Raw genomic sequence first — 56784 nt, 5'->3', positions numbered from 1 at the left:
AGAAGTTGTCGTGGATGCCGACCCGCTCAAGACCGAGCACGTCCTGCCACAGCGCGCACAGAGCTTCTTCGATGGCCGTGCGTGGCGCCACGTAGGCGGCCCGCTGCAGCGCGTCCTCGCCCGGCGCAGGCAGTGACCGGCGGTCGACCTTGCCGTTCGGCGTCAGCGGCAGCGCCTCCAGCAGCACGTATACGCTCGGCACCATGTAGCTCGGCAGCTGCTCGCTGAGCCAGGCTTTCAGCTCCGAGCGTTCCAAGCGTCCGTCTCGCGGCACCACATAAGAGACCAATCGTGCGCCGCCAGCCAGCTCCCGCTCGGCGATCGAGATGCAAGCTTTGACCTCAGGGTGACGCGACAAATGAGCATCGAGGTCGCCGAGTTCGACGCGAAAGCCACGAATCTTCACCTGGTGATCGGAGCGGCCTAGCGCTTCGAGGCTGCCATCAGTGCGGTAGCGACCAAGATCGCCAGTGAGATACAGCCGATCAGCCTTATCGGCAGTGAACGGATTCGCCACGAAGCGCTGAGCCGTCAGCTCGGGATCGTCTCGATAGCCCAGCGCCAGATGTCGACTGCGAATCGCGATCTCGCCGATTTCGCCGATGGCGGCCTGCTGGCCCTCCGCGTTCATCAGCAGCAGCTGCACGCCTGGGATGCCACGGCCGAGCGGAATCCGCTGTGGCAGCAAGTGCGGACGCTCGATGACATCGCGCGCGCGGATACTGTGCCAGCCGACCGCTCGCTGAGTTTCGGTGGCGCCGTAGAAATTGGTGATCCTGGACTCGGGCGCCAACGTCGCCATGCGGCGGACGTCTTCCGAAGTCAGCAGCTCGCCGGTCATGAACACGCAACGCAGCGCCGGCAAACGTGCCTCCGGCGGGACGTCGCAGAGAATGCGACCGACCGACGGGGTGCAGTGCGCGACGCTGATCGCCTGCTGCGACATCCAGTCTTGCAGATCGCCAGGTACGAAGGTCGCCTGCTCCGGCACGCACAGACGCGCACCGATCATCAACGGCGTGAACACGTCGCGGTGTAGCGGATCGTGCGCGAGCCCGGACAGCAGCGAGAAGCGATCCTCAGGCACAAAGCCAAGGGTCTCACACAGCCAGGGCAGGAAATGGGTCAGCGAACCATGTCTTCCTTCGACCGCCTTCGGTACGCCAGTAGAGCCTGACGTGAAGGCGAGGTAGGCCAGCTGATCGGGCTGCCAACCGGCGTCTCCCAACGCAATCATCGGCGTATCGAAGTTACTGCTGATCTGGTCGATCGCCGCGTGATCAAGCCGAACGTCGATGCGCTGCAAAGCCTCGACGAGCTCGGGCGCAAGGGGATCATCATTCAACTGCAGCCAGGCGCGGGGCCGTGCAAGCTGCAGATAGCTGCACACACGCGCCGCCGGAAAGGTCGGATCCAGCATTACGAAGGCAGCACCCACACGAAACACCGCCAGCAGCACGTTTGCGATCTCGGCGCTGCGGCGGGCCTGCACCGCGACAACGTCGCCGCAACCGATGCCCGCGCTGCGCAGCGCGTCTGCCAGACGGCGACTGCGGCACTGCAGATCGTAGTAACTCCATTCGACCCGAGCGTCTTCCACCGCGATTCGCTGCGGGGCACGCTCCACCTGCCGATCGAAATGCGCATGCACGGGTCCACGCCAATCAGCGGCCAGCGGTTCGACGGGGTTCGGCAGGCGAGGGTCGTGGCCGGCGACGCCGAGCGCACCAAGTGCATGCGTTCGCAAGGCGGCCGACGGGTTGTCGGCGACTTGTTCGAGCAGCTGCAGGTACTGCCGCAACAGTTCCTCCATCTGCCGGCGGCCGAAACGGACCGCATCGTAGTTCAGCGTGAACGCAAGCTGCCGATCGGTCGGATGTACATACAGGGTCAGATCGAACTTCGCCGCCGAGGACTCGACGGGATGCTCGTGGACCCGCAGACCCGGCAGTTCGATGTCCAGGGCAGGCAGGTTGACCATGTTGAAGAACACCTGGAACAGCGGATTTCGGCCCAGCGTCCGCTGCGGTGCCAGCCGTTCGACGATGCGCTCGAACGGTGCTTCAGCATGCGCATGCGCGTCGAGGGTCGTGACGTGCAGCTGCTCGACCAGACCGGCAAACGACGCGTCCGGGCTCAGCTGTGTTCGCAGTACAAGATTGTCGAGGAACAGGCCAACCAGCGGTTCCAGCGCCTCGTCGCGGCGATTGACGCTGGGGGTGCCGACAACGATGTCGCTCTGCCCGCTCCAACGTGCCAGCAAGACCTTGAAGGCGGCGAGCAGCGTGACGAACAGGGTGGTGCGGGCTGTTCCAGCGAAGGCCGTCAAGCGTTCAGTCAGTTGCGCCGGAACGACAAGTTTGAGATCGCACGCCGCCGGACCGTCCGGCTCGCTCGGCAGCGTCAACTGTTCGGGGGCGCCCTGCAGCTGTTGCAGCCAGTAGTCGAGCTGCGCTTGCCCAGCTGCAGACTCGATAAAGCGTCGCTGCCAGTCGGCGTAGTCGCCGTACTGCAGGCGCAGCTCGGGGAGTACCGCCAACCAAGAGTGTGGCGCCGACCGGTACAGCTTGCCGAGTTCGTGCGTCAATACGCGCAGCGACCAGCCATCGCCGGCGATATGGTGCAGGCTCAGCGCAAGCAGATGCTCCTCGGGCCCGAGCCGCAGCAGTCTAAGTCGCAGCAGGGGCGCGCGCCGGAGGTCGAAGTGCTCGGCGGAGAACGCGCGCAGCTGTGCGTCGACACGGTGCGATTCAACTTCGACCGGCTGTAGATTTATCGGCGCCACGCGCTGCACCAGCAGTCGCGGCTCACCGTCGCGCTCGATCACCGCGCTTCGCAGCAGTGCATGGCGCTCAATGATCTGGTCGATGCTGCGTGCGAGCCGGTTGACATCAATGGGGCCGGATAGATGCAAGGCGCCGCAAATGTTCAAGGCGGCATCGGCCTCGTCGAGCCGCTGCAGAAACCAGATTCGCTGCTGCGCGAATGACAATGGCGAGTCGATCGCATCCCTGCGGGCGATGAGGGTCGGCCGCGACGGGCTGTCGACTGTGCTGCGGCCGAGCGCCACAAGTGCGGCGACAGTCGGGTGCTCGAACACCGCACGTAGCGACAGTTCCCAGCCGAATTCGCTGCGCAACCGGCTGAGCAGCCGGATCGCCGCAATCGAGTGGCCGCCGAGCAGGAAGAAATCGTCGCTGCGACCCACTCGCTCGACTTCGAGCAGCCGCTGCCACAGAGCGCACATCTGCTGCTCTAGCGCATCGATCGGCGCCACGTACACGGCGCTGTCTAGGCCTGCCGCCGCCCAGGTCTGCAGCGCGCGACGATCAAGTTTCCCGGAGGCAGTAAGCGGCAGCTGATCGAGCAGAACACAGCCGCTGGGTACCATATAGGGCGGCAAGGTCTCGCTCAAGGCTCGCCGGACGCGTTCATTGACGGTCGCGGAATCGGCGGTCGGCTCGTCGGTCACCACGCACGCGAGCAGACGGCTCCCTCCTGCTCCGTGTACAACCACGGCGGCGGATTGCTGCAGACCTGAGACCGTGGCCAGCCGCGCTTCGATCTCGCTGATCTCTATGCGGTATCCATTGAGCTTGCACTGCCCGTCGCTGCGGCCGACAAAGGTCAGACGCCCGTCCTGGCAGCGACGAACACGATCACCGGTGCGATAGAGCCGTGCACCCGCTACGGCGGAGAAGGAGTCGGGCACGAAGCGCGGCTGCGTCTGGGCGTCTGCCCCTACATAGCCGCGACCCACTCCGGCGCCGCCGAGATAGAGCTCGCCGACAACCCCAGTTGGCACCGGCACGCAGCGGGCATCCAGCACGTGCGCCTGCACGTGGTCGAGACACTGCCCGAGCGACTCCTCGGGACTGTTGTCGTCGATGCGGCATGCGGTGGCGTCGACGCAGGCTTCGGTAGGTCCGTACACGTTGTACGCAATTTGCCCGTCCTGCCGATGGCGTGCACGCAGGTCCGACCACAATGTCGACCCGATCGCTTCACCACCGATCAGCAACATGGGCAAGCTGCCACCGGCATGCGCGTCGAGCCAAATCCGCAGCTGCGACGGGGTGCAGTCGACGACCTGAACCTTTTGTTCGGCCAGCATCCGCAGCAGCAGCTGCGGATGCTGCCTCTGCTTGTCGCTCAGCAAATGCAGCTCGGCTCCGTAGCCGAGCTGGCTGATTGCCTGCAGCGAGGCATCGAATGAAAGTGACGCATTCCAAGCCCAGCGAACGACGGACGTACCCAACTCTCGCGCGACCAGCGCCGCGATGTTCTCGGCAAGGTTGCTGAGATTGCCATGCTCGATGCAGACGCCCTTCGGCTGGCCGGTCGATCCCGAGGTATAGATGATGTAAGCCAGGTCCGCGGCATCGACGCGCGGCAATGCCGGCAGCTTCTCGGCGGCGCGATCACAGTCCGCCCCAGATGCGATGCGATCAAGATTGAGGATGTCGGCAACGATTCCTGCGACCAGGTGCATGGTCTCGCCGACAGCCACCGAACGCGTCAGTGCCGCATCCTCGACCATGAACCGGAGCCGGGCCTGCGGATAGCTCGGATCAAGCGGGACGTAGGCTGCGCCGGCCTTCCAGATCGCCAGTATCGCTACCAGCCATTCGACCGATCGCGGCAGACAAATGCCGACGCGGTCGCCGGGCCCGCTTCCAACTGCAAGCAAGCGGTGCGCCAACCGCGTGGCCCGCGCATCAAGGTCTGCGTAGCTCAGACAGTCGTCCTCATGGACGATCGCCACCGCATCGGGTTGGCGCTGGGCCCACTCGACGAAGAGCTCCGGCAGGATGACGGGCGAAGGTGCCGCGGCCTGTTCCGTGGTCGACCCTGGAGGAAGGCTCTGCGGCTGCAGTGCCAAGGCAGCGATGTCCTCGTCGGGTGCCTCCAGTGCAGCGTCGAAGAGGCAGGCGAAGGCATCCGAGAGCCGCTGCACCGTCGATGCCTCGAACAGCGCCACGGAATAGTCCCAGGCCAGGTGCAGAGAATGACCGTTATCGATCAAGGTCAGCTCAAGATCGAACTTCGCCGATCGCTGCAGTGGCTCGATCGCCGTGATGCTTGCATCGCCGAGTCGTCGATCCTGGAGATCGACGATCTGATGCGTCAGCAGTAGCTGCACCAGTGGACCGTGCGCCGGATCGCGTGCCGGTCGCAGCCGCTCCACCAACAGATCAAAGGGCACCTGTTCGGTTGCGAAGGCTTCGAGCACAGCGCGCTTGTTGGCCTCCAACCAGACGGCGAACGTCTGGCCGGGCGACGCGTCGCTTCGGATCACCAGTGTATTGACAAACAGTCCGACCAGCCGATGCGTCGAAGGGTCGCCGCGGCCCGCCGCCGGGGTGCCGATGACGATATCCGATTCACCGCTGAAGCGCGCCAGCAGAAGGGCATAGATGCTATGCAGGTATACAAATGGCGTGACGTCATGATGCCGGCAGGCCAGCCGCAGCTTGGCGACACGTTCCGGCGCAAGCACGTGTTCGACTCTCGCCGCGACGAACGACTGCCGCGGTGGCCGCGGATGGTCTAGTGGCAGACCGTGCAGCTGCGGCGCCCCCTGCAGCCGCGCGCAGAGCGTCTCCAGCGCCGATCGACCCGCGGCGCTGTCGAGCCAGCGGGTCTGGGCGAGCGCGTACTGGGAGTACCGCAGGGGCAGCACGGCCAGCGACGCTGTCATGCCTCGCCTTTCGGCTTGATACAGAGCGTCGAGATCACCGAGGATTACCTCGATCGACCAGCCATCGGCAGCGATGTGATGCAGGGTCATCAGCACCACGTGCTTCTGCTCGGGCATGCGCGCGACGCGAACGCGCAGCGCCAAGTCCCGATCGAGTTCGAAGGGGGTAGCGGAATCTTGCTCGCGCAGTCGCTCAAGCGCCTGCCGGGCCGCTTCATCGTCGAGGTCGGACAAATCGTTGACAGCGATCGCGGGCTGCAGGTCATGTGCAATCTGCTGGTAGACCTCGCCCTCGCTTTCGACGAAGCGCGTGCGCAGCACTTCATGCCGATCAACGAGCTGGCCCACAGCCCGAGCGAAGGCGTCGACGTCGAATCTGTCATCGATCCTCAGCGCCGCGCTCATGTGATAGGCGCGGCTATCGCCCTCAAAGCGGTCGATAAACCACAGTCTTCGCTGCGCATGCGAGGCAGGCAGATGTTCGGGTTGCGCTGAATCCTCGCTCGCCGGAGCGGTGGGCTTGATCTCTTCGAGCCGAGCCGCGAGTGTCGCGATGGTTGGCTGCTCAAACACGTCGCGCAAACTCAACTGGCGTCCAAACAGCGCATCGATGCGGGCGGTCATGCGCATCGCCAACAAGGACTGCCCGCCGAGTTCAAAGAACGATTGATTGATCGCCACATCGTCGCGTTGCAGCAGTTCGCACCAGAGTGCGTGCATAGCGCGCTCGACGTCGTTTCTAGGCGCGATCGGTGTTTCGACACCAGCCGACAACGACAGCTTGGGCAAGGCCGCGCGATCGACCTTGCCGTTTGGCGTCAGCGGCATTGCCTCCAGATGCACAAAGGCGGCAGGCACCATGTGCTCGGGGACCCGCCGGCGCAGCTCGCTGCGACACCGTTCGGCCAGATCGGCGTCGTCGCCGGTCAAGTAGGCAAGCAGTTGCGGTTCACCGAGCGTCGAATCAGCCACCACCACGGCGGCGGCAGAGACTCCGGTCACTTCATTGATGCACGCTTCGACTTCACCGAGTTCGATCCGGAATCCGCGAATCTTGACCTGGTGATCCAGCCGGCCTATGTATTCGAGCATGCCGTCGTGGCGCCAACGCGCCAGGTCACCGGTGCTATACATGCACGCAGGTGAGCCGGCAGCGAATGGATCCGTGACGAAGCGCTCCGAGGTCAGCTCGGGGCGACCAAGGTAGCCTCGCGCCACGCCTGCGCCGCCCAGGTAGAGCTCGCCGGCAACGCCGATCGGCAGCAGGGCACGCCCTGCGTCCAACACGTAGGCCTTGCCGTTGGCAATTGGCCTCCCGATTGTCGGCGCGCCGGTTTCCCCCGGATAAATGCGCGCCCAAGTCGAGTAGGTGGTGTCTTCGGTCGGGCCGTACAGGTTGAATACCGCGGTCACCTGCGTCGCAGCGTAAACGCGCTCGACCAGTGCACGCGACAGGGTCTCACCGGCCAGATTCACGACTTGGACCGAGTCCGGAATCGCGCGGGCATTCAGAAGTTCGGCGATCGCCGACGGCACGGTATTGATCAAGGTCGGTGCGCGCGCGGCACGAATGCCGTCGACGTCGACCGGATTGCGGACGATCGCTACGGTGGTGCCGCAACTCAGCGGAACGAAAAGCTCGAAGATCGATAGGTCGAAGCACAGCGAGGTGCCGGCAATGACCGAGCGCAGCTGTTCGGATGAGTAGGCAACGCTTGCCCAGCGGACGAACGCCACGGCCTGCCGATGCTCGATGCAGACGCCCTTGGGCCGACCCGTTGAGCCCGAGGTATAGATCAGATACGCCGCCCGCTCAGCTCTGATCTGCTGCGGCGATGCGCCCGACGCTTGCGCGTCGGCAGTCAATGCGTCGTCGAGGTACCAAGCCTCGACGGCAGTGTCCCGCAGACCGTCGTCCGCGGCCTTGTCGGTCAGTACCAGGCGTGCGCCGCTGTCTTGCAGCATGTAGAGAAGGCGCTCGGACGGATAGGCCGGATCCAGCGGCACGTAGGCGGCGCCCGACTTCAGCACAGCGAGCAGCGCGACGACCATCTCGATCGAGCGCGACATGCAGACTGCGACAAACTGCTCTTCGCGAATGCCTGCGTCGATCAGCCGCTCCGCGAGGCGGCTGGCACACCGATCGAGCTCGGCGTAGCTCAGCGTACGTCCGGCGCATTCGAGAGCGATCGCGTCGGGTCGCGCGAGGGCGACCTGCTCGAACGCCGAATGCAACCCGTCGTCGACCGGGAGCGTCAGCTCGGCACCGTTGAACTCTTGCAGCAGCCGCCGTCGCTCGGCTATAGGCAGCAGCGACACCTCATTCCAAGCCGGCATCGAGGGCTGACACAGGTCTTCGAGCACGGTGAGCAGGCGCTCTGCCAGCGCCTCGGCATCTTCCTCCGCGAAGCAGCCAGTGTTGACGTCAACCAACAGTCGAAGTGGATGCCCGCTGCCGTAGTCGCATACGGTGACGACCACTGGAGTTTGCTCGTAGCCGTTGTCGCGGAAGCGCGACTCCGCGGTCTCGCCGAGGACGGTGGCATAGTCGAGACGCTGATAGTTGAACTGCAGATCGAACAGACGATCAACTTCTACGCCGCGACCGCGCATCGATTCGCGAATCGCCGCCAGCGGATGACGGCCATGCCGTGCGACCTCGGCCATTCGCGCCTTCAACGTAGAGACAATTTCCAGGAGCGTCTGCCCCGGCTCCAGCGCAACGCGCAGGGGAACGGTGCCTGCGAAGGATCCGATCACCGCCTTCAGGGCTGCCCGATGGCGATTGTGCGAGGGTAGCCCAACCACCAACTCATGTTGGCCCGAAGCGCGCGCAAAGTAGACGCACAGGGCGGCAAGCAAAAGATGATGTGGCCCGCCAGCGACCCGCTTGGCCGCTGCGCTCAACTTCGTGACCGTCTCGATCGAGAGTTCGCGCTCATGGCGCACGCTCGGCCGCGGTGTGCCAGTGGGTTTCCACGCCACTGGCCCGATTGGCAGACGCACTAACTCCTGCTCCCAATACGACTGGGCCGCGCGGTAGCGACGGCTGACTACGTAGTCGGATTCGGCCTGCAACAGCGGCAGCAGGCGGGGCGGCGCATCGGCCCAGAGAACGCCTTCGCACAGCGCTACGTAGCGAGCGACTGTTTCACGTGCCCACAACGCGAAGCCCCAGCCATCGATGATCAGATGGTGGGCGCAGGTGAAGTACAAATACTCGGAGGCGCCAAGTTTCAGCAGTGCCGATCGATGCAAGGGTTCGCCGTGGGCGGCGAACGGCTGCCGCATCGCGCGACTCACCCAGCGCTCGGCGCAGGTGTGAGGATCGACTTCCTTGCTGAAGTCGAGTCGCTGCAATGCCAAAGTTCGATCAGCGCGAAGCTGCACCGGAGTGCCGTCGATGCTGCCGAAGCAAAGATTCAACGCGTCGTGGGCGGCAACGAACTCTGCATGTGCCTGCGCAAAGCGCTGCTCGTCGATAGCGATGCGCAGCACCATCGTGCCGCCGATGTTGTAGAGGGGGCACTGCGGGTACAGCTGCTGGTTCAGATAGATGTCGAGCTGCGCTGGCGTGAGCGCGTGCCACTGATCCGCCATTTGTCACCCCACTCTGACTGCATGATTTACCGCCGAGCCGAAGCTCCGCCCCCTGTCGCTCAAACCTCGAGGACGACGAACTCTTTCGCACCCCGAGCACAGTTGACGACGCCGTGGCCGGTGTTGCTGCGCATCAGCCTCCCCCACGCACCGCCGTATTGCTGACCGAAACCGAAGACCCCCCAGATCGCGTCATGTTCGGCAATCTCGCCGTCCGAGGTGGGTGCGTAGAGGCGGTCCGGCCTGCAGTACTCCTGGATGAGCCAAGCACCATCGGTGCCGGCGGTCTGCACGGCGGTGCGCCACTCGTCCTGTGTATGGAAGCGGCCGATGAACACGTCTTTGCCTTGCGCGGACATACCGCGCTTCAAGACGAGGTCGTCCTTTAGCGCAAGCGCCAGATCAATCGTATTCGCGCGGCGCCCACGCCACTCGACCACCGCTTCGCTCACAAACGCGGACCAGGGAATGCATGCGTCGACCATCTCGGCTTCGTGCGCAGTAAGCGCGCCAGCTTCGCGAACGGCATGCAGGACCGCGAAGTTGGTTTTGTCCCCAAGCAGAGAGAACAAGGCGTTGTCGGGGAAATACACCAATCGGCGCAGATGCGCACGCGACAGTTCGGGAACGATATTGGCACGAGGAGTCGTCGTCTTCAGCACGCAATCAACGATTTCGCCGCGAAACGTCACCCGTCCGCGCGCATCGATGCTGATCGCATCAGCTCCACCGTCGAACAGCAACTTTCCGCTGCGACCCGATTCAGCGAGGATGCGCCGGTACATCGCCTGCACTTCCCGGTCGAAACCGTGTTCAAGGTAGTAGCCCTCGATCATGATCAACACGTTGCCGGTAGCCCGAGCGCCGAGATGCTCCCGAATCGTGGTGTCGATGTGGCGAAAGAAGGCGTCGACGGTGCTGGTGTGCCGGACATCCCAGTGTTGCCGCCCCGGCGTGCTGCGGATCATTTCGATAAACTGCGGCCACAGGTAGCCGGTTTGCCAACCGCCGATGTTCGATCCCACGTTGGCTTCGAGTATCTTGGGTTTGCCGTCGACCATCGTGAGGTCGTAGCGCACCAGCACCTGGCTGCCGTCACCAACCACCCCCGACAATAGCTGCAGTGCCGCGTCCGGAAGCCGATATCGCTCTGCAAAGCGTTTCGGATCGTCGGCGTAGTAGCGGCAAATGCCGCGGCAAATCAACGCTGGCATGGTGCGAACCATATCCGCGAACTGGGCGCGCATCGCTGACGAGATCAGCACCGGCCAGTGCGAAACGTCGTAATAGTACTCGGACAGAAAGCGCGGCAGCCCCTGTGCCTGGAAGTTCAGCCCAAAGCCCGCGTTATTGCCGTCAATCAACCATTCGGCAAGCTCGCCGCTCTGCGGGGAGATGCCGTAGTGGTTCCCAAGAATTGCGCGGTCCAGGCTTGCAGCTTTGGCGTTCATCTCACCCCTGAAACAATCGACTGAGGCGCAGCACCTCGCCAATGCGAGGTTTTGCGGGGCCCCTCCCCCAGCAAGAAAATCGATTCAGCTAGGTGGAGCCATGTGGGGCCACCCGCCGTGAGGCACGCCGATCCGTCCCCGTGTAGATCGCTAGCCGAGTCGGCTGCTGACCGATGCGATCAATCGGCGAGCTCCGGCTCGAGCTCCTCGTCACGTCCCTGCTTACGCAGCAGGACGTGGGTGGCGAACTGGTGGTGCAGAAATGCGCGCAGTGGTTCGATGTGCTCGTCTTCGCGCCATTCGGCGGCGAGATCCTCGATCACGTGATGCTCGGCCAACAGCTTGCCGTGGCTGAAGCAGCGAACGACGGGATGCAGGAAATTGCTCATGTCCGAACGCAGCACGTTGGTCCGTCCAACACGCTCGTTCGAGAACGGATCGAATTCCTTGTTGTGACCATACTCAAGGGTCAGCAGGAAGTAGAAGTCTTGCGAGCCGATCTCGGACTCGTGGACGAAGTCGACTGGCATTTCCTCGAAGTGCTGAAGGTGCTGCTGATCAGCCGACGGCACCACGGCATCGCACAGGAAGCCAAACATTTGCCAGAGGCCCGACGTACGGTTGATGCGTTCGATCAGCAGAGCGGTAAGCGCGTCTGGGGTCGCCACCGCGGTGCGCACGGGCCAGGGCTTGCCCTCGTAGCGTTGGGCCAGCATTCGGTATAGCGAGCGCGTGTTGTAGCGGAAGCCGTGGATGAAGGGCGATGCGGACGTCTTGTAGTCACGGTACTGCGTCAGCGTCCCGGCAAAGTACAGGTCCTCGACGTTCTGCGATCGCCATCCGGCGGTCTGCGCTGGAAGCTTGCCCATGCTGCACATCTGAGGACGACAGGTTTCATCGAAGATCGAAGCATCGAAGCGAAAACCGGTGCAGCCCAGCACACGATCGTAGGCGATGACTTCCGATTCGCCTTCCGCATGCGTATACCGAAAGGTCACCAGCAGCTGCGTGCCAGAACGAGCGATGCGCTCCACGGTAGCGTCGAGAATCGCGTTCTGTGACTTCAGCAGATAAGTATCGACGACGTTGTTGTTGACCGCGCGCAGATGACCCGGGTAGTGGGTTTTCCAAGCCATCTTGAGGGGATTGGGACTGACCAGATGAAGCAGCGCGGCGGTGTCGACCAGGTTGTCGGCGGTCTCAAAGGCACTGTTCCCCTTGCCAAGAATCAGTACGCGTTGCCCTTCGAACTGATCCGGATCGATCGGCATCGTCGAATAATCTTCGACGGCCTCGATGCCGGGAATGTTGGGTACGTACGTCTTCGAAACGCCCGTGGCGATGATCAGTCGACGACCGGCGTAGACCTGGCCATTGGCGTCAGTGAGCTCGAAATGCGACGGTTTGCTGATCCGGACGATTTCGGCACCATAGCGAACGCGAATTGCATGCTGGTCTACGAAATCTTGCAAGTACTGAACTAGTAGATCGGCAGGCGGAAAGAACGCGTTGCTGTAACTTGTGAACGGGCGATGCGACGGATCGTCGCTCAGCAGCGAATTCCAGTCCCAGCGCAAATTGATCTCGCGATCGGTGTATCCGGTATGTCGCTTGTTGATCGAAATCAGCTTGCGGTGGCGCGGATACACTTCGAAGAACCGGCCCGGCGCGCTTCCGCCCTCAAGGATCTCGTAGTCATGGCCGTTGCGGCTCAAAAAATATCCTAGCTGCACGCCCGCTGGACCTGCACCCACCACCAGATAGTCCCGAACTTCGATCATCATTGCCGCTTGCACTCGGTTAAGCGGCGCACAAGCGCACGCACAATAAGGGCCAACGCGTCGGCGGAATACTTCTCCTCTTCGACGCATCGGTAACGGGAACGCCTTCAACAAATCTGACAGTCGCGCGCATCGGAAACGCGCACGAACGGAGACACAATCCAGAGGAGACTGCGCAATCCCCCCGGAAATCTAGCCACCTGCTGCAGGATCCGCAGGCGAGGCAAGGTAACAACTCCACATGACAGCTGATGGACACAACCGTTCTTTTAGGTAGCTTGAAGTTTTCTGGCGGAGTGCTGTTGGTTTGCGAGCAGACACAACAACTTCAAGCTAGGTCGAGCGGAGCTTAGTTTCAGTCGTTTTCAACCTTTACTTTTAAGTACGACAAACATGTCGAGCACATAGCGAAACGGAGAATGCGCCGATCGCCGGAGGATGACCGCCCAGAGCAATCATGACCAGCTGCAAGATCTGACAGGTACGGCTTGCATTTTTTCTTGTAGATGCCACGCTGTCCTGTCGTGTCATGTGCCACCGCGACCCCGGCACCGATCGAAATCACATGTTCCGTCGCACAACATCGACTCCGTCACACCTGGTGTGGACCCCAACCTCGCCTGAGCCCCTTCGGAAGGCAGCCTTGCCAGATGGAACAGCTCTTCACACAGGCGCCTGGCCTGACCACACCGTGGGCCGTCATCGGCTTCGACTTCGCCCCGACCGAGGGCTCGATCCGCTTCAAGGCCGAGCGCCACGCCAGCCGGCTGGCGTGCCCCGCCTGCGCTGCGGCAGATCAGACGATCCACGACCGAGCGCCCCGCCGTAGGCAGCATCTGCACTTCTTCCATTCAAAGCCTTCATCAAGGCCCGCGCGCCGCGGGTTGCCTGCGCGCAGCGCGGCAAGACCGGCCAGCCCGAGGTGCCGTGGTCGCGGCCCGGATCGGGGTTCTCGGTGGTGATGGAGGCGTTCGTGATCGCGCTCTGCCAAGGCCTGCCGGTGGCGCAGGGGGCACGCGCGCTCGGTGTCTTGAGCCGACCGCATCTGGCGCGCGCTTGAGCACTACATCCCGAAGGCGCGCGCAAGAATCGCGGGCCGATCTGACCCAGCTGCCGGTGGATGAAACCAGCAGCCGGCGCGGTGAGTACATCAGCGTGTTCTTCGATGCCAAACAGCGGCGATTGGCCTTCGCGACCCGCGGCCGCGACGCCAGTACCTTCAAGCGTTTCGCCGAGGACTTGACCCAGCACGGCGGCGATCCAGCCGCGATCACCGAGGTCAGCATGGACATGTCGAAGGCCTTCCAGGCAGGCGTGCGGACGCAGTGCCCGCAGGCGCGGATCAGCTTCGATCCGTTCCATGTGGTTCAGCTCGCGAACGACGCCATGGATCAGGTTCGGCGGGCTGAAACCAGACAGGCGCCCGAGCTCAAGGGCAGCCGCTGGGCGCTGCTGAAATCGACCTCGAACTGGAACACGAAGCAGATCCAGTCGATGCACCTGCTGCAGCGCAGCGGCCTAGCGACAGCCCGCGCGTGGCGGCTGAAAGAAGCGCTGCGCTCGGTGTTCCGCGAAGCCATCACCCGCGCGCAGGCCCAGGCGCTGCTGACCGCTTGGATCAGCTGGGCGCGACGCAGCCGGCTGCCCGCATTCAAGCGCCTGGGCCAGACCGTGCGAAGCCGCCTCAAAGGTAGTCTCGGCCACTTCGGCAGCGGCCTGAGCAACGGCTTCCTCGAGTCGATGAATGGGCTGATCCAAGCCGCCAAAACCCGAGCCCGCGGCTACCGCACCGACGCGCGCCTGATCCTGATGGCCTACCTGGTCTGCGGCAGACTCAAGCACCTGCCGGCCAACCCGTGGGTGACGGCGGGCAAGCCGGGTTGACTACCGGGTTTCCACGGAAAACGCGATGGAGCCGGCTCGGCAGCAAACGATCCAGCGTGGCGCGATCGCCTCCGCTCCAGGCGTGCAGCGAGCTGGTGAGGTCGCTGTGCTGCATTGCTCAGACGGTCGCTTTGGCCTCGCCGCGGGCCACCACCACGGAGCCGACCAGATCGCCGCCGACATTGACCGTGGTGCGGCACATGTCCAAGAAGCGGTCGACGCCGAGGATCAGGCCGATACCTTCGGGCGGGATGCCGAACATGGCCAGGATCATCGCGATGATCGGCAGCGATCCGCCCGGCACACCGGCCGCACCGATCGCGCCGAAGATGCACAGCACCAGGATGCTGACCTGCTGCACGAAGCTCAGCTCGACGCCGAAGAACTGGGCCAGGAACAACACGGTGATGCCTTCGAACAAGGCGGTGCCGTTCATGTTGGCGGTGGCGCCCAGAGTGCAGACAAAGCGCGCCACCGGGCGCGGCACGCCCAAGCCTTCTTCGGCGCACTTCAGGGTGGTCGGCAGGGTGGCGCTGGAAGAGCTGGTCGAAAATGCGGTCAGGATCGCGGGCTCTGCACCTCTCCAGAACGCCAGCGGCGACATGCCACCGAAGAACTTGATCAGTAGTGGAAACACCACGAAGGCATGAAGAGCCAGTGCCAGCACCACGGTGCCGACGTAACGCGCCAGCTGCACCAGCACATCGAAACCGAGTTTGGCGGTGATCGTGAACAGCAGGCAGGCCACTGCATACGGCGCCAGCTGGATGATCCAGCCGATCAGCTTGAGGCAGATGTCGTACACGCCCTGCACCGCTCCGACGAAGCTGCGGGTGCCATCCGAGGCCACCACGGTGGCCGCGATACCGAACATCAGGGCAAAGAACATCACCCCGATCAAATCGCCATTGACCGCTGCCGCCAGCGGGTTGCGCGGCACGATATTGATCAGCAGATCGATGCCCGAGACTGCGCTGCCCTTGGTGGCGATGTCCGCCACACGATCGGAAGACTGTGCGATCAGGCTTTCCGCGAGCTCAGGCGGCAGGCCCTGTCCGGGTTGAATCAGGTTGACCAGGATCATGCCGATGGTCACCGCGATCGCCGTGACCGCGAGAATGTAGATCAGGGTGCGCCCGCCGATCCGGCCCAAGGCGCGCGGGTCGCCAATCTCGACCACGCCGAGCACCAGGGCCGCGAACACCAGCGGCACCACCAGCATGAAGAGCAGATTCAAAAACACCTTGCCGACTGGATTGGCGACGTAGTTGATCGCGATATCCAGCCAGCCCGCATCGCCGGCCAAGCTGTTGGCCAGGATGCCTGCGGTGATGCCCACCGCGAATCCGATCGCCATCTTGGTGTGCAGTGACATCCCGCGGCTGGCTTCCATGTCTCAGGCCTCGGGCTGGCTGCGGTAGTTGCGCAGCTGTCCTGCCTTCAGTCGGGCGAGGTAGCTGTTCAGCTCGCGCTTGACCACCGGCATCAGCAGGTAGACGCCAATCAGGTTGGGAATGGCCATGATGAACAGCAGCGCGTCGGCGATGTCGACCAGGCTCGACAGCTGCAGGGTGCAGCCCAGCACCGCGGAAAGCAGATAGAAGACCTTGAATCCATACAGCGCGCCTTTGTTCTCGCGCGCCATGAATGCAGCCGCCTTGGCCCCGTAGTAACCCCAGGTGATGGTGGTCGAGAAGGCGAACAGCAGTACCGCAAGGGTGAGCACATAGGGGAACCAGCTGACCACGCTGCCGAACGCATTCGACGTGAGCTGCACACCGTCGCCGCCGCCCTCCACCAGATGCTGCCCGGTGATGATGATCACGAGCGCGCTCATGGTGCAGATCACAACAGTGTCAATGAACGGTTCCCACAGGGCGACGAAACCCTCGGTGACCGGATCGCGTGTCTTGACTGCCGAGTGCGCGATCGGGGCTGAGCCAAGGCCGGCCTCATTCGAGAACGAGGCTCGGCGAAAGCCTTGGATCAAGGCGCCAATGATCCCTCCGACAGCGCCTTCACCGGTGAAGGCGCCCTCGAAGATGGCGCCAAATGCCGCCGGCAATTGGCCGATGTTCATTCCAATCACCACCAGGCAGCCGACGATGTAGAGCCCCGCCATGGCAGGCACCAGCGTCGCGGTGACGTTGCCGATGCGGGAAATGCCGCCGATCACCACCGCGCCCGCCAAGGCGGCGTACACCAGACCAAACCACAGCGAATTGCCGGCCAGCGGACCCTCGGCGCCGCCGGTGACATTGAGCAGCTGCGCGTACGCCTGGTTGGCCTGGAACATGGCACCCGCACCGATCGCGCCCAGCATGGTGCAGATCGCAAAAACGATCGCCAGAGACCAGCCGAACGATTTCAACCCGGGATAGTTTTCGGCGATGCCCCGCGACAGGTAGTACATCGGACCGCCGGACACGGTGCCATCGGGCTTCTCAAGCCGATACTTCACGCCCAGGGTGCACTCGACGAACTTGGTCGACATGGCGAGCAGGCCTGCCAGCACCATCCAGAACGTCGCCCCTGGGCCACCGATGGTGATCGCCACCGCCACTCCGGCGATGTTGCCGAGACCCACCGTACCCGACACCGCCGAGGTCAAGGCCTGGAAATGGCTGACTTCACCCGGGCCAGCATCGCGCTTGCTGCTGAAGTCGCCGCGCATCAGGCGGAAGCCATGGGCGAAGCCGCGCACATTGATGAAGCCGAAGTACAGCGTGAAAACCAGACCGGCCAGAATCAACCAGCCGACGATCAGCGGGAACATCACCGGCGCTTCATCGGTGCCGCCGACGCGAACCGCGTAAAAAATACCGCCCGATACGGCATCGGCAATCGGCCGGATCGCCGCCTCGATGCGCTGTTCGAGGCTGAGCTCCAGCGGGGCCGCTGCAGCGGCGGCCGAAAGCGGTGCTGGCGTAGCGACAGCGACGGCGGCGGCATCGACGGCAGGCTCAGCTGCGGGCGTGGCCACAGAGGCGCTCTCGAAGCCCTCGGACGACACGGGTTCAGCGTCCTGGGCAAGGGCGGGCAGGCTTGCGGCCAGCAGCAGGGCCAGCGCGAAACGATAGATCATTGAACGTCCCCCAAAGGACTGTCGGGTAGAAGATGCAGTCGCGCTCGCGTCTGCATTCGATGCTGGGCTTCCCTGTGCCGGCGCACGCGCGGAGCACGTCCCACCCGCGGCAGCCCCGGATGGTACATCAGCGGCCGGTCGCGGACGGAACGGCGCGGTGGCGGTACTTTGCATTCACATTCGTGACGGATACAGCGGCGGCAGCGGATCAATCGAGTCGCTGCGTTCGGACTGAAAGCGTGGCGGCGTCGCGAACGCCTTGCGCAGCGCCTCCAGGCTTGCAGCGCCCGCACCACCGCCGTAGAGCGCGCGCTGCAGCGCCGACACCGCCCGCGCCTGCGCTGGATCCGCCAGTGCCTGCTGCAAGGCGTCGAGGCTGGGCGTTAGACCGCGGGCACCCGCCAGCGTACGCAGGGCCTCCGCAATCAGTTCCAGCTCACCCTGACGCAGCGCCTGCGCCAGCTGTGGGCCTACGCGCGGCATCGGCATCGGCTGCGCTGCGGGCGACAGCACTGGCACGGTTCGCGGGCGCCGGCGCTCGCGCAGCAGCAGGGCCAAGGTCAACAGCCACAGCACCAGAAAAACCAACCCAACCCAACGCCAATAGCCATCCACTGCAGCGTTTGGCACCACGCGCTCCGAATCGCTCGGATCGACCGCAGGTACTGGGCCTGTTGCTGCGTCGGTGCGAGCAGTTCCCTCGACGCTGAAGCGCTGCTCGGCAATCAGCGCGCGCTCGGCCCGATCCTGCGCGGTGTTCCACCAGTCGATACCGAGTTCGGGAATGACCAGTTCGCCGGGCCGATTGGGCACCACCGCGAAGCTGCGCGTGCGCTCGCCCTCCAAGCCGCGCGGGCCTTCGCGGGTCTGGCTGGCCTCTTGATCTGGGTAGACCTCGGCGCCCTCGATCGTGGGCAGACGCAGCTCGGGCAATTGCTCGGCAGAAAGTCCACGCGCGCTGATCCGCAGCGACAAGGTGATCGGCTCGCCTGTCTTCAGCTGTCCGGAAGCACCGGTCTGTAGTCGGTAGTCGAGGTCCAGTGCGGGCAGCCAGGGCTCGACTGCGCTGGCCGGGCGCGCACGCACATCGAGTTCGATCGACTCACCGTCAGCCGCGACCGGCGAGCCCGGGTCGAACATGCGGTTGCCGCGCGGGCCGGCCAACGCGCGTCCGCGAAAGCGCGGCGCCTCGATCGGCAGGCGACCGCTGGCCTGCGGCGTGATCGCGTAGCGGCGCTCGATCACCTGGTAGCGCCGACCGCCAGCCTCGCGGGTGAAAGTGGCATCGCCGCCGAGACGGCGGATATCGGCCCCCTGCGCGCGCGGCTCGTCGAGTTGGCCATCCAGAAGGGTGACCGCATACAGCAGACGCACGGTGTAAATCACCTGCTGCTGCACGTAGGGGTTCTCAGGGCTTGCTTCGATTTCCAGCAGCAGATCACCGCCCGCATTCTGGGTCGCTCGGGTGGCGGGCAGCACGGTCAGCTGCAGCGGCGCGGTGGTTTCGCCGCGGATCTCGATGGCCGGAATGCCGATCACACCGACCTGCAGCGGCTCCAGGCTGACCCCCCACAGGGTGCGGCTGCTCTGCTGCCCGTTGACCAGACTGATCTGGGTGCTGCTGGAGCTGCCGAGCACGCGCACATCTGCGCCGAGCCCCGACAGATCCGGCTCACCGACGCCGAGACGATCGGTTTCGATATTCAGGGTGACAGTCTCGCCCAGCACGATCTGATCGCGGTCGAGAAAGGCACGCGTACCGCCCTGGGCGGTTGCGACGCTGGCAATCACGGCGAGCACCAGCCCGCAGGCCGCCCTCAGAATCGACTTCATTGTTCACCCTCGCGCTGGCGTCGCTGGTACTCCAGCAGGAATTTCCGGCGCAATAGGCCGCCGGGATCATCGGGTACACGACGCAGCAGCTGCTCAATCGCCTGCTGGCGTTCGGACTCCGCCATCGTCTCGGCATCGATCGGCTGCGCCTGCTGTTCGGGCGGCTGCTCGGTCTCCTGCAGCGCTTCCTGCATCGCCTGACTGAAGGCGTCCTGCTGATCTTCCGCGGGATCCTCAGCCGAGGACGGTTCCGGTTCCGGTTCGCTGGCAGATTCGGACTCGGCGCCTTCGCCCTGTTGTTCCTCCTCTGAAGGCTGGTCGGGCTCGCCTTCCTGCGCATCGGCGGGTTCAGACTCGGCGCCTTCAGAATCCTGTTCCTTCGGCTCGCCCGACTCACCGCTCTCGCCTGATTGCTCGCCGTCCTGCTGCTGCGAGTCCTGCGATTGGTCTTGTTTCTGCTTTTGCTGTTCCTGCTGCTGCAGCCAGTCCCGCAGCGCCTTCTGATTGGCAGCCGCATCGGCGTGGCCGGGCTCGCGTTGCAGCGCCTCGGCATACGCGGCCAGGGCGTCCTCGTAACGCTGCAGTTTGGCCAGCGCATTGCCCCGGTTGTAGTGCGCGCGCGCATCGTCGCCGGCGCTGAAATCGCCCAGCGCTGCCTGGAAATCGCCAGCGCGAAATGCCGCGCTGCCGCGCAGGGCTGCGTCCTTCGCGAGCGTCGCGGCATGGCTGGGTTCATTCGCTTGCAGTGCGTCCCAGGCCTGGCGATCCCGGCGCTGCCATAGATCGTTCCAGAACTGCACGACAGCGCCGGGCGTCGCGGGTTCATGTTCGGGTTCGGGTGCCGGGATGGTTTGATCGGGCGGCGTGACTGGCTGCTGCGCCCAGGCCGACGGCGGTGGCGGCAGCACCACCAGGGCGAACACCAGCAGCCAGCCACGCCGCGCAGCCAGCGCCGCCAAGGGCAGCAGCAGCACCAGCAATAGCGGACCCTCGTCGCGATAGCGCAGACCGGCCGCATCCTCATCGCGGCTAGTGCCAAGGCCGCCGCCCTCGGTCGGCCCGCGGTCGAAACCCAGCGCTGCAAGGTCGCTCGCATCGGACGAGATCCGTGCGTAGCGGCCACCACCCGCGCTCGCCAGCGCCTGCAGACTGGGCTCATCCAGCCGCGGCAGGCGGATATTGCCGGCGCTGTCGCGCATGAATCCGCCGCCGCCGACCGCTACCGGCGCGCCTTCGGGCGTGCCCAGACCGAGCACCGACACCCGCAGACCTGCAGCGAAGGCTTCGGCGGCGGCTTCTAGCGCGGCGTCGCTGGCCTGATCCGTCAGCAGCAGAACATCGCCGCGCTGAGCACCGGCATCGGCCAGCAGACGGCGGGCCATGCGCAGGGCGCGCTCGGGGCGATGCCCTGGCACCGGCATGATCGAGGGATCCAGCGCTGCCAGCAGGCTGTCGAGCGTGCTGGCATCGTCGGTCAGCGGTGCGACCGTGAAGGCTTCGCCGGCGAACGCCAGCAGCGCGGTCTGACCGTCACTACGGCGACGGATCAGGTCTGCCAGCTTGAAGCGGGCGCGGCTCAGCCGGTCGGGCCGCAGGTCGGCTGCGCGCACGCTGGGTGAAAGATCCAGCGCCACGATCAGGGGCGCCTGCAGCTTCAACAGCGGCATCGGCTCGGAGCGAAACGCCGGTCCGGCCAAGGCCAGGATCCCGATGCCGACGCCCAGTACGAGCAGCCATTCCTGCAGCCGCGCGACGCGCTGCGTGCCCGTGGTCTGGAGGGCCAACAGCGCCGCATCGACCACCGCCCGCCACGGATCCGCCGCACCCTGCTGACGACGCCGCCACAGCAGCATCAGCGGCAGCGCGCCCAAGGCCAGCAGCCACAGCGGACGCAAGAAGTGGAATTCGGCAAGGCTGCCCAGCAGACTCATGCGCCGGCCTCCTGTCGACGACCGGTCTGCGCACTGGCGAGGAAGGCGAGCAGCAGTGCGGCAGCCAGTGGCCACATGAATATTTCCGAGCGCGGACGCAGCGGCTCGGCGGTCTGCTCGACCGGCTCCAGCCGATCGAGCTCGGCATAGATGCCGGCCAGTTCGCGGGTGTCGCGGGCGCGGAAGTAGCGTCCGCCGGTCTGCTCGGCAATCCGCTGCAGGCTGGCCTCATCGATCTCGGCGCCAGGAGTGGCGATCTGCAGCCCGAAGACGGAGCTGCGGCCACCGTCGCCGCCCATGCCAATGGTGTAGACGCGTACATTCTCGGCCACCGCCAGCTGGGTGGCCCGCACCGGGTCTAGGGCGCCAGCGTTGTGCACGCCATCCGTCAGCAGCACCAGTACGCGATCGCCGGCGCCGCGCTCACGGAGACGTTTGACGCCGAGGCCGAGCGCATCGCCGATCGCGGTCTCGCGCCCGGCCATACCGATCACGCTGGTTTCGAGCTGATAGCGCACATGGGCGCGGTCGAAGGTCAGCGGCGTCAGCAGGTAGGCGCTCTGGCCGAACAGAATCAGGCCGAGCCGATCGCCGGCGCGGCGTTCGAGAAAGTCGCCAACCACTCGCTTGACTGCGGTGAGCCGATCCACCCGGCGGCCGCCGATGGTCATGTCCTCGGCCGCCATGCTGCCGGAGACATCCACCGCGAGCATCAGATCGCGGCCGCTGCTGGGCGGGCTTTCGACCTCACCCAGCCACTGCGGGCGCGCCGCGGCGGCGCACAGCAGCAGCCACGCCAGCAGGGGCAGCACCCAGGTCGTAGCGGCGCTGTGCATTTGCGCGGCCTGCACGATTTCCGGTGGCAGCGCGAAGGGCAAGCGGAGCAGGCTGCCCTGCGCAGCGCGCGCGCGCGGCAGCAGCAGCCACATCAGCAGCGGCAGCGGCAGCGCCCACAGCGCCCACGGCTGCGCCCACTCGATCGAGGCGATGATCGTCTGCAGCGGACTCATCGAATCTGCTCCAGCACCCGCGCGAGCAAGGTCTCGACCGCGGCAACTGCGGCTGCCGCTTCGTCATCGTTCAAGGCCGGTCGGAACGGACCACTCTGCAAGGTGGCGAGTGCAGCTTCGTCCAGCGCCGGACCGGGCAGGCCGCGCAGATGGTTCAACCAGGCACTGCCCTCTAGGCTGGCGGCCGCCGGCGTATGCACCCGTACGGCACGTCGCAACAGCTCCGAGGCTGCTGCCACGCGCTCCTGCGCCGGCAAATCGGTGGCGCGTATCGCCTGCAGGGCGGCGTGCCAGCGCGCGCGCTGGCGGCGCCGCGCCATCACTCGAAGCAGGTGTCGGGCAAACACCGCCGCGCACAGCAGGGCAATCAAGGCCAACACCCAAATGCCCGGCGGCGGTGGCCACAGGCCGGGTTCGGGCGGCAGCTGGATATCGCGCAGAACCGGGCCCGGATTCACGCGGCCTCCCGCGGCGGCGCGCCGCGCAGCAGGTCGCGCAGGGCGGCGACCGGGTCTTCGCGGGTGCTGATCAAGCGGGCACCGACGCCGGCGCGGCGCAGGCGTTCGAGCGCATCATCCTGACGCAGCCGCAGTGCGCGCTGCCAGCCGGGTTCTGCGCCACGCGGGACTTCCAGCACGGCTTCGCCGCCCGCCGTCGCCACCCGATAGCGACCGGCGGGAAGCCGCTCGCGCTCCAGCGGATCGACCAGCACCGCGGCGATCAGATCATGGTGGCGTCGCAGGCGCTGCAGCGCGCGCAGGGCCTCGTCATCGATGCTGGCCGCATCGAGCAGTACCAGCACGTGGGCACCCGCACGCAGGGTTCGCGCCAGCCGATCCAGGGCAGCGCTCAATGGTTGTTCGATCGCATCGACCGGCGCCGGGCGCGACCAGTCGCAGATGGCCTGCAGCACGCGCAGCGCACCACGCTGCGTGCCTGCTGCCGGCAGTTGGCCGGAGCGCGGACCGAAGCCGGCGGCGCAAACGCGGTCGCCTTCGCTCTGCGCGAACCAGGTGAACAGCGCCGCCAGACGCGCCGCCAACACCGACTTGAAGCAGACTCGGGTGCCGAAATGCAGGCTGCTTGAGGTATCCAGCACGACCGCCGAAGTGCGCTCGCGTTCGGCGGCGAACAGCTTGGTGTGCAGATCGCCGGTGCGCGCGGTCAGCCGCCAATCGACGTGGCGCACATCGTCGCCGGCGGCATAGGCGCGCGACTCGGCGTAGTCCATGCCGCGCCCCCGGAATGGGCTGTGGCGCTGGCCCGCCGCACGGTCAGCCGAACGCCGCCGCGCGCCGGCCGCCAGTTCGGCCGCGCGCGCGCGCAGCGCAACCAGTTCGGTCAGGGCCGGACAGGTAGCCGTGGTCAGAGCATCGGCACTCACGGCAGCGGCACGCGCTCCAGCAGCTGGCGAATGATGCTGTCGCTGTCGACACCGGCGGCCTCGGCCTCGAACGACAGCAACACGCGATGTCGCAGGACATCCAATGCAACCGCTCGGATGTCTTCCGGGGCGACGAAATCGCGCCCGCTCAGCCAGGCGTGCGCACGCGCACAGCGCTCCAATGCGATCGAGCCGCGCGGGCTGGCGCCGAACGCGATCTGCCGCTTCAGCTCAGCGCTGTACGGCGCTGCGTCGCGCGTGGCGAGCACCAGTTCGACGAGGTAGCGTTCCAGCCGCGGGGCCACGTGCAGAGTCAGAATCCGTCGGCGCGCTTCGCGGATGTCCCCGGCAGTGATCCGCGCGAAGTCGGCGCGGTGCTGCTGGGGCAGGCTCGGATCAAGCTCGGCCAAGGCGCGCGTGCGTGCCAGCCGCAGGATTTCGGCCTCGGTGTCCGCCTGCGGATAGCCGATACGAACATGCATCAGGAAACGATCGAGCTGGGCCTCGGGCAGCGGATAGGTGCCCTCCTGCTCGATCGGGTTCTGGGTCGCCATGACCAGGAACAGCTCGGGGAGCTTGTAGGTCACTCGCCCCACCGTGATCTGGCGCTCGCCCATGGCTTCCAGCAAGGCCGACTGCACCTTGGCCGGCGCGCGGTTGACCTCATCGGCGAGCAGCAGGTTGTGGAACAGAGGGCCGGGCTGGAACTCGAAGCGCGCTTCCTGCGGGCGGTAGACCTCGGTTCCGGTCAGATCGGCCGGCAGCAAATCCGGCGTGAACTGCACGCGGTGGAAGTCCGCCTCGATGCGCGCCGCCAGACATTTGATCGCGGTGGTCTTGGCCAGGCCGGGGGCGCCTTCCACCAGCAGATGTCCGTCGGCCAACAGCGCGATCAACAGGCGCTCGACCAGGGCCGGCTGGCCGACCACTTCGGCCGCCAGCACTTCTCGCAGGCTGGTAAAGCGCGCCGCGAGTGGGTCGGCCGACATCGCGCTGACGTCGGTCGAGGACGGAATCGGTTCGGACATGCGTTCGGGCCAGGCTGCGAAGTGGGCGCGCTTGGACCGCGCTGCGGCGCCAAGGTTCAGCGCAGTATGCCCAGCGCGATGACGCCACGGCCTGTGCCGCAGGTCGCGCCCTGGAGCATTGCTGGCGCTTCAGGCCAGCAGATCGGCTGCGCTGCACGGCTTGCCAATCAGCCAGCCTTGGGCGTAGCGGCATTCAAGTTGGCGCAGAAGATCCAGCTGCGCCTCGCTTTCAATGCCCTCCACCACCACGTCGGCGCCCAGCCCGTGGGCGAGGTCGACGATCGATTCAACGATTCGGCGCGCACGGCGGTTGCCCAGCATTTCGCGAGCGAAGGCTTGATCCACCTTGATGGTGTCAAACGGCAGCAGGTGCATGTGCTGCAGGTTCGAGTAGCCGGTTCCGAAATCGTCCAGCGCAACGCGCACTCCAGCCGCCCGCGCCTCCTCCATCATCGCAGCGACGCGCAGGTAATCGAGTTGACGGCTCTCGGTGATTTCGATCTTCAGCTGATGTGCCGGGATGCCGCCCGCCGCTGCGTACTCAAGCATGCGCGCCAGCAGCCCGTCTTCAATCAGCTGGCGCGCGGAGACGTTGATCGCCACGAACGGGGGGCGCCGGTCGCCTGCAGCACGCAGGCGCGAGAGCACATTGACGCTGGCACCAATCACATAGTCACCGACCGGAACGATCAACGAGGTCTCTTCGGCCAAAGCGATGAATTCCGCCGGGGAAATGCTGCCGCGCTCCAGATGCTGCCAACGCACCAAGGCTTCGTAACCGGCGATGACTCCGCGGCCCACATCGAGCAGCGGCTGGAATCGAACCTCAAGTTCGTTGCGCGACAAGGCCTCGCGTAGCTGCGACTCCAGTCTGATCTTGCCGATACCGACCAGGCTGTCGAGCGCGGGCTCCTCGGACGGGACCAAGGCGTGGCCTTGGAGCGTTGCAAGCGTGGAGCGGTAGCGACGCAGCTGGCCTTCCAGCAGCGCGCGTACTACCGGATCTGTATTGACCAGACGTTCGGCAATCTGTTCGGGCGTGATCGGCACCAGCACGCAGGGCTCCATCGCGGTTGCGGTGGCGGTGCGTGGAGAGCGGTCGATGACCGCCATTTCGCCGAGCAGTTCGCCGGCGCTGACCTCGGCCAAGGGCTGGCCGTTCGGCCCGGCGCTGATCATCAGCCGGCCGGACTCCACCAGAAATGCCAGATCGGGCGCATCGCCTTCGCGAAACAGCACCTGGCCGCGCACTAGTTCAAGTCGGTGTTGGGACACGAGACACCCTCCGAATCTCCGCCGAGTCTAGCCCCAGCAGATCCCATCGAGTGCGTGGTCTTCGATACATCGTCCCGATTGATCCCCAAGCGCCGCGCCAAAAACGAAGGGCCGCTTGCGCGGCCCTTCGAGGTTTGAAGCTGACCCGCTGAACTTACGGGAGACTGTTGATGGTGCAAGCAGTCGGTGCGCTCAGCGACGGGATCACCACGACGTTTGATCCAGTTGCCCGACTGCAGCTTCCCGTTACCGCGAAATTGAAGGGCGGAGGGGGCAGAACCAGACTCACGTCGGTGCCGCGGTTGAACGTCCCAGCGCAAACCGTGGCTGCTGCAGTTCCACCGGGATGGCTGCAGGCCAAACCACCTGGGCTACTGAGGAGGCTGAACGCGGTCGGACCGCCGGCGGTCACCGTGAGCACAACCGGATTGATGGTGGTATTGCAGGCACCCGCCGGTGCAGGCGGGCTGAAACCGTCGCCGCCGGCACAGCTGTCACGGCCGAGAATGCGGACAGTCGCAATCGGAGTCGGAGCAGCCGTGCGGAACACGCAAGTCCAGACTGCACCACCGCCGGGCTGATCCATCGCCGAGGCCCGGATGCGAGCGACTGTCTGACCGAGCGCATTCGTGGGCGCCGCCTGCTGAACGATCTCAACCAGTGCGGTCTGACCGTTGCCCGTACAGACGCCCGTGATGTCGGTGCCAGCGATCGGATTGCCCGACGAGTCGTTGAGCTGCAGCTGCACGACAAGCTCGCCGTTGCCGAACAGCGTCTGCGGAGTGGCTTCAAGGATCACGAACTCATCCGCAATGATGTTGACGGTCACCGCGTCTGATGCGCCCAGGGAGAACTCCACGTTGCTGGGCGATGAACCGTCTTCCACCAGACCAGAGGTGGTCACGCTGACGGTGACGCAGCCATTTGCACCCGTCGGGCTCGCAATCTGACCCGACTCCAACTGCCCGCCGATCTGACCGCTGCCATTGCGCAGCGCGAAGCCGAAGTCGAGGTTTGCCGCCTGGATGGGTATGCCGAAGGCGTCGTAGGCACAGACCCGTACCGGCACGGTAGCGTTGCCCTGCAGCGAGGTCGGGCTGGCAGTGATCGTCACCGGGCCGGCGCCCGGGTAGACATAGGTTTCGATGTCGGTGATCAGCTCTTGGCCCACTGACGTGGTTTCCGATCCGCGCACCCACACCGCGACGGTCTGTCCCAGACGCGAAACCGGGAAGGTCAGTCGAGTGCTTGCAACACCAAGGGCATTGGTCGGCGCAGTCCGGGCGATGTTGCCGTGGACCGCGCGGCCAATCACGTACGGCAGCACGTTGCCCGAGTCGACAATCACACCAGTGTCGTCATTGCGGTTGAAGCGCTGGGTGACAGTCAAAGCGCCCTGGCTGTTCACCTGCTGGATCGAACGAGCACTCTCGAGGTCACGGTTACCTGGCACGCTCTGACCAAACACCAGCAAGGTATCGCCCGGGCCGGCACCGCCGCCAGCGGTCTGGAAGGCACCCGACGGAGCGCTGAACAGGAAACCGTTCTCCTGCGGGTTACCGTCGCCGCCGCTGATCGAGAACACGCCGGATCCCACGTTCGGGAACCCGGTGGCCGGGCTGTCGACCAGACCGAACTCCAGCACGGTGCCCGGAAGTACCGGGTTGCCCTGGCGATCGGTGGCAAGTGCACTGACCACAATGCTGTAAGTGCCGTCGCCGTTGTTGCGGATGCCTGATGCTGCGTCCACCGCCCGATCCGCACGGACGTCCGCGGAGTAGGGAGCGGTCAGCTGGACTGAGAACAGACGACCGTCGGAGACGATGATGGTGCGCTCCGCGACCACTGGGTCGGTGATGCCGTTGTCGACATTGTTGTCAGCGCGGTCAGCGGTGGCGCGAATGGTGGTCGGCCCCACGCGGGTGCCCGCGATGAAGGTTGCATTGACCACGCCGTTGGTGGTGCGCAGGGAAATCTGCTGGCCGGTCACGGTCTGTCCCGCTGCATTCACGCCCGAAAGGCGCTCGCCCGCAGCAGCAGCACCATCACCCACCACTTCCACGCGGACATTGTTGAAACCGCTGTTGCCGGACACCGGATCCGGCACCGGCAAGCCGGTGGAATCGGCGATATCGATTTCCACGGTACCCGAACTGGCGCCGCCCGAACCATTGATGTAGAGGCCGGCGAACGTGGGTGAGAGCACGACGGAAGCAGGCAGCGGCGGGGCGGCAGAGACGACCGTGATGACCACTGAGGTCGTCATGGAGCGACGGGTCTCAGGATCCTGGATCGTAGCGACCAGAGTCGCTGTGCCTGGGGTTCCCCTGGAATGAACAAAAACGGTCGCGCGACCTGCAACGATGTTTACGGGGCCCTGACCCAAAGTATTCAGAAACTCGTTGTTTTCAATGACCGGTGTGGCGGGATCATCTATGGTTGTCGGATCGTCCAGCGTCGAGAAAGCCGCAACCGTCACGGGGTTGATGGTGACGCCCAAGCCACCTGCATCACCGCGCGGGATACTGATCGCCTGTCCGCTTGCCGAGCGCGCTGTAATCGTCAGCTCACTCATGTACGGCGAGCCGGAGAATGGCGCAATTCCGAACAGGTTGACTGGCAGCTGGGTGCGCGTTGCCTGGATGCTGATGCTGCCGTTTGCTGCCGGTGCAGTCACGGTCAGCGGGACGCTGGCGGAAACAGCGCCTGGCTGTCCGACCGGCTGAGTGGAGAACGTCAAGGTGACCGAACCCTGCGACTCGGTAGTCACGAAGATGAATTCGGCGCGGCCGCCAACGGTGGTTGCCGAATTACTCGAAGTGGTTTGGCCGTTGACCACGCCAAACACGCCACCGAGGTTGCTCGGGCTGGCGCTTGCCGTAACCGTCGTCCCGTCGGCAATCGGCGTGCTGTTTGAGTTGCTGACCACGACCGACACCGCCAGCGTTCCACCAGCAGGCACGCTGTTCGCGGTGGCGGATGCACTGATCCGAGCGCTCTGGATCGGGCCGAACCCACCATCATCACCACTGCCGCCGCCACCGCAGGCCGTCAGCAGGGCGAGTGACCCTACCAGAAGGCCCTTCAGCAGAACTGTTGCTTTCATCATCTCTCTCCGAAGAAAACTGGCATCAATCCGTCGCCAGCCTGAATATGGAAGTCCTGCATGCCGACCGATCAACGAGCCTCGCGTCCGGACACTGCCAACACTTTGGGGGTCACGAAAATCAGCAGCTCAGCCTTTTCGGTGCCGTTGCGCTTGTTGCGGAACAGGTTGCCGAGGAGCGGCACGTCCCCGAGGAAGGGCACCTTCGTCAAATCTTCTCGGTTCTGGAATTCGTACACACCACCAATGACCACGGTTTGGCCGTTGTCGACCAATACAGCGGTGTTGATCTCCCGTTTGGCGATGATTGGGATACCACCACCGCCCGTAGGAAGGACTGGCGTGAATCCCCTGAGCTCGTCCTTCTTGACTTTCAGGTTGAGGTAGACTCGATCATCTTGAGTAATGGTTGGGGTTACCAACAGCTCAAGCAAGACCTCCTTGAACTCGGTGGTAACTGTAGCCGCCGTTCCGATTCCGCTAACCACCGTGTAACCGACCTCGTCGCCCTGTGTGATGCTTGCTTCGCGCTGGTTGGTGGTGATCACGCGTGGGCTTGAGACCAGCTCGCCCCGACCTTCCGACTGCAGAGCCGACAGCTCAAGGTCAATCAGATAGTCCGCGCTAAGAATGGCGAAGCCGATCGCGCCGGCCGCATTTTGCACGGGCAGATTTACGCCCAGCCGGCTTGCGGCCGGAAGGATGTCTCCACGCTCGGGCCCTATGCTGCGCCCTTCATACAGCGGACCCACGGTCAACGCGTCGCCGATGTTGCTCATCGCATTTCGACCTGCGAAGCGATTGCTGACCGCGCTGGTGATCAAAGCGTTGTTGGCCGCCTGCGAGCCTGAGGTGGTGAATACCCGGCCGCTGCTGTCTTGGCGCGCGCCGCTGACGCCGAACTTCGCGCCCAGCTCGCGGGCGAAGTTCTCACTTGCGATCACGATGCGAGCTTCGATCAGCACTTGGTCAACCGGGCGATCAAGCAGGGTGATGAGGCGCTTGATCTCGCCGATTTTCTCGGGCAGATCGTTCAGCAGCAAGGTGTTGGTGCGCTTGTCGAAGGTCACCGAGCCGCGAGCTGACAGGAAACCGCGTGATTCACCCGTCTGCTGCTGTTGCTGACCGCCGCCCTGCTGGTTGCCTTTGCTGTTGTCGGTCAGCAGCTTTGCAATCTCTTCGGCGCTGCCGTAGTTGATCGCGATGTACTCGCTGACCAGCTCGGCGCGTTGCTCCTGCGCGATGCGCGCATCGGCAATCGCCTTCTCGTAGCCCGCGATCTCAGACTGAGGCGCAACCCAGATAACATTGCGGTCGATCCGCTTGTCCAGAGACTTCGCACGCAGGACAAGATCCAGCGCTTGGTCCCAGGGCACGTTGATCAAGCGCAGAGTCACGTTGCCGGTCACGCTGTCGGCCGCAACCACGTTCAGCCCGGCCTCTTCGGCAACGACCTGCAGCACGGTGCGCACCGGAATGTCCTGGAAGTTGAAAGTGACGGGCTGGCCCTTGTACTCACCCTCTGCGGCGATGATCTCGCCTTCAGCGGTGACCACGCGGTCCTGGACCGGATCCACTTCAATCACGAACTCATTGCCCGCCTGGTAGGCGAGCGGCTCGAAGCGACCGTCAACGCTGATGTCAAGCAAAGTCCCGCCGGAACTGCGGCTCAGCTCCACGCTCTGTACCGGGGTCGCGAAGTCAGACACGTCCAAGCGTTCGGCCATGTTGTCCGGCAGGTACACACCGGCCAGATCGACGCGAATGCGCTGACCATCGACCCGCATTTCCGAGGCGGCGCCTTCACCCACCAGGGTGAGGATGATGCGACCGGTGCCCTCCGGCGTGCGGCGGAAGTCGACATTGCCAACCTCAGTGACGTTGGCCGTGCGCTTGGCGGGGTCCGCCGCGTATGCCGTCACCTCGGTCGCAGCTGTGCTCGCGCCACCGACCATCAACACGACCGTATTGCCTTCGGTACGCGTCTCGTATGGCGTGGAGCGGAACAGGTCAACAGAAACGCGCGTGCGCCCTGCAGCCTCCGCGGTGGCAATCGAGCTGGTCGCGCCAACCCCCACCGGGATTCGACGCTGAGCCACCGCGTTCCGGGTATCCGGCAGATCGATGATGATCCGCGGCGGATCGTCGGTGGTGAATACAGGCAGTTCCTTGACCGGTTCGCTCAAACTCAGGGTGATATCCACCCTGCCGCCTGGGCCGGCCGAGAAACTGATGTTGTCGAGACTACCGGCAGCGAAGGCGCTGGAGCCGGTGCCAATCAGTGCGGCCAAGCCGAGCAGCCGGACGAGCCGGGCCGGAGTGGCAACGGAGATGGACTTGGATGTGCGCTTCATGCGATTCCCCACTGCATTATTCGTTTTCGAGTGCCAGAGCAGCCGGACGCTCAAGCCAGCCGCCCGACCCATCAGGAACCAGTTCGACGATCTCAAGACCGTCTTCGCGGATGGCGACAATGCGGCCGTCGCTTTGACCCAGGTAATTACCTACGCGCACCCTGTGCACGACACGGGAAGGGTCCATCACCAGCGCCAGCTGGCTCTCGCCGGCGCCCAAGGTGCCGACCATATCGAGGCCATCGAGCGGAAAACTCTCAAGGACCTCTTTACGGCGGTTGGAGTCGGGACGCGGGCCTTCGACACGCGATTCCAGATCTTGCCGCTGCGGCAGCGAGAACGGGTCGCGCAGATCCTGGGCGCTGTAGACGAAGGTTTCGAACTGCTTCATCACCGGCAGTGGCTCAAGCGGTGGCGCCGGACGCTGCTTGATGTCGGCGACGTAGTTTTCGAGGTCACGCATGCCCGGATCACAGGCACTCAAGGACATCGCGGCAACACAGATCAGAGCGACCCTCGCCGGATGACGGATTGATTGGAATCCCTTCATATTAGCGAGCTCCCTGTGCGGCGGCGGCGCCGGAGGTAGCCGCAGCAGCTGCCTCGGCCTCGGCCTCGGCCTCCGCAGTCTCTTCTTCGTCAAGGTAGCGGTAGGTCTTGACCGTGCCTTCCAGCACCAGTCCGCCCGCCGGCTGTCCGTCCTTGGCCTCGCGTGGCTTCAAGGAGATATCGTGCATCGTCATGATGACCACGCGGGGCAGCGAAGCGACGCCGCTGACAAAGTTGCCGAACTGGTGGTAGCTGCCAACCATGCGCAGCGAAATCGGCTTCTCCGCGTAGAACTCCTTGCGGATCTCCGGCTGCGGCTGGAACAGCTCGTTCTGGATGCCGGCCGCCAGTGCCGTCTGCGAAATGTCGACAATCAGGTCGGGCATCTCGGTGCGGCTTGGCAGCTGCCGCAGCATCTGCTGCAGCATCGCTTCCATCTCGGCCAACTGTTCCTTCAGCGGTTCGAGGTTCACCGCCTTGGCCTGCTCGGTCTCAAAGTCACGTTTGAGCGACTCTTCGGTACGCGCAAGCGACTCAAGCTCGTCCTGCTGGTTGCTGACGAACAGATACCAGCCGAAGAACAGGATCAGGCCCGCGAGGATCACGCAGAAGAAGGTCTTGACCGGTGTCGGCCAAGCGCCTGCGTTGTTGAAGTCCAGATTGTTCAGATCGAAATTCTTCACGGCTGGCTCCCCGCAGCGGCAGTCGGCTCAATGCCCTGCGTTTCGGCGCCACCCTCAGCGTCGCCTTCCTCGGTGTCACCGACCGGCTTGGTCGCGGTCACGTTCATGCGAAAGAAGTAGGGCATCGACTTGTCCTCACCCTTGGCCTCGATGATGCCGAGGTCGTCGCGGGTCAGCCAGCCGGAAGTCCGGATGTTGCGCATGTAGGACGACACACGAGCATGCGACTGCGTCATGCCCTCCAAGGTGAGCTGGTCACCGACCTGCTTGATCGAGCTCAGCAACACGCCCTCAGGCAGGGTGCGGACCAGATCGTCAAACAGATGAACCATCTGCGAGCGGTTGGCCTGCAGCTGTTCGATCACCGCCTTGCGGGCGAGCAGATCGGACTTCTTCTTTTCCAGGATCTCTATCTCGGCTGTCTTCTGCTTGAGACTGGCGATCTCGCGCTGCAGATAGCCATTGCGTTGCTCCTGAGCGCTGATCTTTCCGTCGAAGAACTGCACGGCACCAAAGCTGACGCCCACCGCCAGCGCGGCGCACAGTCCGAGGACTCCGAAGAACTCGTTCTGGCGCTGCTTTCGGCGCTCGGTGCGCCAGGGCAATAGGTTGATCTTGGCCATCAGTCGAAACTCCTCATGGCGAGACCGGCGGCGATCATCAGCGACGGGGCATCCTGCGCCAACGATTGCGCCTGCACCCTGGAGGCCAAGGACATGTTGGCCAGCGGGTTGGCGACCACGGTGCTGATGCCGAGCTGCTCTTCGACCATTTCGGCAACCCCGGCGATCGAGGCACAGCCACCCGCAAGCACGATCTGGTCGACTCGGTTGAACTCGCTGCCGGCGTAGAGAAACTGAAGCAGTCGGCTGACCTGCTGGACCATGGCTTCCTTGAACGGCTCCAGCACTTCGATCTCGTAGCTCTCGGGCAATCCGCCCTGACGCTTGGCCAGGCCTGCTTCCTCGTAGGACAGTCCGTAGCGGCGCATGACCTCGTCGGTCAGCTGCTTGCCGCCGAAGACCTGCTCACGGGTGTAAATGCTGCGCTGGTTGCGCAGCACGTTGAGCGTGGTCATGGTGGCGCCGACATCGACCAGCGCGACCAGACCATCACGGGTGACGGACAGCTGATCGGCGATCAGACGGAAGGCGTTCTCCATCACGAAGGCTTCGACGTCGACGACCTTTGCGGTCAGACCGCCGAGGTCGAGCGCGGCGGTGCGCACTTCGACGTTCTCGGTGCGCGACGCAGCCAGCAGCACCTGCACCATCTCCGGGTTGTCCTTGACCGGGCCCAGGACTTCGAAGTCGAGGCTGACCTCCTCGATCGGGTAGGGGATGTATTGCCCGGCCTCGACCTGGATCTGGTCCTCAAGCTCGTCCTCGGACAGGTCGGCCTGCATCGGGATGATCTTTGTGATCACCGCCGAGCCGGCGACCGCGGCCGCCGCGAAGCGACTTTTTGCGCCCGATCGGTTCAGTGCCCGCTTGATCGCTTCGCCCACCGCCTCGACCTCGACGATGTTCTTCTCGACCACGGCATTGGGAGGAAGCGGCTCCACCGCGTAGTGCTCAACGCGATAGCGACCGCCGCTTTGGCTCAGCTGGAGCAGCTTGACAGCGGTGGAACTGATGTCCACGCCGATCAAGGGCACCTTCTTGTTTGCGAACAGCCCCACGGTTTCTCCCCTTCCCACAAGCCCTTACAGGCAATAACTCCACGACTACATTAAATAACGATTATTTGCAGTCTGGCAACAGACAACTGCCGTTCAGGCTGCCGCAACCGCGATGTGGGTCAAGAAAATGGTCAAAAAATGTTCCTGCCGGGGCGAAAAATGACCGCTTGATGGCCGGTGTCGGCGGTTTCTTCCGGGTCCCGGCGGGCCGGCCTATACTCGCCGGCCCTGCCCTGCCGACTGGATTCCGCGGATGCGCCTGTTCCGCCGCCTGCTGCGCTATGCCTTGATTTGCGGGCTCCTGCTGGGAGCGATCGGCGCGGGTGCGCTGGGCGTCGCCTATTGGCTGATCGCGCCGACCCTGCCTGACGTGCAGGCGCTGCGCGACGTGCGCCTGCAGATGCCGTTGGCGGTTTATTCACGCGACGGCAAGCTGATCGCCATGTTTGGCGAGGCCAGACGCAAACCTGCGCGGATCGGCGATGTGCCAGACCGGGTCAAGCAGGCCTTCATCGCGATCGAAGACGCGCGTTTCTATGAGCATCCGGGGATCGACTGGCGGGGCATCGTCCGCGCGGTGTGGCTGCTGGCAACGAGTGACCGCGAGCGCGTGCCGGGGGGCAGCACGATCACCCAGCAAGTCGCGAAAATGTTCTTCCTGAGCCCGGAATACAGCTACACCCGCAAGCTGACCGAGATCTTTCTGGCGCTGAAGATGGAGCGCGAACTCAGCAAGGACGAGATCTTCGAGCTGTACCTGAACAAGAGTTTCTTCGGCAATCGCGCCTACGGGATCGCCGCTGCAGCCGACTTCTACTACGGCAAGGAGCTGGTCGATCTGGAGCTGCATGAGGCCGCGATGCTGGCCGGCATCCCCAAGTTTCCCTCCAGCGGCAACCCCATCACCAACCCCGACCGCGCACGCATCCGCCGCGACTACATCCTGCATCGCATGGTCGAAGTCGGTTTCATCAGCAACGACGAACGCGACGCAGCCCAAGCGATCGCCGACAGTGCGCACCCGAACGAGCCGGCGATCGAGATCGACGCGCCCTATGTCGCCGAGATTGCGCGCGCCGAAGCCGTGGAGCGTTTCGGCGCCGACGCGATGATTGATGGCCACCGGGTGTTCACCACGCTCGACAGCGTCGGCCAGGCCGCCGCCAACAGCGGCCTGCGTCGCAGCCTGCTCGACTACGACCGCCGCCACGGCTGGCGCGGTGCCGAGGCCCAGTTGCCGCTGGCCGAAGGGGCGCCCATCGCCCAACTGCAGGGCTTGCTGCGCGATTTCCCGACGATATCCGGGCTGGCGGCGGCATTGGTGCTCGACAGCGCCCCGGAGCGCGCCAGCCTGTTGCTGCGCGACGGCCAGCTGATCGAGCTCAATCTTGAGCAGGTGACTTGGGCGCGTCCCTACATCGACGAGAATCGGCGTGGGCCGGCGCCCAAGGGCGTTGACGGCGTTCTGAGCCCGGGCGATGTGGTTCGGGTCGAATTGAACGACGAAGGCGCGTACACGCTCTCGCAGGTGCCCAGGGCGCAGGGTGCTTTGGCCTCGGTTGACGCCGAAGACGGCGCTGTACGTGCGCTGGCCGGCGGCTTCAGCTTCAGCCTGAACAAGTTCAATCGCGCCACCCAGGCTCAGCGGCAGCCGGGTTCAAGCTTCAAGCCTTTTGTTTACGCAGCGTCGTTCGAGCGCGGCTATGGCCCCGGCTCGATCGTGCTGGATGCCCCGGTCGTATTCCGTCAGCACGACGGCAGCACCTGGCGTCCGCAAAACGACAACTCCACCTTCGCCGGGCCGATGCGCCTGCGCGAGGCCATGGTGACCTCGCGCAACCTGGTTTCGGTGCGCTTGCTCGACGCGATTGGCGCGAGCTATGCGCGACGCTTCATCCAGGGTTTCGGCTTCACCCCGGAGAGCCTCCCGGAGAACCTCTCCCTCGCGCTCGGCACCAGTTCGGTGCCGCCGCTGGCGATGGCGCGCGGCTACGCCCTGTTCGAGAACGGTGGTTTTCTGGTCGACACCCACTTCATCGAGCGGATCGAGGACCGCGACGGCAACCCGGTGTTCATTGCCGAGCCGCTTCGCGCCTGCCGCCAGTGCCCGGAACGCCTGCGTGAAGAAGTGACTGGCGGTACGGATGGTGGCTTCGACCTGAGTTCCGGCGCCGCACCGGCCGCCGCCGACGTAACCGCTGAGGCGGACACCGCAGCAGCCCCCGGCAGTGGTCTGGCACCGCGCCGGATCGATGCGCGCACCGCCTACATGGTCAACTCGCTGCTCCGCGATGTGGTCCGGCGTGGTACTGGGCGCAATGCGCTGGTACTGGAACGCAGCGATATCGGCGGCAAGACCGGCAGCACCAACGATCATCGCGATGCCTGGTTCGTCGGCATCGGCGGGGGGTTGGCCGTGGCCAGCTGGGTCGGAATGGACGACTTCGGATCCTTGGGCAGCGGCGAGTTCGGCGCCGTCGCGGCTTTGCCGACTTGGATCGAGTACATGCGCGGCGCCCTGGAAGGCGTGCCGGAGAGCGAACAGCCGCTGCCGCCGGGCATCGCCACCGTCACCATCGATGCCACCACTGGCGCGCTGATGCCGGCGGGCAGCCCCGGCTCGCTGTCGGAGTTGATCCGTGTCGACGACATCGCCCGCCTGCAGCGCCGCAGCTTCCAGGACGAGCGCACGCTGAATGCCGAGGAGAGCTTCGACATCTTCTGAGCAAGCGTGGGTTGCGTCGCGCCGGCGGCCGGCAACCTGCGTGAATCTGCGCCAGCACCCCGGGCTCAGGCTGTTGCACCGCGTGCTCGCCGACGGAAGGCACGGTGCCCGGGCCACTCGAAACCGCCAGGTCTGCCCGACTCGACCACAGGAAACACCATGCGAAGCGGCGGCGCCGATGCATCCACTCGAACCCGCGAACTGCGTCAACGCGTCGCCATCGAAGCGGCGCGACTGATGGCCGAGGGCGGTCTGCGCGATTTTCAAGCCGCCAAACTGCGTGCAGCCAGTCGCCTGGGCGTGGTCGACGAGTCCGCACTGCCACGCAATGCCGAGATCGAGCAGGCTCTGCGCGAGCACCAGCGACTGTTCCAATCCGCAAAGCAGCCGGATGCGCTGCAGGCGCGCCGACTGGCCGCTCTGGAAGCACTGCAGTTCCTGCGGCGCTTTGACGCACGTCTGGTCGGCGCGGTGTTGGACGGCAGTGCCGACGCGCACTCCGCGGTCTGTCTGCACCTGTTCGAGGATCGCGCCGAGAATGTCGAACACTTCCTGGCCGAGAGCGGCATCCCGATCGAGCAGCGCAGCCGCCGGCTGCGGCTCGACCACGCGCGCAGCGAAGTGTTTCCGGTCTACCAGTTCAGCGCCGACGGAGTGCCCTTCGAGCTGATCGTGCTGCCGCGTTCGACGCTGCGCCAGCCACCGCTTGACCCCGTTGACGGCAAGCCGATGCAGCGGGCATCGCTGTCCGCTTTGCGCTCTCTTCTGGACGCTCCCGGAGGCTGAATCACCCGCCCGGAAACGCATACGCCCGCCTCGCGGCGGGCGCTGCAGGTGCCGCGGCAGGCTGAATCAGCGTGCTGCGCGCGGGGTGTAATTGCGAACATCGGCGCCGGTGTAGATCTGGCGCGGACGGCCGATCTTGGCTTCCGGATCGTTCTGCTGCTCCAGCCAGTGGCTGACCCAACCGGCGGTGCGGGCAATGGCGAACATCACCGTGAACATCTCGGTCGGAATGTTCAGCGCCTTGTAGATCAGGCCCGAGTAGAAATCGACGTTGGGGTAAAGCTTGCGGGCGACGAAATAGTCGTCCTTCAGCGCGGCCTCTTCGAGTTTCATCGCGACTTCGAGCAGCGGGTCGTTGACGCCGAGGTCGGACAGTACCTTGTGAGTCATCTCGCGAATGATCGAGGCGCGCGGGTCATAGTTCTTGTAGACGCGGTGGCCGAAGCCCATCAGGCGGAAGCCGGAGTTCTTGTCCTTCGCCTTGTCGACCGCCTTGGCGACGTCTTCGGGGCGGCCGATCTCTTCCAGCATCTTCAGCACCGCTTCGTTGGCACCGCCATGCGCGGGGCCCCACAGCGCCGCGATGCCGGCGGCGACGCAGGCATACGGGTTGGCGCCGGTCGAGCCCACCAGGCGCACGGTCGAGGTCGACGCGTTCTGTTCGTGATCGGCGTGCAGGATGAACAGCAGATCCAACGCCTTGGCGGCCACCGGCGGCAGCTCCAACGGACCCGACGGCACCTCGAACATCATGTGCAGGAAGCGGTTGACGTATTCGAGGTTGTTGCGCGGATAGCGGTTCGGCCAGCCGATCGAGTAGCGATAGCAAGCCGCAGCAATCGTCGGCACCTTGGCGATCAAGCGGATCGCGGCCAGGCGACGCTGGGCCGGGTCTTCCATGTCGAGGCTGTCGTGGTAGAACGCCGCCAGCGATCCGATCATGCCGCACAGCATCGCCATCGGATGCGCGTCGTGACGGAAGCCGCCGAGGAAGTTCTTCAGCGCCTCGTGCATCATCGTGTGATGCGTCACTTCGTGCTCGAAGCTCTTGAATTCGTCCGCAGTCGGCAGCTCGCCCTGCATCAGCAGGTAGGCCACCTCAAGAAAGCTGGACTGCTTGGCCAGCTGCTCGATCGGGTAGCCGCGGTACAGCAGCACGCCCTCGTCGCCATCAATGTAGGTGATCGCGCTGCGGCAGCTGGCGGTCGCCACGAAACCCGGGTCATAAGTGAAGTAACCGGTTTCCTTCGGCAGTTTGCCGATGTCCACGCAAGGCGCACCCAAGGTGCCGCGCAGGAGGGGAAATTCGGCGCTCTTGCCGGCGGCGGAATCGGTGAGCGTAACGCTCTTGCTCTCAGACACGGCTAACTCCTTGGCGTTTGCTGCAATCGGGGGTGTGGCCGATACAGGTGGCCGGCGCCAGTGAAACAGGCCAGCCTTCTGCACCGCACCATCGCCATGCTGGACATGGCATCAGACAACCGGCAGCTGGCAAGCAAGAACCAGACCGCAGCGCATGGGGCGGCAGCGCGTAGCGTCACCGCACCGGCGCAAAGCACGAGGGCTGCCGGAAAGCCGGCGGAGTATGCCACGCACCCTTAGGGGGCGTCAGTGCAACTTTGGTGATGTCGCTGCTGCACAGCAACACAAATCTGCACAGCCACAAAAACGACAACGGGCCCGGCAACCGATGGTTGCCAGGCCCGTCTCGAAAACCCTGTGGGGGGGTATTACTTCTGCGCGTAGCGGCGACGGAACTTGTCGACGCGACCGCTGGTGTCCACGAGCTTGTGCTTGCCCGTGTAGAACGGATGCGATTCCGAGGAAATTTCCACCTTGATCAGCGGATATTCCTTGCCGTCTTCCCACTTGATCGTTTCCTTGCTCGAAAGCGTGGAACGGGTGAGGAAGGAGAAGTCGCAGGACACGTCCTGGAACACGACCGCGTTGTACTTGGGGTGGATGTCGGCTTTCATGGAACGGCCCGGATTCGGCGAGACGAGAGCGGCATGGTAACTTCGTGCGCTGATCGCTGCAAGCCTTGCCAGATGACCGCCCTGAAAACTGTCCGTCCGCCGCTGCTCCGTATCCTGCTTCTGCTCGCCTTTGCGCTCATTCCCTGCGGCGCGGCGCTTGCCGCTCCCGGCGATGCCGCAACGCTGCGCAAGCTTGCCGAACAGGACTCCAGCCTCGAACCCGCCCGCCGCGCCGAACTGCTGGCATCGCTGGACGCCGCAGATGCCGCCGACGCGGCCACCCGCGAGACCACGGAAGAGGCCGCCCGGCTGCGCGCCGAAGCCGGCACCGCCAGTGCCGATGCGCGCGGGTTGGAGCGCGAACTCAGTCTCGATGGCAGCGCCGACCATAGCCGAGAGCTTCGCGAAATCGACGCGCTCACCGAGCTCGACGCGCTGGAGGAGCTGCTGCAGCAGCTCTACGCGCGAATGGAACCGATGCGACGGGATCTGCAGGGTCACGCCGCCGCACTTTCAGCCTTGGGAGCGCAGACCGCGGTCGCGTCAAGCGTGCGCTTGCAGGAAAGCATCTCGGCGCTGGAGCTAGAAATGGCCGGCACCAGTTCGGAGGCGAGCCTGGGCGCCCGTGTCCTGCGCACCCGCACCGAATCCGAGCTTGCCCTGAGGCGGGCCGAACTCGACCTGGCCCAGGTTCAACAAGAAACAGCCGGCGTCCGCCGCGGCGTGCTGGAGCTGCGTCAGCGCTTGCTGCGCCAGCAGCTGGCCGAGCTCGATGAACTGGTCAGCCGTGCGCAGTCGAAGCTCGGCGAGCGCAGCGAAACCGAGCTTGCGTTGCTGATCGAGTCACTTGAGCAACAGCGCATCGCAGCCACCGACGCGCCTGCGGCGCTGCTAGCGCAGGCCGAACGGAACGTACTGCTGGGGAACGAGTACATCGAGGCCAATCAGCAGCTGGGCGCGCTTCGGGTCGAAACCGCTGAGCTCGCGCGCACTCGCGAACGCCTGGAGCAGTCGCTGCGCGACACCGAATCGCGCTTGGCGCTCGGTGCGGTCGGCGAGGCCGTCGGCTCGATGCTGCTGCGCGAGCGCCAGCGCCTGCCGGTGCCGCAGGTGCTGCAGCGCCGAGTGCAGGCGCTGCGCACGCAGGGCGTCGAAATCCGGCTGCGCCTGTTTGATCTCGGCGATGAGCTCTCGCAGATCGATGCCCGCCGGCATGCCCTGCATGCGGAGCTGGTGGATGGCGAAGACAACGAGACCGCACACCTGCAGTTCGCGCAATCGATCGACCCGCTGATGCAGACGCGGACTGATCTGCTGCGTCGGCTTGATACCACTCTGCGGCGGCTGACTGAGCGGATCGAGCAGGCCGAGGTGAATGTGGACCGCCAGCTGGCCGACAGCCTGCAGCTGAAAGCCTTGCTGGACCGCCAGCTGTTCTGGATTCCCAGCCATCGCAGCGTCGACCTGGGCTGGCTGGGCGCGCAGGCGGCCGGCTGGGGCGACCTGCTGAAACCCGACCGCATCACAACCGCGCTGAGCCTGACCGCGAGCCGCATCGGTGATCAACTGCTGCTGAGCCTGACGGTGATCGCCCTGTTGGCTCTGCTGTACGTGGCACAGCGTCGTGCCGCGCGCGCGCTGCCGACGCTGGCCCCGCAGCTGCGGCGCATTCACCAGGACCGCTATCTGCTGACCTGGCAGGCGTTGGGATGGACCTTGATCGCAGCGCTGCCCTGGGCGGGCATCACCTGGACTGCCGGCCTGCTGCTGCAGTCGGCTGGCGAGCCCGGCAAGTACACCCACTCGCTGGGCACCGCCTTGGCTGCACTGGCCGGCAGCGTCGGCCTGTTCACCTTCCTGCGCTGGCTGGTGATCGACAAAGGTCTGGCACATTGCCACTTCCGCTGGACTCGGGCGCGCCGCGAAGCCCTGGCCAGGGCCATTCCGCCGGCTGCAGCAGTGCTGTTGCCGGCCCAGTTCCTGAGCACGCTGGCGCTGATCCGCGGGCAAGACCTCGCTATCGACACCGCCGGACGCAGCTTGTTGATGCTGTTCGCCGTGGTCGGCGGGGGCCTGCTGTGGTGGCTGCTCGCGCCGGGCCGGCTGTGGTCGCCGCGCGGCGGCGTGCATGAGCCGGTGCGGCTACGACAGGCGCTGCGAATCGGCCTGCTGGCCTTGCTCCTGCTGGTGATGCTGTTGACCCTGCGCGGTTATGTGTTCACGGCCGGTGTGTTGGTGCGCTGCCTGTGGCAAACCGGTGGCGTCATGCTGCTGGTGGCAATCCTGTACGGTCTGCTGGGACGCTGGTTCCTGCTCGGCGAACGTCGGCTGGCGCTGCGCCGCGCCGAAGCCCGCCGAGAAGCCGCGCTCGAAGCCGGAGAGGACGCCAGCGACGGCGAGCTGCCACCCGAGGCCGAAGCTGAGCAGCTCGACATCCAGAGCATCGGCGCGCAGACCCAGCGGCTGGTCCGCGCAGTGGCCGCAACTGCCATGGTGCTGCTGCTGTTCTGGGTTTGGGCCGACATCCTTCCGGCGCTGCAGCGGCTCGACGAAATCGCGCTGTGGAGCTTCAGTGACAAAGCCTCCGACGGCAGCGCGATCATCGGCTTCGTTTCGCTGCGCGCCGCCCTGCTCGGGGTCGCTCTGCTGGTCCTGACCGTGGTCGCCGCGCGCAACCTGCCCGGCCTGATCGAGATCGGCCTGCTGTCGCGAATCAGCATCGACGCGCCCTCGCGCTATGCGATCACCAGTGTGGCGCGCTACGCCATCGTGATCGTCGGCGTGCTGTTCGGTCTCAGCTTCCTCGGCATGCGCTGGTCGCAGTTGCAGTGGATGGCTGCTGCGCTGACGGTCGGCCTAGGCTTCGGCCTGCAGGAGATCTTCGCCAACTTCGTGTCCGGCCTGATCCTGCTGTTCGAACGCCCGTTCCGGGTCGGCGACATCATCACCATCGGCGAATTCACCGGCCGGGTCACCCGGATCCGTACCCGCGCCACGACCATCCTCGACTTCGACAACAAGGAAGTCGTGATCCCGAACAAAGCCTTCATCACCGACCGGCTGACCAACTGGACCCTGAGTGACACGATGACGCGGGTGATCATCAAGGTCGGCGTCGCCTACGGCAGCGATGCGGCCCTGGTGCACCGCCTGCTGCTGCAGGCCGCCGGCGAATGCAGCTATGTCGCCCGTGATCCGGGCCCACACAGCTGGTTCCTGGCCTTCGGCACCAGTTCATTCGACTTCGAACTGCGCGTGTTCGTGCCCTCGATCGACCAGCGCCTGCTGGCGCAGAGTGATCTGCATGACCGCATCTCGCGCCTGTTCACCGAACATGACATCGCGATCGCGTTTCCGCAGATGGATCTGCATGTACGCGAACTGCCGCTTGCCGCCATTTCGCCCGCGGCGCCGAAACCCGGCACCGAAGGCGGCGCGCCGGTGCCCAGTAGCAGCTCGGGCCAGCAAGGCGCGACAGGCCGCTAGCCGCGCGACGCAAGCCCCAGCGCCATCCGCAGCAGATTGTGAAACCGCGAGAGCTCAACGCGGCCGACCACGGCCGCATTGGGGCCGCGTGGATCGCGGTTCTGCCAATCGACCGGCGTGGCGCCGCGGTACAGCCCGGCGGCCAGCTCGACATCGATGCGATGGCGGCGGATATCGCTGGCGATCTCGGGCTCCAACACTACAGCCATCGCCAGCGCATCGGCGCTGTGGAACTGATCGCCATGCAGGCCGCGAATGAAGGTGCGGGTCTGCGCCGAGATGCTGTCGTAGAACTCTGCCAGCGCGCCGCCTTCTGCAAGCCAACGCCCGAACTCGGCATCGGCCACCGGGTGCGCGAGCGTGGCCTCCCAGTCGACCACTTCGAACGCCGGCCAGGTATCGAACACCACCTTGGCGGCCTCGGGGTCGAAGTAGATGTTGAACTCGGCGGTTGGCGTGATGTTGCCGTGGCCGGTCACCGCAGCACCCATCACCAGCAGCCGCGGGATCCGCTCCGGCAGGGTCGGATCCAGACGCAGCGCCAGCGCGAGATTGGTCAGCGGCCCAAGCATCACCAGGGTCAACTCGCCCGCGTGCAGATGCGACAGCCGGATCATCGCAAGTGCGGCGTGCTCAGCCTCGGCAGTACGCAGCGGCGGCGCCAGCCCGGCATCGCCGAAGCCATCGATACCGTGCACGTAGGCCGCATCCACCGCTGGCCATATCAGCGGGCGATCACAGCCCACGAACACCGGCACCTCGGCCGCACAGCGCTCCACCAGGGTCAGCGCATTGCGCACGGTGTGCTGGATGCCGACATTGCCGGCGGTGACGGTGATCGCCACCACCTCCGCCCGCGGGTGGCGCAACGCCATCAGCAGGGCAAGTGCGTCGTCAACGCCCGGATCGGTGTCGATCAGGAGTTTCTGTTTTTTGTTCACCGGGGTTCCTTTGCGGGTGGTGAGGTTCGGGATTCGGGATTCGGGATTCGGGATTCGGGATTCGGGATTCGGGATTCGGGATTCGGGATTCGGGAAGAGCTTGCTTGGCGAGCTCGGCGATTGCTACGAAAACCGAACCCTCTCCCCAACCCCTCTCCCACGGGGAGAGGGGCTCGAACTGAGGGTCTGCTCCGTCTGCCGCTCCGTGCTTGCATTCGCTCCGGCTCCGGCTTCTATCTCTGGCTCTGGCTTCGCTCCGGCTTCTGCGGGCAGGAAGCCCGCGCTCTACCCGGGGCCCCTGGGCAGCGGCGGGGGGCGGTCGATCAGCCCGAAGGGTCGCCGGCAGGGATGCCGGCGAGGTTCGTGACAGTGCAGGGACGCACTGTCCACGAACCCCGGCCGACTCCCGCGCACCCGGAGTGCAGGATGCACGTAGGGCGCGGACGAGGGGTGGCCTTCTCTTTGGTTACTTTCTCTTGGCCACTCAAGAGAAAGTGACTCGGCTGGCCGGCAGGGCCAACCCAAAGCTCTTGATCTTGATCTTCCCCAAGCAACCCAAACAAGAGCCCCCACAGGCGCCAGACGCCATATCGCAACCCCTGCGCCAAATATCACCAAACCCAAACACCTCAAGCCCCCGCATACCGCGCCGCCGCCCCAATCCACCTCGCAATCACCTGATCCGCCCGCTGCGGAGCGTTATGCAGCAGATCATCCGCGATCCGCTGCGCCGCCGGCAGCAGGTCGGCATCGCGGGCGAGATCGGCGATGCGGAAGCCGACCAGGCCGGTCTGACGGGTGCCCAGCAGCTCGCCCGGGCCGCGCAGTTCAAGATCCTTCTCGGCGATCAGAAAGCCGTCATTGCTCTGCCGCAGCATGTCCAGCCGCTCGCGCGCCAGCCGCGACAGCGGCGCCTGATACACCAGCGCGCAGCTCGACTTCGCCGCACCGCGTCCGACCCGCCCGCGCAGCTGATGCAGCTGGGCCAGGCCGAGGCGCTCGGCGTTCTCGATGATCATCAGGCTGGCATTGGGTACATCGACGCCGACCTCGATCACCGTGGTCGCCACCAGCAGCTGGATATCGCCGGCCTTGAACGCCTGCATCACCGCCTGCTTTTCGGCCGGCTTCAGCCGCCCGTGGACCAGCCCGACCCGTACATCCGGCAACTGCGGCACCAGCTGTTCGAAGGTGCTCTGTGCGGCCTGCGCCTGCACTTCGTCGCTGTCCTCGATCAGGGTGCAGACCCAGTACACCTGTCGGCCTTCTGCGCACGCGGCACGGATGCGCTCGACGATCTCGGGGCGACGCTCGCCGCTGATGGCCACCGTCTGCACCGGCGTGCGCCCCGGCGGCAGTTCGTCGATCACCGAGACGTCGAGATCGGCATATGCGGTCATCGCCAGCGTGCGCGGAATCGGGGTGGCGGTCATCACCAGCTGATGGGGCACCCGGCTACCATCCAGACCCTTGTCGCGCAACGCAAGCCGCTGATGGACCCCGAAGCGGTGCTGCTCGTCGATGATCGCAAAGCCAAGCCGGGCGAACTCGACGCTGTCCTGCATCAGCGCATGCGTACCCACCACCACTCCGGCCCCAGCGGCGATCCGCGCCAGCGCCTGCGCACGCGCCTTGCCTTTGACCTTGCCAGCCAACCAGACCACTTCGATATCGAGCGGCTTCAGCCAGGCGCTGAAGTTGTTGAAATGCTGCTCGGCGAGCAGCTCGGTTGGCGCCATCAGCGCCACTTGAGCGCCAGCTTCCACCGCATGCACCGCGGCCAGCGCGGCGACCACGGTCTTGCCGGAGCCGACATCCCCCTGCACCAGTCGCAACATCGGCTGCGGCGCCCGCAGATCCTCCAGCACCTCCGCCAGCACCCGCTGCTGCGCGTCGGTCAACGCAAAGGGCAGCATCGCGCGCAAGCGCTTGCCGAGGCTACCGCGGGCTTTCAGCGGCAAGGCGCCCTGCTGGCGCAGATCGACCCGCTGCCGGCGCAGGCTCAGGTGATGGGCCAGCAGTTCCTCCAGAGCCAACCGGCGGCGCGCCGGATGATGGCCTCCGCTCAGCGCCGCGAGATCGGTTCCCGGCGGCGGCGCATGCACGAAGCACAGCGCCTCGCGCAGATCAGGCAATGCGAGTTCCGCGCGCAGGTGAGCCGGCAGCAGATCCAGCGCTTCCGACGGCGGCAGTTGCTCCAGCGCCTGCTGCACCAGGCTCGCCAGCCGCGCGGGGCCGACGCCTTCAATCGCGGGATAGACCGGATCAAGCCGATCCTGCACCTGCCCACGCTCGGATTCGGCGATGCGTTTGTAACTCGGGTGCACGATCTCCAGCGACATGCCGGACTGCCGCGCTTCGCCGTAGCAGCGCACCCAGGCACCCGGACTGAACTGGGCGACCTGGCCGGCGTGAAAATGGAAGAAGCGCAGCACCAGGGTGGCGTCGCTGTCGTCGCTGATCGCGACCTTGAGCTGGGGCCGGAAGCGGAAACCCTTCTCGACCGCTTCGACCTTGCCTTCCACCATCACCCGCTCGCCGTGGGCGATGCTGGCGATTGGCGCGACGCGGGTACGGTCTTCGTAGCTGCGCGGCAGCCAGAACCACAGATCCTGCAGGCGCTCGATGCCGGCCGCAGCCAGTTTGCCGGCCACCTGCGGGCCAACCCCGGGCAGGCCGCGCACGCTGCTCATGCCGGCCGCGGCAGGGGCGGCGGCGGTGTTCATCCGCTGCGGCGGCTCCGCCAGAGCCAGGTTCAGTCCAGAACCATCACGGCGTCGACCTCGACCGCGGCACCGCGCGGCAGGGCCGAAACGCCGATGGTTGAACGCGCCGGATACGGCGCTTCGAAGTACTCCGCCATCACCGTGTTGACGGTGGCGAAGTGACCGAGATCGGTCAGGTAGATACCCATCCGGGCGACATTGGCCAGTGAGCCGCCGGCCGCCTCGCAGACGGCTTTCAGATTCTCGAACACGCGCCGGGTCTGGAAGGCGATGTCGCCCAGCACCAGCTCGCCGGTGTTGGCCGACAGCGGAATCTGGCCGGACAGATACACCGTGTTGCCGCAGCGCACGGCCTGCGAGTACGGGCCGATCGCGGCGGGCGCCTTGTCGGTGTGGATGGCTTGGCGAGGCATCGTTGCTCCTTGGTCGCTTGAATGGAGAATCGGAAATGGGGAGTCGCAACAGCAAGCCTGCAATCGTCGATGTCGAGGCCGATCAGAGCCGCTGGATGCCGAGCACCACGTCGAGCTTGCGTACGCGTCGCATCACATCGGCCAGGTGCTTGCGATGCTTCACCTCGATGCCGAAGTGCATCACCGCCATGCGCAGGTCGCGCTCACGGTACTCGACATTGTCGATATTGGATTCGGCATCGGCAATTGCCGCCGCCACCTGCGCCAGCACGCCGGGCTTGTTCAGCACCTCGACCCGCAGGCCGGCGCGGAAATCACCCTGCACTTCCGAGTCCCAATCCACCGGCACCCAGCGCTCGGGGCTTTTCTGCAGTTCGGGCAGGTTGGGGCATTCCATGCGGTGCACCACCACGCCCTTGCCCGAGGAGAGATAGCCCATGATTTCGTCGCCCGGCAGCGGCCGACAGCAGGCGGCGAAGCTCAGCACGCCGTGGCCGGTGCCGCTGATGTGGATCTTCTCGCCACGCGAACCCGGCGCGCGTCCGGCACGGCCGGCCTGCCCCTCGGTCAGGGCCAGCGCGACCTGCTGCGGCATGCGGTTGCCAAGCGCGATGTCGGCCAGCAGGTCTTCCAGCCGGCGCAGCCGATTCTCGGCCAGGTAGGCGTCCAGCGCCGTCGGCGGTACGCGTTCGAGCGAGGCCTCGATCGAGTCCAGTGCGGCCTCCAGCATGCGGTGGCCGAGCTCGACGGCGTCCTCGTGCTGCAGCCGCTTCAGATGATGACGAATGGCGGTGCGAGCCCGCGATGAGACCACGAACTCCAGCCACTGCGGGTTGGGCACCGCCGACGGTGCGGTGATGATCTCCACGGTCTGCCCGCTGACCAGGCGCGTGCGCAGCGGCGACAGCTTCTTGTCGACCCGCGCGGCCACCGCACGGTTGCCGACGTCGGTGTGCACCGCATAGGCAAAATCGAGCACGGTGGCGCCCCGCGGCAGCGCGAAGATGCGGCCCTTCGGCGAGAACAGATAAACCTCGTCCGGGAACAGATCGACCTTGACGTTCTCCAGAAACTCCAGCGAGCTGCCCGCGTCCTGCTGCGACTCCAGCAGCTCGGAGAGCCAGGCGCGGGCGCGGTTCTGGGCGTTGTTGCTGTTGCTGGCGGCATCGGTCTTGTACAGCCAGTGCGCGGCGATACCGCGCTCGGCCAGCAGGTCCATGTCCTCGGTGCGGATCTGTACCTCGATATGCGAGCCGTAGGGACTGAACAGCACGGTGTGCAGGCTCTGGTAACCGTTGGCCTTGGGGATGGCGATGAAGTCGCGGAAGCGCGCATCGACCGGCTTGTACAGCGCGTGCACTGCGCCCAGGGCGTGGTAGCACTGCATCGGTGCTTCGACGACGACACGGAAACCGAACACGTCCATCACCCGCTCGAAACGCTTGCTGCGCACCTCGCCTTCGCGCGGTTTGTACTCATGGCGCATCTTCGAGTACACGCTGTGCGGTGTCTTGACCCGGCTGACCAGGCGGTGCTTCAGGCCTTCCTGCTTGAGCTTCTGCGAGATCGCCGCCTCAATCGTGGCCATCGCCTCGCGGCGCATCACCGGCTGCAGCTTGATCCGCCGCGCGATCACAGCGTGCCGCCATGGATGCATGGCCCGGAAGCCGAGATCCTGCAGCTCGGATTTGATCCGGTTCATGCCCAGGCGCTGCGCGATCGGCGCGTACACGTCCAGCGTTTCGCGGGCGATCCGGCGGCGCGAATCCGGCGCCATCGAGCCAATCGTGCGCATGTTGTGCAGGCGGTCAGCCAGCTTGATCAGGATCACTCGCAGGTCGCGGGCCATCGCCAGCAGCATCTTGCGAAAGCTCTCCGCCATCGCCTCGTTGCGGTCGCGAAAGCTCAGCTTGTCGAGCTTGGTTACGCCATCGACCAGTTCAGCCACCGCCTCGCCGAACTCGCCGGAGATCGCCTCGCGGCCAAGCTGGGTGTCTTCCAGCGCGTCGTGCAGGATCGCCGCGCACAGGGTCTCCACGTCCATGCCGAGCTCGGCCAGAATCCCGGCCACCGCCAGCGGGTGGGTGATGTAGGGCTCGCCACTCTTGCGGGTCTGGCCATGATGGGCCACGGCGCCGACGTGGTAGGCGCGCTGCACGGTGAGGATCTGCTCGGACGGCAGGTACGGGCGCAGCTTGGCCAGGAGGGCTTCGATGGCCTCCGGGCACGGGTCGAACGGCGCTTCAGCGCTGACAGAAACAATGGGCATTGCGGGAGCCTACGCAGCGGCCGCAAGCGCGGCAAGCCGGTCGACCGCGGGAGGGTTCAGCCGACGTACTTTCGAGGCCCACAAATGCGAACGGCCCCTTGAGGGACCGTTGCAATGCCGCGACAGAGCCGATGTCGCGAAGCGATGTATCAGAGGTCGTCGCCGCCCTTGGAGAGATCGTCATCCACTTCCGCAGCCGCCCAAGCCAGGGCTTCGCGCTCGGCGCGCTCACGCTCGGACTTCTCGACGGCTTCGATGGTGGCGATGTCGATCCGGCGCGCAGCGATTTCACGCAGCGCCAGCACGGTGGGCTTGTCTTCGGGGTCCTGCAGGCCGAGCTGGTTGTCAGCGCCATTGGCCAGCTGACGGGCACGGCGTGAAGCCATCACCACCAGTTCAAAACGGTTGTCGACAACGGCGAGGCAATCTTCAACGGTGATACGGGCCATGGGCAAACCGCTCGGGAAACTTGGACAAGAGCGGAAGAATAGCGGCGCAGGCCCTGTGCTGGCAAGCACGAACGCGCCATCAAGCACGCTAGCCCAGCAGGGCTCTGATCAAGTCCGCCTGGCGCCGGACCTGCTCGCTGCGGCGCAGGCGGTGGCCGCGGACGATGGCGCATAGGTCGTCCAAGGCGCGCTCAAAGCTGTCGTTGACGATCAGATAATCGAAATCATCGAGGTGGGCGATTTCCTCACGCGAGTTTTCGAGCCGCTTGAGGATGACTTCTTCGCTGTCCTGGGCGCGGCCCCGCAGGCGGCGTTCGAGCTCTTCCCGCGAGGGCGGCAGGATGAACACGCTGACGCAGTCCGGCACCAGCGCACGCACCTGGCGGGCGCCCTGGTAGTCGATCTCCAGCAGCACGTCGCGGCCCTGCTTCAGCGGCCCCTCGACCGTATGGCGGGCGGTGCCCTTGAGGTCGCCATGCACCACGGCATGCTCGAAGAACTCGCCGCGATCGACCATGCCTTCGAAATGCGCGCGGCTGACGAAGTGGTAGTGCGAGCCTTCGGTCTCGCCCGGGCGCGGCGCGCGCGAGGTGTAGGAGATCGACAGCTGGATCTCCGGCTCGCGCGCCAGCAGGGCGTTGACCAAGCTGGATTTGCCGGCGCCCGAGGGCGCCGCGACGATATAGAGAGATCCGCTCATTCGATGTTCTGCACCTGTTCGCGCAGCTGCTCGATCAGCACCTTGAGCTCGACCGAGGCCGCGCTGGAGCGCGCATCAATCGACTTCGAGCCGAGCGTGTTGGCCTCGCGATTGAACTCCTGCAGCAGGAAATCCAAGCGCCGCCCCACTGCGTCCTTGCTGGCCAGAGTGCGGCGCATTTCGGCCACATGCGCGCCGAGCCGGTCGATCTCTTCGTCGACGTCGATCTTCTGCAGCTGCAGCACCAGCTCCTGTTCGAGCCGGCCCGGTTCCAGCGGCTGTTTGAGGTCGGCGATGCGTGCGTCGAGCCGCGCGCGCAGGGCGGTGCGGATCTCCGGCAGAGCGACCTTGACCTGGGCGACGATCGCCTCGATGCCGTCCAAACGCTCGCGCATCACCGCTGCGAGCGCCGCGCCTTCACGCTCGCGGGCTTTGATGAATTCAGCCAGCACCGAATCCATCAGCGCCAGACTTTCGGTCTGCAGGGCTTCGGCGTCGATCTCCGACTGCTCAAGCAAGCCGGGATAGCGCAGCAGCTCGGTGAACTCCACCTTGAAGCCGGGGAAACGCCCCGACAGGTCAACCGCCAGGCCGCCAAGCTGATCGAGCAATTGAGGATTCAGCCGCAAACCTTCGCTGCTGGAAGCGGCGCGCAGGCGCAGCGACACATCGACCTTGCCGCGAGACAGGCGCTGGGCGAGGCGCTCGCGCAGCGCGGGCTCCAGTGCACGCAGCTCCTCGGACAGGCGGAAGCCCGGCTCCAGAAAGCGATGGTTCACCGCGCGCAGCTCGCACGCCAAGGTGCCCCAGGGGGTGCTGCGTTCGCCCGAAGCGAAGGCGGTCATGCTGCGGATCATCGGCGCGTGGCTCCGGTTCAACGTGGTCACAGGAGGGCAGCCCGGGCAGTGCGCGCGAACGGTGCTGGGTCATACCCACGCCTCGCGGGCGGTCCACCGGGGCGGCGGAAGGTGGATGGTAAACTGCGCGGCCGCAATTCACGAACGGCCCTCATGTCCACTGTCTCCCGGCCCAGCGGCCGCAGTTTTGATGCACTCCGCGAGATCCGCATCGAAACCGGATTCACCCGCCACGCCGAAGGCTCGGTGCTGATCAGCGCCGGCGACACCCGCGTGCTGTGCAATGCGACGGTCGAGAACCGCGTGCCGGGCTTTCTGCGCGGCAAGGGCGAGGGCTGGGTCACGGCCGAGTATTCGATGCTGCCGCGCGCCACCAAGGAGCGCACCCAGCGCGAGGCCAATGCCGGCAAGATCGGCGGCCGCACGCATGAGATCCAGCGCCTGATCGGACGCAGCCTGCGCGCCTGCGTCGACCGTTCGGCACTCGGCGAACGCACCATCACCCTCGACTGCGACGTGCTGCAGGCCGATGGCGGGACCCGGTGCGCGGCGATTACCGGCGCCTACGTCGCGCTGGCGCTGGCTTGCCGCAAGCTCGAGAAGCGCGGCGATCTGGTGCGCAACCCGATTCACGGCGCGATCGCGGCGGTGTCGGTGGGCGTGTACCGCGGCGTGCCGGTGCTGGACCTCGACTATGCCGAGGACAGCGACTGCGACACCGACATGAATGTGGTGATGAATGATGGCGGCGGCTTCATCGAGGTGCAGGGCACGGCCGAGGGCCACGCCTTCCGTCGCGAGGAGCTCGATGCACTGCTGAACCTGGCCCAGCACGGCGTCACCGAACTGATCGCGCAGCAGCGCGCGGCCCTGGGCCTCGGCTGATGCAGCAGCTGGTGCTGGCCAGCGGCAATGCCGGCAAGCTGCGCGAGTTCCGCGAGATCCTCGCTCCGCAGGGCTTCGAGTTGATCGCCCAGGGCGAACTCGGCATCCCCGATCCGGATGAGACCGGCCTGAGCTTCATCGAGAACGCGCTGCTGAAGGCGCGCCACGCCAGTCAGCTGTCCGGCCTGCCGGCGCTGGCGGATGATTCCGGTCTGTGTGTGGACGCGCTCGGCGGCGCACCGGGTCTGTACTCGGCGCGCTATGCCGGTGCACACGGCAACCACAGCGCCAATATTGCGAAGTTGCTGTGCGAGCTTGATGGCCGCGTCGACGACGCACGCACGGCCTTCTTCATCAGCGTGATCGCGCTGATCCGCCATCCGCTGGATCCCGCACCTCTGATCGCTGAGGGCCGCTGGCAGGGGCGCATTCTCGATGCGCCACGCGGCAGCGGTGGCTTTGGCTATGACCCGGTGTTTCTGGATCCGGCCTCGGGATGTTCAGCCGCTGAACTTGAGCCTGCGCACAAGCACCGGATCAGCCACCGCGGGCGAGCGCTGGCCGCGCTGCTGTCTGAACTGCAGGCGTAGGCGCCGGTGCGGACCGCGCGGGCTCTGCGACCATTTCACGCCGAACGCGTACGAGATGGTCGGCTACTGTCGGTAGGTGCCGCGCACACCTGATCAAACATTGCGCCTTTCGCCGCTGGGAACGCTTCCGCTTCTGATCTGACGAGGGCGCCCAAGGCCGACGCCCTCTCCACGCATGCAGGTGGCGAGCAATCGCGAAGGACTCACCAACGGCATGTCGCCAGCGCACTGGACGGCAGCCGCACTGAAATGCAAGGATCGCCGCGGCGCCCTTCACGCGCTGCAAACATTTGGCGATCCGCCGCCTTGCATGAGGTTTCGAGCATGAATGCTCTTTATCCCGCCGGCCCCGCGTCGGTTCCGGATGACCTGACCCGCCCCAGCGCGCAGTACAAGCGCCAGGCCTGGCTCGCGGTCGCCGCCTTGATGCTGTTTCTGCTCGCCTATCTTGGCCTCGCCGCCTGGTTCGTGCAGGTGGCGGTGCGCGCCTTCATGACGATTGCGGAGGGCAGCTCGGACCGGCTGATACCGCTGCTGTTCGCGGGCGGCACCGGCAGCCTGCTGGCGCTGTTCATGCTGAAGGGCTTGTTCTTTGTCCGCCGCGGCGGCGACAGCTCGGATATCGAAGTCACCGCCGCCAACCAGCCGGAGCTGTTCGGCTTCCTGCATCGGCTGGCGGATGAGGCCGGCGCGCCACGCCCGCATCGGGTGTATCTGTCGGCGCGGGTGAACGCGGCGGTGTTCTACGACATTTCGCTGCTGAACATTCTGCTGCCCTCGCGCAAGAACCTGGAGATCGGCCTGCCGCTGGTCAATGTGCTGACCTTGAGCGAACTGAAGGCGGTGCTGGCGCACGAGTTCGGCCACTTCGCCCAGCGCAGCATGGCCGTCGGCAGCTGGGTCTATATCGCACAACAGGTGGCGAGCGCGCTGATCGCCCGCCGCGACTGGCTGGACAAACTGCTCAACCTGATCAGCCGGATCGACCTGCGCGTGGCCTGGATCGGCTGGATTCTGCGCCTGGTGGTGTGGTCGATCCGCTCGCTGCTGGATTCACTGCTGCGCATCGTGGTGCTGGCCCAGCGCGCGCTGTCGCGGCAAATGGAGTTCCAGGCCGATCTGGTGGCAGTGTCACTGACCGGCAGCGACGAGCTTGTGCACGCCCTGCACAAACTGCAGGCCGCCGACGAAGCCTGGGACCGCAGCTGGCGCTTTCTCGATCGCCAGGCTCAGCGCGGACAGCTGCCCACCGACGTGTTCGCCGCGCACTCGCTGATCCGCGCCAAGCTGGCCGAGATTCTCGGCGACGCGCACTGGGGCCGCATTCCGCCGGCCTCCGGCGAGCCGGCGGCGCAGCGGCGCCTGTTCAAGCAGGGCTTCGCCCAGCCGCCACAGATGTGGTCGACCCATCCGGCCAGCTTCGACCGCGAAGAGAACGCCAAGCGCCGCCATCTGGCCGCACCGCACGACCCGCGCAGCGCCTGGCTGCTGTTTGCCGACCGCAAGCAGCTGGAAGCCGAAATGCGCCAGCGTATCGCCGGTGAGCGTCCGATCGAGCGCCTGCTCGACACCACGCAGACCATCGCCGAGGTCAAGGCCGAGTTCTCCAGCCGCGTGTTCAGCCCGCGCTATCGCGGCAGCTATCTGCAGCGCGAACTGGCCCGACACGCGCGCAGCAGCGCTGAACTGATCGGCAATGCGAGCGCCGATCCCGCCAAGGATCTGCAGGCCCTCTACCCGCCCTCGCTGCGGACCGAGGTCGAGCGCATGCGCGAGCTGTCGGAAGAACTCGATGCCTTGAAGGCGCTGCGCGCAGGCGTATTCGAGGCCACCGGTGGGCGGCTGGTGCATCGCGGCCGCGAGATCGGCCGACGCGCGCTACCGGCCGCCATCAGTGAGGTCGAACAGGAACTCACCGCCGCCCGCGCACAGGTGCGCGAACACGATCGTCGCTGTCGCGCCACCCACCTGGCCGCGGCAGAACGTCTGCGTGCCGGTTGGCCGCAGCATCTGCAGGGCCTGATCGCCCTGCTGCACTACGCCGAGCACGCCCGCGCCGACCTGGGCGACGCGCACGGCCTGCTGCGCAATGTGGTCGCCATCGTCACCGCCGATGGCCGCGTCAGCGGCGGCGAGCTCAAGCGCCTGATCAAGGCCTGCAACCAACTGCATGCGGTGCTTGTTCGAATCCATGTAGAAGCTCCCGACGTGCTGCCCGACCCGGCTGTGCTGGCGCGGATGGAAGTCGGCGCCTGGACCGAATGCCTGGAAGAGCTGCGCCTGCCCCAGGCCAGCAAGGACAACATCAACGACTGGATGCAGATAGTCGACGGCTGGGTGCACGCCGCACTCGGCGCGCTCAACGCCCTAGTCAGCGCCAGCCTTGAGCAGTTGCTGCATGCTGAGGAGCAAGTCGCCCAACAGCTGCAGGGCGAGGCCAGCGCCGAGCCCGCACCGGCCGCCAGCCAGGTGCGCATCCAGTACGGCCTGCTGCTCGAAGGCAGCGAGCGCGAACGTCAGCGCAAGCTCGGCTGGTGGGACCGTTTCCAGACCGCCGACGGCGCGTTTTCGGATGTACTGCGCAGCGCCGTGGCCGTCTGCATCGTCGGCGCCGTGATCTGGGCCAGCGCCAGCCTGCACTTCGGCAAGCTGGCCAATGTGCAGGTGCTGAACGGCCTGGGCACCACCGTCGACGTGCAGCTCGGCGACCAGCGACTGCGCCTGGCGCCGGGCAGCTCGCGCGCGCTTGAACTGGATCTCGACGGCAACACCGAGATCCGCGCGCACCGCGCCGACGGCCGCGAGATCGAGCGCTTCACCCCGACACCGCTGCGCCCCGGAACCAACTTCATCTACAGCGTAGCCGGCGCCACCCCACTGGCGCGCGTCACCGCGTCCTACGGCAGCGCCGCCGAAGTCGACCCGATCATCCTCGGCGCCCCGCGCTGGAGCGAGGCCCACGCCGACTTCTACTTCACCGAACCGCCGGATCGCATCAGCACGCGCGGCTCCGGTGGCGACACTCGCACCGCCGTACTCGCTCTGGCCGATCAGACGCCCGAAGTGCAGCTGGGCGTACTCAAAGACCCTGCCGAACGCACGCGCCTGATTGCGCTGCACACGGCCTGGGACGATGCGGATGCGGCGAAGAAGTGGAAGGGGTTCGCCGGCGGCGTGGAGTGACATCAGCAGATCTTCGACAGTTGGACCTGGAGCAGCTGATATCGCTGACGATAGCGCTGCTCCGGTGCAGCCGCAGTCGAAGCGCCGCAGGGCGTCACCGCGGCGCACTTCTTCGCGCTCGCGGTTGCCGACGGCGTCGAGGGTGTAGGTGGTGGTGGTGGTGCTGTTGTCAGGGGCGGTGACTTCGACTTCGGTCAGCCGATCGTCGCGGTCGTAGCGGTAGTCGGTGACCTGGGTGCGGGCGCTGCCGCCGCTGCCGTCGATGCGGGTTTCGCGTTCGCGGTTGCCGCGGTCGTCGTAGCGGTACTCGAACCGCGCGACCTGGGCGCCGCTGTGTAAGCGTCCGCCCAAGCCACCTACCGCTTCCCCACTCGCCGTGCTGAGCCTCAGTTGCAGATCGGCGCCCAGCCCTCGATCGGCAGCAAGCTGTCGATGTCGCGGTTGCGCGTGGTCGGCAGTCGG

General features: G+C 65.5%; 34 protein-coding genes. 7 read left to right on the top strand and 27 right to left on the bottom strand.

Annotated elements, in window-relative coordinates; all coding sequences use genetic code 11:
• From ACIQ7H_RS10485 to ACIQ7H_RS10475, 3 genes are all read right to left on the bottom strand, one after another.
• Positions 1 to 9301 (bottom strand): amino acid adenylation domain-containing protein (locus ACIQ7H_RS10485; RefSeq protein WP_395791138.1); only part of this gene is annotated, 9301 nt, incomplete at its 3' end.
• A gap of 59 nt (positions 9302 to 9360) precedes the next feature.
• Positions 9361 to 10752 (bottom strand): hypothetical protein, encoded by a 1392-nt coding sequence (locus tag ACIQ7H_RS10480; RefSeq protein ID WP_395791136.1) that lies wholly within the window; start codon positions 10750 to 10752, stop codon positions 9361 to 9363.
• Between the two features lie 179 nt (positions 10753 to 10931).
• A complete protein-coding gene (locus ACIQ7H_RS10475; RefSeq protein WP_395791134.1) occupies positions 10932 to 12536 on the bottom strand; it encodes an NAD(P)-binding domain-containing protein in 1605 nt (534 codons plus the stop codon).
• 924 nt (positions 12537 to 13460) lie between these two features.
• On the opposite strand from ACIQ7H_RS10475, the gene ACIQ7H_RS10470 reads away from it, so the two are divergent.
• Complete coding sequence (locus ACIQ7H_RS10470; RefSeq protein WP_395791132.1) at positions 13461 to 14417, top strand: ISL3 family transposase; 957 nt, start codon at positions 13461 to 13463, stop codon at positions 14415 to 14417.
• A 118-nt stretch (positions 14418 to 14535) separates the two neighbouring features.
• On the opposite strand, the gene ACIQ7H_RS10465 is transcribed toward ACIQ7H_RS10470, so the two are convergent.
• The 15 genes from ACIQ7H_RS10465 to ACIQ7H_RS10395 all read right to left on the bottom strand — a co-directional run bounded on the left by ACIQ7H_RS10465 (position 14536) and on the right by ACIQ7H_RS10395 (position 34336).
• Positions 14536 to 15810 (bottom strand): dicarboxylate/amino acid:cation symporter, encoded by a 1275-nt coding sequence (locus tag ACIQ7H_RS10465; RefSeq protein ID WP_395791130.1) that lies wholly within the window; start codon positions 15808 to 15810, stop codon positions 14536 to 14538.
• Between the two features lie 3 nt (positions 15811 to 15813).
• Positions 15814 to 17502, bottom strand: a complete 1689-nt coding sequence (locus tag ACIQ7H_RS10460; protein WP_395791128.1) for an alanine/glycine:cation symporter family protein — start codon at positions 17500 to 17502, stop codon at positions 15814 to 15816.
• Positions 17503 to 17676: 174 nt separating this feature from the next.
• Positions 17677 to 19335: a BatD family protein gene (locus tag ACIQ7H_RS10455; RefSeq protein WP_395791127.1), complete on the bottom strand. Its 1659-nt coding sequence runs from the start codon at positions 19333 to 19335 to the stop codon at positions 17677 to 17679.
• Positions 19332 to 21266: a VWA domain-containing protein gene (locus ACIQ7H_RS10450; RefSeq protein ID WP_395791126.1), complete on the bottom strand. Its 1935-nt coding sequence runs from the start codon at positions 21264 to 21266 to the stop codon at positions 19332 to 19334. The genes ACIQ7H_RS10455 and ACIQ7H_RS10450 overlap by 4 nt, the downstream gene beginning before the upstream one ends.
• Positions 21263 to 22276, bottom strand: a complete 1014-nt coding sequence (locus tag ACIQ7H_RS10445; protein WP_395791124.1) for a vWA domain-containing protein — start codon at positions 22274 to 22276, stop codon at positions 21263 to 21265. The genes ACIQ7H_RS10450 and ACIQ7H_RS10445 overlap by 4 nt, the downstream gene beginning before the upstream one ends.
• The gene (locus ACIQ7H_RS10440) at positions 22273 to 22734 is read right to left on the bottom strand and encodes a DUF4381 family protein (RefSeq protein WP_395791122.1); all 462 of its coding nucleotides are present in this window, start codon (positions 22732 to 22734) and stop codon (positions 22273 to 22275) included. Before ACIQ7H_RS10440 ends, ACIQ7H_RS10445 begins: the two co-directional genes overlap by 4 nt.
• Positions 22731 to 23660, bottom strand: coding sequence for a DUF58 domain-containing protein (locus tag ACIQ7H_RS10435; protein ID WP_395791120.1), 930 nt, complete (start codon positions 23658 to 23660; stop codon positions 22731 to 22733). The genes ACIQ7H_RS10440 and ACIQ7H_RS10435 overlap by 4 nt, the downstream gene beginning before the upstream one ends.
• The gene (locus ACIQ7H_RS10430) at positions 23657 to 24649 is read right to left on the bottom strand and encodes an AAA family ATPase (RefSeq protein ID WP_395791142.1); all 993 of its coding nucleotides are present in this window, start codon (positions 24647 to 24649) and stop codon (positions 23657 to 23659) included. The genes ACIQ7H_RS10435 and ACIQ7H_RS10430 overlap by 4 nt, the downstream gene beginning before the upstream one ends.
• Before the next feature lie 168 nt (positions 24650 to 24817).
• Positions 24818 to 25963 (bottom strand): EAL domain-containing protein, encoded by a 1146-nt coding sequence (locus tag ACIQ7H_RS10425; RefSeq protein WP_395791118.1) that lies wholly within the window; start codon positions 25961 to 25963, stop codon positions 24818 to 24820.
• Positions 25964 to 26117: 154 nt separating this feature from the next.
• On the bottom strand, positions 26118 to 29069 hold the full coding sequence (locus ACIQ7H_RS10420; protein ID WP_395791116.1) for a hypothetical protein: 2952 nt from the start codon (positions 29067 to 29069) through the stop codon (positions 26118 to 26120).
• A gap of 71 nt (positions 29070 to 29140) precedes the next feature.
• Complete coding sequence (gene pilQ / locus ACIQ7H_RS10415; protein ID WP_395791114.1) at positions 29141 to 31423, bottom strand: type IV pilus secretin PilQ; 2283 nt, start codon at positions 31421 to 31423, stop codon at positions 29141 to 29143.
• A gap of 16 nt (positions 31424 to 31439) precedes the next feature.
• Positions 31440 to 31973, bottom strand: coding sequence for a pilus assembly protein PilP (locus ACIQ7H_RS10410; protein ID WP_395791112.1), 534 nt, complete (start codon positions 31971 to 31973; stop codon positions 31440 to 31442).
• 1 nt (position 31974) lies between these two features.
• Positions 31975 to 32655, bottom strand: coding sequence for a type 4a pilus biogenesis protein PilO (locus tag ACIQ7H_RS10405; protein ID WP_395791110.1), 681 nt, complete (start codon positions 32653 to 32655; stop codon positions 31975 to 31977).
• On the bottom strand, positions 32652 to 33278 hold the full coding sequence (locus ACIQ7H_RS10400; protein ID WP_395791108.1) for a PilN domain-containing protein: 627 nt from the start codon (positions 33276 to 33278) through the stop codon (positions 32652 to 32654). The genes ACIQ7H_RS10405 and ACIQ7H_RS10400 overlap by 4 nt, the downstream gene beginning before the upstream one ends.
• Positions 33278 to 34336: a pilus assembly protein PilM gene (locus tag ACIQ7H_RS10395; RefSeq protein WP_395791106.1), complete on the bottom strand. Its 1059-nt coding sequence runs from the start codon at positions 34334 to 34336 to the stop codon at positions 33278 to 33280. Before ACIQ7H_RS10395 ends, ACIQ7H_RS10400 begins: the two co-directional genes overlap by 1 nt.
• A gap of 253 nt (positions 34337 to 34589) precedes the next feature.
• Here ACIQ7H_RS10395 and ACIQ7H_RS10390 point away from each other — a divergent pair, with 253 nt between their 5' ends.
• Positions 34590 to 37061 (top strand): penicillin-binding protein 1A, encoded by a 2472-nt coding sequence (locus ACIQ7H_RS10390; protein WP_395791104.1) that lies wholly within the window; start codon positions 34590 to 34592, stop codon positions 37059 to 37061.
• A 159-nt stretch (positions 37062 to 37220) separates the two neighbouring features.
• Positions 37221 to 37847, top strand: a complete 627-nt coding sequence (locus ACIQ7H_RS10385; RefSeq protein WP_395791102.1) for a hypothetical protein — start codon at positions 37221 to 37223, stop codon at positions 37845 to 37847.
• A 66-nt stretch (positions 37848 to 37913) separates the two neighbouring features.
• On the opposite strand, the gene ACIQ7H_RS10380 is transcribed toward ACIQ7H_RS10385, so the two are convergent.
• Both ACIQ7H_RS10380 and ACIQ7H_RS10375 read right to left on the bottom strand, forming a co-directional pair.
• On the bottom strand, positions 37914 to 39209 hold the full coding sequence (locus ACIQ7H_RS10380) for a citrate synthase (protein WP_395791100.1): 1296 nt from the start codon (positions 39207 to 39209) through the stop codon (positions 37914 to 37916).
• Between the two features lie 368 nt (positions 39210 to 39577).
• Positions 39578 to 39823: a type B 50S ribosomal protein L31 gene (locus ACIQ7H_RS10375; RefSeq protein ID WP_395791140.1), complete on the bottom strand. Its 246-nt coding sequence runs from the start codon at positions 39821 to 39823 to the stop codon at positions 39578 to 39580.
• A gap of 588 nt (positions 39824 to 40411) precedes the next feature.
• On the opposite strand from ACIQ7H_RS10375, the gene ACIQ7H_RS10370 reads away from it, so the two are divergent.
• Positions 40412 to 43309: a mechanosensitive ion channel domain-containing protein gene (locus ACIQ7H_RS10370; RefSeq protein WP_395791098.1), complete on the top strand. Its 2898-nt coding sequence runs from the start codon at positions 40412 to 40414 to the stop codon at positions 43307 to 43309.
• Here the strand turns inward: ACIQ7H_RS10370 and ACIQ7H_RS10365 are convergent.
• From ACIQ7H_RS10365 to ACIQ7H_RS10335, 7 genes are all read right to left on the bottom strand, one after another.
• The gene (locus ACIQ7H_RS10365; RefSeq protein WP_395791096.1) at positions 43306 to 44250 is read right to left on the bottom strand and encodes a nucleoside hydrolase; all 945 of its coding nucleotides are present in this window, start codon (positions 44248 to 44250) and stop codon (positions 43306 to 43308) included. The genes ACIQ7H_RS10370 and ACIQ7H_RS10365 overlap by 4 nt on opposite strands.
• A 629-nt stretch (positions 44251 to 44879) precedes the next feature.
• Positions 44880 to 46976 carry an ATP-dependent DNA helicase RecG gene (gene recG / locus ACIQ7H_RS10360; RefSeq protein ID WP_395791094.1) on the bottom strand — a complete coding sequence of 699 codons (2097 nt, stop codon included), beginning with the start codon at positions 46974 to 46976 and terminating at the stop codon, positions 44880 to 44882.
• A 29-nt stretch (positions 46977 to 47005) separates the two neighbouring features.
• Positions 47006 to 47389 carry a RidA family protein gene (locus ACIQ7H_RS10355; RefSeq protein ID WP_395791092.1) on the bottom strand — a complete coding sequence of 128 codons (384 nt, stop codon included), beginning with the start codon at positions 47387 to 47389 and terminating at the stop codon, positions 47006 to 47008.
• 82 nt (positions 47390 to 47471) lie between these two features.
• A complete protein-coding gene (locus ACIQ7H_RS10350; RefSeq protein ID WP_395791090.1) occupies positions 47472 to 49658 on the bottom strand; it encodes a RelA/SpoT family protein in 2187 nt (728 codons plus the stop codon).
• A gap of 149 nt (positions 49659 to 49807) precedes the next feature.
• Positions 49808 to 50107: a DNA-directed RNA polymerase subunit omega gene (gene rpoZ, locus ACIQ7H_RS10345; RefSeq protein WP_395791088.1), complete on the bottom strand. Its 300-nt coding sequence runs from the start codon at positions 50105 to 50107 to the stop codon at positions 49808 to 49810.
• Between the two features lie 88 nt (positions 50108 to 50195).
• Complete coding sequence (gene gmk / locus ACIQ7H_RS10340) at positions 50196 to 50807, bottom strand: guanylate kinase (protein ID WP_395791086.1); 612 nt, start codon at positions 50805 to 50807, stop codon at positions 50196 to 50198.
• Positions 50804 to 51664, bottom strand: a complete 861-nt coding sequence (locus ACIQ7H_RS10335) for a YicC/YloC family endoribonuclease (protein WP_395791084.1) — start codon at positions 51662 to 51664, stop codon at positions 50804 to 50806. Before ACIQ7H_RS10335 ends, gmk begins: the two co-directional genes overlap by 4 nt.
• 153 nt (positions 51665 to 51817) lie before the next feature.
• Here ACIQ7H_RS10335 and rph point away from each other — a divergent pair, with 153 nt between their 5' ends.
• The 3 genes from rph (at position 51818) to ACIQ7H_RS10320 (ending at position 56322) form a co-directional block, all read left to right on the top strand.
• Positions 51818 to 52549 (top strand): ribonuclease PH, encoded by a 732-nt coding sequence (gene rph, locus ACIQ7H_RS10330; protein WP_395791082.1) that lies wholly within the window; start codon positions 51818 to 51820, stop codon positions 52547 to 52549.
• On the top strand, positions 52549 to 53139 hold the full coding sequence (gene rdgB, locus ACIQ7H_RS10325; RefSeq protein ID WP_395791080.1) for an RdgB/HAM1 family non-canonical purine NTP pyrophosphatase: 591 nt from the start codon (positions 52549 to 52551) through the stop codon (positions 53137 to 53139). Before rph ends, rdgB begins: the two co-directional genes overlap by 1 nt.
• Before the next feature lie 324 nt (positions 53140 to 53463).
• Entirely contained in the window at positions 53464 to 56322 is a 2859-nt protein-coding gene (locus ACIQ7H_RS10320) for a M48 family metalloprotease (RefSeq protein WP_395791078.1), read from the top strand.
• Positions 56323 to 56784: the final 462 nt, after the last annotated feature.

The sequence above is a fragment of the Aquimonas sp. genome (genome assembly GCF_044377145.1).
Taxonomy (GTDB): Bacteria; Pseudomonadota; Gammaproteobacteria; order Xanthomonadales; family Xanthomonadaceae; genus Aquimonas.
This window is presented reverse-complemented; position numbering and strand designations above follow the sequence as displayed.

Coding starts and splice junctions, on each gene's coding strand:
- ACIQ7H_RS10480 (WP_395791136.1), bottom strand. CDS start 10,752: ATGAACGCCAAAGCTGCAAGCCTGGACCGCGCAATTCTTGGGAACCAC.
- ACIQ7H_RS10475 (WP_395791134.1), bottom strand. CDS start 12,536: ATGATGATCGAAGTTCGGGACTATCTGGTGGTGGGTGCAGGTCCAGCG.
- ACIQ7H_RS10465 (WP_395791130.1), bottom strand. CDS start 15,810: ATGGAAGCCAGCCGCGGGATGTCACTGCACACCAAGATGGCGATCGGA.
- ACIQ7H_RS10460 (WP_395791128.1), bottom strand. CDS start 17,502: ATGATCTATCGTTTCGCGCTGGCCCTGCTGCTGGCCGCAAGCCTGCCC.
- ACIQ7H_RS10455 (WP_395791127.1), bottom strand. CDS start 19,335: ATGAAGTCGATTCTGAGGGCGGCCTGCGGGCTGGTGCTCGCCGTGATT.
- ACIQ7H_RS10450 (WP_395791126.1), bottom strand. CDS start 21,266: ATGAGTCTGCTGGGCAGCCTTGCCGAATTCCACTTCTTGCGTCCGCTG.
- ACIQ7H_RS10445 (WP_395791124.1), bottom strand. CDS start 22,276: ATGAGTCCGCTGCAGACGATCATCGCCTCGATCGAGTGGGCGCAGCCG.
- ACIQ7H_RS10430 (WP_395791142.1), bottom strand. CDS start 24,649: ATGTCGGCCGACCCACTCGCGGCGCGCTTTACCAGCCTGCGAGAAGTG.
- ACIQ7H_RS10420 (WP_395791116.1), bottom strand. CDS start 29,069: ATGAAAGCAACAGTTCTGCTGAAGGGCCTTCTGGTAGGGTCACTCGCC.
- pilQ (WP_395791114.1), bottom strand. CDS start 31,423: ATGAAGCGCACATCCAAGTCCATCTCCGTTGCCACTCCGGCCCGGCTC.
- ACIQ7H_RS10410 (WP_395791112.1), bottom strand. CDS start 31,973: ATGAAGGGATTCCAATCAATCCGTCATCCGGCGAGGGTCGCTCTGATC.
- ACIQ7H_RS10400 (WP_395791108.1), bottom strand. CDS start 33,278: ATGGCCAAGATCAACCTATTGCCCTGGCGCACCGAGCGCCGAAAGCAG.
- ACIQ7H_RS10390 (WP_395791104.1), top strand. CDS start 34,590: ATGCGCCTGTTCCGCCGCCTGCTGCGCTATGCCTTGATTTGCGGGCTC.
- ACIQ7H_RS10385 (WP_395791102.1), top strand. CDS start 37,221: ATGCGAAGCGGCGGCGCCGATGCATCCACTCGAACCCGCGAACTGCGT.
- ACIQ7H_RS10375 (WP_395791140.1), bottom strand. CDS start 39,823: ATGAAAGCCGACATCCACCCCAAGTACAACGCGGTCGTGTTCCAGGAC.
- ACIQ7H_RS10370 (WP_395791098.1), top strand. CDS start 40,412: ATGGCCGGCACCAGTTCGGAGGCGAGCCTGGGCGCCCGTGTCCTGCGC.
- recG (WP_395791094.1), bottom strand. CDS start 46,976: ATGAACACCGCCGCCGCCCCTGCCGCGGCCGGCATGAGCAGCGTGCGC.
- ACIQ7H_RS10355 (WP_395791092.1), bottom strand. CDS start 47,389: ATGCCTCGCCAAGCCATCCACACCGACAAGGCGCCCGCCGCGATCGGC.
- ACIQ7H_RS10350 (WP_395791090.1), bottom strand. CDS start 49,658: ATGCCCATTGTTTCTGTCAGCGCTGAAGCGCCGTTCGACCCGTGCCCG.
- rpoZ (WP_395791088.1), bottom strand. CDS start 50,107: ATGGCCCGTATCACCGTTGAAGATTGCCTCGCCGTTGTCGACAACCGT.
- gmk (WP_395791086.1), bottom strand. CDS start 50,807: ATGAGCGGATCTCTCTATATCGTCGCGGCGCCCTCGGGCGCCGGCAAA.
- ACIQ7H_RS10335 (WP_395791084.1), bottom strand. CDS start 51,664: ATGATCCGCAGCATGACCGCCTTCGCTTCGGGCGAACGCAGCACCCCC.
- rph (WP_395791082.1), top strand. CDS start 51,818: ATGTCCACTGTCTCCCGGCCCAGCGGCCGCAGTTTTGATGCACTCCGC.
- rdgB (WP_395791080.1), top strand. CDS start 52,549: ATGCAGCAGCTGGTGCTGGCCAGCGGCAATGCCGGCAAGCTGCGCGAG.
- ACIQ7H_RS10320 (WP_395791078.1), top strand. CDS start 53,464: ATGAATGCTCTTTATCCCGCCGGCCCCGCGTCGGTTCCGGATGACCTG.